The 57,174-nt window shown below is 48.2% G+C and carries 59 protein-coding genes and 4 pseudogenes (2 of these 63 cut by a window edge); 44 read left to right on the top strand and 19 right to left on the bottom strand.

Annotated elements, in window-relative coordinates; genetic code table 11:
- The 4 genes in view from CW734_RS11960 to CW734_RS11945 are tightly spaced (at most 15 nt apart) and all read right to left on the bottom strand, a layout consistent with a single transcriptional unit that may run on beyond the window.
- Window positions 1–302, bottom strand: partial view of an ABC transporter permease gene (locus CW734_RS11960; protein WP_101190629.1) — the start only. Its footprint begins 505 nt before the window's first position; the window shows 302 of its 807 coding nt (coding positions 1–302); its start codon is at window positions 300–302; its stop codon lies beyond the left edge, outside the window.
- Window positions 286–1,110, bottom strand: coding sequence for an ABC transporter permease (locus tag CW734_RS11955; RefSeq protein ID WP_101190628.1), 825 nt, complete (start codon window positions 1,108–1,110; stop codon window positions 286–288). Before CW734_RS11955 ends, CW734_RS11960 begins: the two co-directional genes overlap by 17 nt.
- The gene (locus CW734_RS11950) at window positions 1,103–2,206 is read right to left on the bottom strand and encodes an ABC transporter ATP-binding protein (protein WP_101190627.1); all 1,104 of its coding nucleotides are present in this window, start codon (window positions 2,204–2,206) and stop codon (window positions 1,103–1,105) included. Before CW734_RS11950 ends, CW734_RS11955 begins: the two co-directional genes overlap by 8 nt.
- A 15-nt stretch (window positions 2,207–2,221) precedes the next feature.
- Window positions 2,222–2,761, bottom strand: coding sequence for a helix-turn-helix domain-containing protein (locus tag CW734_RS11945; RefSeq protein ID WP_101190626.1), 540 nt, complete (start codon window positions 2,759–2,761; stop codon window positions 2,222–2,224).
- 370 nt (window positions 2,762–3,131) lie between these two features.
- Between CW734_RS11945 and CW734_RS11940 the strand changes: the two genes are divergently transcribed.
- Window positions 3,132–3,428 (top strand): hypothetical protein, encoded by a 297-nt coding sequence (locus CW734_RS11940; RefSeq protein ID WP_058383452.1) that lies wholly within the window; start codon window positions 3,132–3,134, stop codon window positions 3,426–3,428.
- Between the two features lie 69 nt (window positions 3,429–3,497).
- Entirely contained in the window at window positions 3,498–4,157 is a 660-nt protein-coding gene (locus CW734_RS11935) for a potassium channel family protein (RefSeq protein WP_058383816.1), read from the top strand.
- Window positions 4,158–4,197: 40 nt separating this feature from the next.
- On the opposite strand, the gene rnjA is transcribed toward CW734_RS11935, so the two are convergent.
- Complete coding sequence (rnjA, locus tag CW734_RS11930) at window positions 4,198–5,865, bottom strand: ribonuclease J1 (RefSeq protein ID WP_101190625.1); 1,668 nt, start codon at window positions 5,863–5,865, stop codon at window positions 4,198–4,200.
- Window positions 5,865–6,080 (bottom strand): DNA-dependent RNA polymerase subunit epsilon, encoded by a 216-nt coding sequence (locus CW734_RS11925; protein ID WP_101190624.1) that lies wholly within the window; start codon window positions 6,078–6,080, stop codon window positions 5,865–5,867. Before CW734_RS11925 ends, rnjA begins: the two co-directional genes overlap by 1 nt.
- 279 nt (window positions 6,081–6,359) lie before the next feature.
- Here CW734_RS11925 and CW734_RS11920 point away from each other — a divergent pair, with 279 nt between their 5' ends.
- A complete protein-coding gene (locus CW734_RS11920) occupies window positions 6,360–7,133 on the top strand; it encodes a Cof-type HAD-IIB family hydrolase (RefSeq protein ID WP_101190623.1) in 774 nt (257 codons plus the stop codon).
- Between the two features lie 71 nt (window positions 7,134–7,204).
- Here CW734_RS11920 and def read toward each other — a convergent pair whose 3' ends face one another.
- Window positions 7,205–7,777: a peptide deformylase gene (def, locus tag CW734_RS11915; protein ID WP_101190622.1), complete on the bottom strand. Its 573-nt coding sequence runs from the start codon at window positions 7,775–7,777 to the stop codon at window positions 7,205–7,207.
- Between the two features lie 146 nt (window positions 7,778–7,923).
- On the opposite strand from def, the gene CW734_RS11910 reads away from it, so the two are divergent.
- The 6 genes from CW734_RS11910 to CW734_RS11885 all read left to right on the top strand — a co-directional run bounded on the left by CW734_RS11910 (window position 7,924) and on the right by CW734_RS11885 (window position 14,867).
- On the top strand, window positions 7,924–8,568 hold the full coding sequence (locus CW734_RS11910; RefSeq protein ID WP_232787040.1) for a YkyA family protein: 645 nt from the start codon (window positions 7,924–7,926) through the stop codon (window positions 8,566–8,568).
- A 255-nt stretch (window positions 8,569–8,823) separates the two neighbouring features.
- Window positions 8,824–9,936 (top strand): pyruvate dehydrogenase (acetyl-transferring) E1 component subunit alpha, encoded by a 1,113-nt coding sequence (gene pdhA / locus CW734_RS11905; protein ID WP_101190620.1) that lies wholly within the window; start codon window positions 8,824–8,826, stop codon window positions 9,934–9,936.
- 3 nt (window positions 9,937–9,939) lie between these two features.
- Window positions 9,940–10,917 carry an alpha-ketoacid dehydrogenase subunit beta gene (locus tag CW734_RS11900; RefSeq protein WP_101190619.1) on the top strand — a complete coding sequence of 326 codons (978 nt, stop codon included), beginning with the start codon at window positions 9,940–9,942 and terminating at the stop codon, window positions 10,915–10,917.
- Between the two features lie 172 nt (window positions 10,918–11,089).
- Window positions 11,090–12,484, top strand: coding sequence for a dihydrolipoamide acetyltransferase family protein (locus CW734_RS11895; protein ID WP_101190618.1), 1,395 nt, complete (start codon window positions 11,090–11,092; stop codon window positions 12,482–12,484).
- A 5-nt stretch (window positions 12,485–12,489) separates the two neighbouring features.
- Entirely contained in the window at window positions 12,490–13,899 is a 1,410-nt protein-coding gene (lpdA, locus tag CW734_RS11890; protein ID WP_101190617.1) for a dihydrolipoyl dehydrogenase, read from the top strand.
- An 89-nt stretch (window positions 13,900–13,988) separates the two neighbouring features.
- The gene (locus CW734_RS11885; RefSeq protein WP_101190616.1) at window positions 13,989–14,867 is read left to right on the top strand and encodes a polysaccharide deacetylase family protein; all 879 of its coding nucleotides are present in this window, start codon (window positions 13,989–13,991) and stop codon (window positions 14,865–14,867) included.
- Window positions 14,868–14,918: 51 nt separating this feature from the next.
- Here the strand turns inward: CW734_RS11885 and CW734_RS11880 are convergent, their stop codons facing one another.
- On the bottom strand, window positions 14,919–16,388 hold the full coding sequence (locus CW734_RS11880) for an aminotransferase class I/II-fold pyridoxal phosphate-dependent enzyme (RefSeq protein ID WP_101190615.1): 1,470 nt from the start codon (window positions 16,386–16,388) through the stop codon (window positions 14,919–14,921).
- A 189-nt stretch (window positions 16,389–16,577) separates the two neighbouring features.
- Here CW734_RS11880 and CW734_RS11875 point away from each other — a divergent pair, with 189 nt between their 5' ends.
- Both CW734_RS11875 and CW734_RS11870 read left to right on the top strand, forming a co-directional pair.
- Window positions 16,578–17,549 carry an NAD(P)H-dependent flavin oxidoreductase gene (locus CW734_RS11875; protein WP_101190614.1) on the top strand — a complete coding sequence of 324 codons (972 nt, stop codon included), beginning with the start codon at window positions 16,578–16,580 and terminating at the stop codon, window positions 17,547–17,549.
- 9 nt (window positions 17,550–17,558) lie between these two features.
- Window positions 17,559–17,834, top strand: coding sequence for a UPF0223 family protein (locus CW734_RS11870; protein ID WP_101190613.1), 276 nt, complete (start codon window positions 17,559–17,561; stop codon window positions 17,832–17,834).
- A 13-nt stretch (window positions 17,835–17,847) separates the two neighbouring features.
- On the opposite strand, the gene CW734_RS11865 is transcribed toward CW734_RS11870, so the two are convergent.
- A complete protein-coding gene (locus tag CW734_RS11865) occupies window positions 17,848–18,492 on the bottom strand; it encodes a YktB family protein (RefSeq protein ID WP_101190612.1) in 645 nt (214 codons plus the stop codon).
- A gap of 156 nt (window positions 18,493–18,648) precedes the next feature.
- Between CW734_RS11865 and CW734_RS11860 the strand changes: the two genes are divergently transcribed.
- Window positions 18,649–18,843 (top strand): hypothetical protein, encoded by a 195-nt coding sequence (locus tag CW734_RS11860; protein WP_058383467.1) that lies wholly within the window; start codon window positions 18,649–18,651, stop codon window positions 18,841–18,843.
- A gap of 90 nt (window positions 18,844–18,933) precedes the next feature.
- Window positions 18,934–19,731 carry an inositol monophosphatase family protein gene (locus CW734_RS11855; protein ID WP_101190611.1) on the top strand — a complete coding sequence of 266 codons (798 nt, stop codon included), beginning with the start codon at window positions 18,934–18,936 and terminating at the stop codon, window positions 19,729–19,731.
- A 46-nt stretch (window positions 19,732–19,777) separates the two neighbouring features.
- Here the strand turns inward: CW734_RS11855 and CW734_RS11850 are convergent, their stop codons facing one another.
- The gene (locus CW734_RS11850; RefSeq protein WP_101190610.1) at window positions 19,778–19,987 is read right to left on the bottom strand and encodes a YlaF family protein; all 210 of its coding nucleotides are present in this window, start codon (window positions 19,985–19,987) and stop codon (window positions 19,778–19,780) included.
- A 108-nt stretch (window positions 19,988–20,095) separates the two neighbouring features.
- On the opposite strand from CW734_RS11850, the gene typA reads away from it, so the two are divergent.
- Both typA and CW734_RS11840 read left to right on the top strand, forming a co-directional pair.
- On the top strand, window positions 20,096–21,943 hold the full coding sequence (typA, locus tag CW734_RS11845; protein WP_101190609.1) for a translational GTPase TypA: 1,848 nt from the start codon (window positions 20,096–20,098) through the stop codon (window positions 21,941–21,943).
- Between the two features lie 23 nt (window positions 21,944–21,966).
- Window positions 21,967–22,296 carry a YlaH-like family protein gene (locus CW734_RS11840; RefSeq protein WP_101190608.1) on the top strand — a complete coding sequence of 110 codons (330 nt, stop codon included), beginning with the start codon at window positions 21,967–21,969 and terminating at the stop codon, window positions 22,294–22,296.
- On the opposite strand, the gene CW734_RS11835 is transcribed toward CW734_RS11840, so the two are convergent.
- Genes CW734_RS11835 through CW734_RS11825 form a run of 3 tightly spaced genes read right to left on the bottom strand, consistent with a single transcriptional unit; the run spans window position 22,290 to window position 23,460 of the window.
- Window positions 22,290–22,739: a hypothetical protein gene (locus CW734_RS11835; RefSeq protein WP_101190607.1), complete on the bottom strand. Its 450-nt coding sequence runs from the start codon at window positions 22,737–22,739 to the stop codon at window positions 22,290–22,292. The two genes, CW734_RS11840 and CW734_RS11835, sit on opposite strands and share 7 nt — an antisense overlap.
- Window positions 22,739–22,942, bottom strand: a complete 204-nt coding sequence (locus CW734_RS11830) for a YlaI family protein (RefSeq protein WP_058383473.1) — start codon at window positions 22,940–22,942, stop codon at window positions 22,739–22,741. Before CW734_RS11830 ends, CW734_RS11835 begins: the two co-directional genes overlap by 1 nt.
- Before the next feature lie 11 nt (window positions 22,943–22,953).
- Complete coding sequence (locus tag CW734_RS11825; RefSeq protein WP_101190606.1) at window positions 22,954–23,460, bottom strand: hypothetical protein; 507 nt, start codon at window positions 23,458–23,460, stop codon at window positions 22,954–22,956.
- A 164-nt stretch (window positions 23,461–23,624) separates the two neighbouring features.
- On the opposite strand from CW734_RS11825, the gene CW734_RS11820 reads away from it, so the two are divergent.
- The 3 genes and pseudogenes from CW734_RS11820 (at window position 23,625) to pyc (ending at window position 28,594) form a co-directional block, all read left to right on the top strand.
- Entirely contained in the window at window positions 23,625–23,906 is a 282-nt protein-coding gene (locus tag CW734_RS11820; RefSeq protein ID WP_101190605.1) for an Fpa/YlaN family protein, read from the top strand.
- 69 nt (window positions 23,907–23,975) lie between these two features.
- A pseudogene (locus CW734_RS11815) lies at window positions 23,976–25,138 on the top strand (FtsW/RodA/SpoVE family cell cycle protein).
- A 15-nt stretch (window positions 25,139–25,153) separates the two neighbouring features.
- The gene (gene pyc, locus CW734_RS11810) at window positions 25,154–28,594 is read left to right on the top strand and encodes a pyruvate carboxylase (RefSeq protein WP_101190604.1); all 3,441 of its coding nucleotides are present in this window, start codon (window positions 25,154–25,156) and stop codon (window positions 28,592–28,594) included.
- 35 nt (window positions 28,595–28,629) lie between these two features.
- On the opposite strand, the gene CW734_RS11805 is transcribed toward pyc, so the two are convergent.
- Window positions 28,630–29,547: a COX15/CtaA family protein gene (locus CW734_RS11805; RefSeq protein ID WP_101190603.1), complete on the bottom strand. Its 918-nt coding sequence runs from the start codon at window positions 29,545–29,547 to the stop codon at window positions 28,630–28,632.
- A gap of 346 nt (window positions 29,548–29,893) precedes the next feature.
- Between CW734_RS11805 and cyoE the strand changes: the two genes are divergently transcribed.
- The 7 genes from cyoE (at window position 29,894) to CW734_RS11770 (ending at window position 36,391) form a co-directional block, all read left to right on the top strand.
- A complete protein-coding gene (cyoE, locus tag CW734_RS11800) occupies window positions 29,894–30,811 on the top strand; it encodes a heme o synthase (RefSeq protein ID WP_101190602.1) in 918 nt (305 codons plus the stop codon).
- A gap of 55 nt (window positions 30,812–30,866) precedes the next feature.
- Entirely contained in the window at window positions 30,867–31,949 is a 1,083-nt protein-coding gene (gene coxB / locus CW734_RS11795) for a cytochrome c oxidase subunit II (RefSeq protein WP_101190601.1), read from the top strand.
- Window positions 31,950–31,974: 25 nt separating this feature from the next.
- Window positions 31,975–33,888, top strand: coding sequence for a cytochrome c oxidase subunit I (locus CW734_RS11790; protein WP_101190600.1), 1,914 nt, complete (start codon window positions 31,975–31,977; stop codon window positions 33,886–33,888).
- Window positions 33,875–34,501 (top strand): cytochrome (ubi)quinol oxidase subunit III, encoded by a 627-nt coding sequence (locus CW734_RS11785; RefSeq protein WP_101190599.1) that lies wholly within the window; start codon window positions 33,875–33,877, stop codon window positions 34,499–34,501. Before CW734_RS11790 ends, CW734_RS11785 begins: the two co-directional genes overlap by 14 nt.
- A gap of 1 nt (window position 34,502) precedes the next feature.
- Entirely contained in the window at window positions 34,503–34,835 is a 333-nt protein-coding gene (gene ctaF / locus CW734_RS11780) for a cytochrome c oxidase subunit IVB (protein ID WP_101190598.1), read from the top strand.
- A 147-nt stretch (window positions 34,836–34,982) separates the two neighbouring features.
- Window positions 34,983–35,909, top strand: coding sequence for a cytochrome c oxidase assembly factor CtaG (gene ctaG / locus CW734_RS11775; RefSeq protein ID WP_058383484.1), 927 nt, complete (start codon window positions 34,983–34,985; stop codon window positions 35,907–35,909).
- A gap of 20 nt (window positions 35,910–35,929) precedes the next feature.
- Window positions 35,930–36,391, top strand: coding sequence for a DUF420 domain-containing protein (locus tag CW734_RS11770; protein WP_101190597.1), 462 nt, complete (start codon window positions 35,930–35,932; stop codon window positions 36,389–36,391).
- Between the two features lie 386 nt (window positions 36,392–36,777).
- On the opposite strand, the gene ytvI is transcribed toward CW734_RS11770, so the two are convergent.
- Window positions 36,778–37,836 carry a sporulation integral membrane protein YtvI gene (gene ytvI / locus CW734_RS11765; RefSeq protein ID WP_101190596.1) on the bottom strand — a complete coding sequence of 353 codons (1,059 nt, stop codon included), beginning with the start codon at window positions 37,834–37,836 and terminating at the stop codon, window positions 36,778–36,780.
- 87 nt (window positions 37,837–37,923) lie between these two features.
- Window positions 37,924–38,289 carry a YugN family protein gene (locus CW734_RS11760; RefSeq protein WP_101190595.1) on the bottom strand — a complete coding sequence of 122 codons (366 nt, stop codon included), beginning with the start codon at window positions 38,287–38,289 and terminating at the stop codon, window positions 37,924–37,926.
- Window positions 38,290–38,429: 140 nt separating this feature from the next.
- Between CW734_RS11760 and CW734_RS11755 the strand changes: the two genes are divergently transcribed.
- The gene (locus CW734_RS11755) at window positions 38,430–39,494 is read left to right on the top strand and encodes a CAP domain-containing protein (RefSeq protein WP_101190594.1); all 1,065 of its coding nucleotides are present in this window, start codon (window positions 38,430–38,432) and stop codon (window positions 39,492–39,494) included.
- Between the two features lie 112 nt (window positions 39,495–39,606).
- A complete protein-coding gene (locus CW734_RS11750; RefSeq protein WP_058383489.1) occupies window positions 39,607–40,053 on the top strand; it encodes a YlbF/YmcA family competence regulator in 447 nt (148 codons plus the stop codon).
- Between the two features lie 34 nt (window positions 40,054–40,087).
- Here the strand turns inward: CW734_RS11750 and CW734_RS11745 are convergent, their stop codons facing one another.
- Window positions 40,088–41,005 (bottom strand): glycerophosphodiester phosphodiesterase family protein, encoded by a 918-nt coding sequence (locus tag CW734_RS11745; protein WP_101190593.1) that lies wholly within the window; start codon window positions 41,003–41,005, stop codon window positions 40,088–40,090.
- Window positions 41,006–41,131: 126 nt separating this feature from the next.
- Between CW734_RS11745 and CW734_RS11740 the strand changes: the two genes are divergently transcribed.
- A complete protein-coding gene (locus CW734_RS11740; RefSeq protein WP_058383491.1) occupies window positions 41,132–41,404 on the top strand; it encodes a YlbG family protein in 273 nt (90 codons plus the stop codon).
- Here the strand turns inward: CW734_RS11740 and CW734_RS11735 are convergent, their stop codons facing one another.
- Window positions 41,405–41,785: a DUF7147 family protein gene (locus tag CW734_RS11735; protein WP_101190592.1), complete on the bottom strand. Its 381-nt coding sequence runs from the start codon at window positions 41,783–41,785 to the stop codon at window positions 41,405–41,407.
- A gap of 83 nt (window positions 41,786–41,868) precedes the next feature.
- Here CW734_RS11735 and rsmD point away from each other — a divergent pair.
- The 3 genes and pseudogenes from rsmD to CW734_RS11720 all read left to right on the top strand — a co-directional run bounded on the left by rsmD (window position 41,869) and on the right by CW734_RS11720 (window position 43,980).
- Window positions 41,869–42,368: pseudogene (gene rsmD, locus CW734_RS11730) on the top strand (16S rRNA (guanine(966)-N(2))-methyltransferase RsmD).
- A gap of 106 nt (window positions 42,369–42,474) precedes the next feature.
- Window positions 42,475–42,906 (top strand): annotated as a pseudogene (gene coaD / locus CW734_RS11725) (pantetheine-phosphate adenylyltransferase).
- A gap of 54 nt (window positions 42,907–42,960) precedes the next feature.
- Window positions 42,961–43,980 (top strand): SepM family pheromone-processing serine protease, encoded by a 1,020-nt coding sequence (locus CW734_RS11720; RefSeq protein ID WP_101190591.1) that lies wholly within the window; start codon window positions 42,961–42,963, stop codon window positions 43,978–43,980.
- Here CW734_RS11720 and CW734_RS11715 read toward each other — a convergent pair.
- Window positions 43,953–45,167 carry a nucleotidyltransferase gene (locus CW734_RS11715; protein ID WP_101190590.1) on the bottom strand — a complete coding sequence of 405 codons (1,215 nt, stop codon included), beginning with the start codon at window positions 45,165–45,167 and terminating at the stop codon, window positions 43,953–43,955. The genes CW734_RS11720 and CW734_RS11715 overlap by 28 nt on opposite strands.
- A 127-nt stretch (window positions 45,168–45,294) precedes the next feature.
- On the opposite strand from CW734_RS11715, the gene CW734_RS11710 reads away from it, so the two are divergent.
- The 13 genes and pseudogenes from CW734_RS11710 to CW734_RS11650 all read left to right on the top strand — a co-directional run.
- A complete protein-coding gene (locus CW734_RS11710; protein ID WP_101190589.1) occupies window positions 45,295–45,831 on the top strand; it encodes a YceD family protein in 537 nt (178 codons plus the stop codon).
- 24 nt (window positions 45,832–45,855) lie between these two features.
- Entirely contained in the window at window positions 45,856–46,032 is a 177-nt protein-coding gene (rpmF, locus tag CW734_RS11705; RefSeq protein ID WP_082799159.1) for a 50S ribosomal protein L32, read from the top strand.
- A gap of 103 nt (window positions 46,033–46,135) precedes the next feature.
- Complete coding sequence (locus tag CW734_RS11700; protein ID WP_101190588.1) at window positions 46,136–46,888, top strand: enoyl-CoA hydratase/isomerase family protein; 753 nt, start codon at window positions 46,136–46,138, stop codon at window positions 46,886–46,888.
- 160 nt (window positions 46,889–47,048) lie between these two features.
- The gene (locus tag CW734_RS11695) at window positions 47,049–48,398 is read left to right on the top strand and encodes an acetyl-CoA carboxylase biotin carboxylase subunit (protein WP_101190587.1); all 1,350 of its coding nucleotides are present in this window, start codon (window positions 47,049–47,051) and stop codon (window positions 48,396–48,398) included.
- The gene (locus CW734_RS11690; RefSeq protein ID WP_101190586.1) at window positions 48,395–48,610 is read left to right on the top strand and encodes an acyl-CoA carboxylase biotin carboxyl carrier protein subunit; all 216 of its coding nucleotides are present in this window, start codon (window positions 48,395–48,397) and stop codon (window positions 48,608–48,610) included. Before CW734_RS11695 ends, CW734_RS11690 begins: the two co-directional genes overlap by 4 nt.
- Before the next feature lie 28 nt (window positions 48,611–48,638).
- Window positions 48,639–50,189, top strand: a complete 1,551-nt coding sequence (locus tag CW734_RS11685) for an acyl-CoA carboxylase subunit beta (protein WP_101190585.1) — start codon at window positions 48,639–48,641, stop codon at window positions 50,187–50,189.
- 111 nt (window positions 50,190–50,300) lie between these two features.
- Window positions 50,301–51,158, top strand: a complete 858-nt coding sequence (locus CW734_RS11680; protein ID WP_101190584.1) for a ketopantoate reductase family protein — start codon at window positions 50,301–50,303, stop codon at window positions 51,156–51,158.
- Window positions 51,158–51,538, top strand: a complete 381-nt coding sequence (locus CW734_RS11675; protein WP_101190583.1) for a DUF3397 family protein — start codon at window positions 51,158–51,160, stop codon at window positions 51,536–51,538. Before CW734_RS11680 ends, CW734_RS11675 begins: the two co-directional genes overlap by 1 nt.
- Window positions 51,539–51,613: 75 nt before the next feature.
- The gene (gene bshC / locus CW734_RS11670; protein WP_101190582.1) at window positions 51,614–53,233 is read left to right on the top strand and encodes a bacillithiol biosynthesis cysteine-adding enzyme BshC; all 1,620 of its coding nucleotides are present in this window, start codon (window positions 51,614–51,616) and stop codon (window positions 53,231–53,233) included.
- Window positions 53,234–53,380: 147 nt separating this feature from the next.
- A pseudogene (mraZ, locus tag CW734_RS11665) lies at window positions 53,381–53,808 on the top strand (division/cell wall cluster transcriptional repressor MraZ).
- Between the two features lie 21 nt (window positions 53,809–53,829).
- Window positions 53,830–54,768: a 16S rRNA (cytosine(1402)-N(4))-methyltransferase RsmH gene (gene rsmH / locus CW734_RS11660; RefSeq protein WP_101190581.1), complete on the top strand. Its 939-nt coding sequence runs from the start codon at window positions 53,830–53,832 to the stop codon at window positions 54,766–54,768.
- Between the two features lie 12 nt (window positions 54,769–54,780).
- Window positions 54,781–55,140, top strand: coding sequence for a cell division protein FtsL (gene ftsL / locus CW734_RS11655; protein WP_101190580.1), 360 nt, complete (start codon window positions 54,781–54,783; stop codon window positions 55,138–55,140).
- Window positions 55,137–57,174, top strand: the 5' portion of a protein-coding gene (locus CW734_RS11650; RefSeq protein ID WP_101190579.1) for a penicillin-binding protein. It continues 266 nt past the right edge of the window; only the first 2,038 of its 2,304 coding nucleotides appear in the window; it begins with the start codon at window positions 55,137–55,139; its stop codon lies beyond the right edge, outside the window. The genes ftsL and CW734_RS11650 overlap by 4 nt, the downstream gene beginning before the upstream one ends.

Here is a 57,174-nt window from a genome sequence, read left to right as displayed (position 1 = left end):
AAGGACAGTACGGCGCTGCGCATTTTTCGGTTGCGCAGGAAAATAATGCCGATCGCGCCGAGCACGCCGATCGCTGTCGAGATGAGCGCTGACAGCAAAGCGACGATGACGGTGTTCAAGACGATGATGAGCAGGCGCGTGTCATTGAATACAGCCGCATAATGCTCCCACGTGAAATCTTCAAAGCCGGACATGGTGCCGCCACTATTGAAGGAATAGAAAATCAAATAGAAAATCGGGGCATAGAGAATAAAAAAGACGAATGCCAAATAGATTTTGGCGGGTTTACTTAACTTTGCCATTCAATGCCCCTCCTTTCTCTTTCGGGCCTGTGAGCAGCATAATGATGATCATGAACAAGATCAAGAACACGGCAATTGTCGAACCCATGCCCCAGTTTTGCGTAACCAGGAATTGCTGTTCGATTGCAGTACCGAGCGTGATTACTTTATTGCCGGCGATAAGCCGTGTAATGACGAACAAGGACAAGGCCGGGATGAAGACGGCTTGCACGCCGGATTTGACGCCATTGATCGCCAGCGGGAAAATGACGCGGCGGAATGTCGTCCACTGGGATGCGCCGAGGTCGCGTGATGCATCAATCAAAGCCGGATTGATTTTGTCGAGCGAGTTGAAGATTGGCAGCACCATGAACGGGATGAAAATATAAACTGCGACAAAAACGAAGCTGAAATCGGTGAACAGGATCTGAAGCGGTCCCGCACCGAAAAATTGGATCAATTGGTTGGCAGGCCCGTACAGCCCGAAAATGCCGATGAACGCATAGGCTTTGAGCAACAGGTTGATCCATGAAGGGATGATGATCAACAGCAGCCATAATTGCTTATGCTTTGTTTTCGTCAGCCAGTAAGCTGTCGGGTAGGCAATCAGCACCGAAATGAAGGTAATGAGGAAGGCGTACCAGAACGAGCTGAGCGTCATGCGGAAATACGTCGATGAAAAGAAATTCGCGTAGTTTTCCAGAGTGAAATCACCGGCTAAATCAAGAAAAGAAAAATAGACGACGAGTGCGATCGGGGCGATGACGAATAACAAAATCCATATATAATAAGTCGCCAGGTACCATGGGCGTGCTGAACGATTAGTCATTGGAACCGGCTCCGTAAGACTCAAGCCTTGCATCGAACGCTTCTTCGGATTCGTTCAAGCGCATGACGTGAATCGCTTCCGGATCGAAATCGAGGCCGATCTGTGCGCCGACTTCCACGCGTTTAGTCGAATGCACCAGCCATTCGTTGCCCGTTTCGTCGTAAGTGGAGATTTCGTAATGGACGCCGCGGAACAATTGGCTATCGACATGCACCGCCATTTTGCCGGTTTCCGGCTTGGTAATCTCCAAATCTTCCGGGCGGATGACGATTTCCACTTGTTCATTTGGACTCAAGCCTTTATCGACGCATTCGAATTCCTTATTGGCAAAGCGCACGCGGTAATCAGCGACCATGACGCCTTCAGCGATATTCGATTCCCCGATGAAATCGGCGACAAAGCGGTTGATCGGCTCGTCGTAAATATCCATCGGCGTGCCGCTCTGTTGGATTTCCCCGGCATTCATGACGAAGATTTCATCGGACATCGCGAGTGCTTCTTCCTGGTCATGCGTGACGAACACGAAAGTCTTGCCGAGCCGCTGCTGCAGCTCGCGCAATTCATATTGCATTTCAGTGCGCAGCTTCAAGTCGAGTGCGGACAGCGGTTCATCGAGCAGAATTACTTCCGGGTCATTGATGATGGCGCGTGCGATGGCGACGCGTTGGCGCTGGCCGCCGGACATTTCATGAATTTCGCGGTTTTCATAGCCGCTCAAATTGACGAATGCCAAAGCTTCTTTGACGCGGCGCTCGACTTCCGCTTTTTTGATTTTCTTGATGCGCAAGCCGAATGCGACATTTTCGAATACATTTAAATGAGGGAACAGTGCATAATCCTGGAATACCGTGTTCACTTGCCGCTCATTTGCCGGGATTTTATTGACTTTCTTGCCTTTGATATAGATGTCGCCGCTTGTTGGCTGATTGAATCCGGCAATCAATCGCAAAATCGTCGTTTTGCCGCAACCGGAAGGGCCGAGCAATGTGTAGAATTTACCTTTTTCCATTTCAAAACTGATATTGTTCAATACATTGCCCGCGCCTTCGAAAGTTTGGACAACCTTATCAAAGCGGATGATCGCTTGGTCCGTCATAATATACCTCCTGGATTATAAATAAGATTTCGTCGCGACGATGATCATTTCTGCACGGCCCGTCGAATGGTTCGCTAATTGGTGTTCATGGTCCGCGCTATAGTAGATGGAATCGCCGGCTTTAGCCGTATAGGACCGGCTGCCAATATCCAGGCGAACTTCACCTTTTAGGACATAGACGAAAGTTTCGGATGCCGAGGGCTCAAAAGTTTTAAAATGCCCCGATGCTTCCAAGGTCAGGTAAACCGGTTCCATTTGCTTCTTATTGGATGTCGGCACGAGCCAATCGATTTCATAGCCAGCTTCACGGTCGATATGGACCGTATGATCTTCTTCCTTGAAGACGAGCTTTGCCTCTTCGGCATCCGTGAAAAATTCTTTTGGAGTCGTTCCAAGGACTTCAAGAAGCGAAAATAGCGTTTCGATGGAAGGGGAGTTCATGTCGCGTTCAAGCTGTGAAATGAATCCTTTGCTCAAGTCCGTCCTCGAGCCGAGCTCTTCTTGTGTCAATCCGTTCTTCAGCCGCAGATTCTTGATCTTTTTGCCGATTTCCATACAGTCTCCTCGATTCTTCAGTAGTGGTACAATATAGAAAGAAATTGCGATAGGTGGTGCGAACCCCATCATTCAGATGAAATAAATGCAAATGGCTTGAATGGTTGAATGAAGAGAGGGTAGTTTAGTAAAAATATACTTTTAGTTTAGTTAAAGTATTTATTCATTATACAAAACCTGCGTTGAAATTCAAGGGGAAAAAACTTTGAAAAATGAATCCGAATCTATTGCAATCAGCAAGGGCAATTACTATTATAGAGAAAGTGCAAAAGCCAAAAAGTCCACAAAGACTGATATAGAAGTTTTCGGTTGTGCAAAATTGACAGATGACAGGGATATAAAAGCCCAACCAACTACGGGAGTGATCAACTTGAACGGAAAGATGAATTTTTTCCTCGACCCGAAAAACCGGGTAGCGCAAAAACCCTCAATTATGAATTATAAACAAGACGAAAAAGGGCTTTATCTATTAGCCGACAAGAAGTTCATCAATTGGATGGACGTCCACACGTTTTGCCATACGTGCATGGACCCACTGACTTTCGACAATGAATTCGACGCAAGCTATTGCGCAAGCTGCAACGAGTGGCGCGAGGAGCGCTGCAGTGACATCAGCTGCGAATACTGCGAGAATCGTCCTGAACGGCCGCTCGATCCCCGCAAATAAGCGGGGCTTTTTTTATGGGCGAAAGAAGGATATGATGAAGAAGAGCAAACAAGAAGATGGGGGATGGACATGAAAAAGGAATTCGTGGTAATAGGCTTAGGGCGTTTCGGCGGAAGCATCGTCCGGGAACTGATCGAACAAGGCGCTGACGTGATGGCCATCGATAAAGATCATGAGCGGGTGGATGAATTCGCTTCGATCGCAACGCAAGCTGTCGTTGCCGACACAACAGACGAATCGGTATTAAAATCCCTCGGGGTCCGCAATTTTGAGCAGGTCATCGTCGCAATCGGTGAAAATATCCAAGCGAGTATCCTGACGACGCTCATGCTGAAGGAAATCGGCGTCAAGAAAATCACCGTCAAAGCCCAAAACGATTACCATGCCAAAGTGCTGCACAAAATCGGGGCGGACAAAGTCGTGCATCCGGAGCGCGATATGGGCATTCGGATCGCCCATAATATCCTATCGAACAATGTGCTCGATTATCTAGAGCTATCTGACGAGCATTCGATCATGGAGATCAAAGCGAACGATAAACTTGCGGGTTATACCTTGATTGAATTGGACATCCGTGCAAAATACGGCATCAATATCGTCGCAATCAAAAGAGGCGACGATATCATTGTATCTCCGCAAGCGGATATGGAAATCGAGCGGGACGATATTCTGATCATCATCGGATCCGATGCTGATATCAACCGTTTCGAAAAGAAAGTCATGAACTAAGTAAAGCAAAAAAAAAAGAAGCCGCTAAGGGCTTCTTTTTTTATACTTCCATGATCACTGGGAGGATCATCGGGCGGCGTTTCGTTTTTTCGTAAAGATACGGCCCGAGGACATCTGAAATTTCGGTCTTCAGTTCAGCCCAGTCGGTATTTTTGCTGTGAATTTTTTTGTTCAAGTGGCGGTTCAGCATCTGCTGAGCCTCGTAGATCATCGTGCCGGATTCGCGCATATAGACGAACCCGCGTGAAATGAGGTCAGGTCCTGACACCATGCGGCTTTTCTTCTTGTCGACGCTGACGACGACGATGACCAGTCCTTCTTCAGACAGCACGCGGCGGTCACGAAGGACGATGTTGCCGATATCACCGATTCCGCTGCCGTCAATGTAAACATCGCCGGAAGGGATGCGGCCCGCAACAGAAGCCTCGTCTTGGCCAAGCGCCAAGACATCGCCATTTTCCATGATGAAGGTATTTTCGCGCGGAACGTCGCAGTCGACTGCGAGTTCTGCGTGTTGAGCCTGCATCCGGTATTCGCCGTGGATCGGCATGAAGTATTTCGGCTTGATCAAGCGCAGCATCAATTTGTTTTCTTCTTGTGAACCATGCCCGGATGTATGAATATCATTCAATGAGCCATGGATGACATCAGCACCTGCACGGAACAATAGGTTGATCGTGCGGTTGACGCTGCTCGTATTGCCCGGAATCGGGGAAGACGAGAAGACGACCGTATCGTTCGGCTGGATCTGGATTTGACGATGTGTACCGTTAGCGATCCGTGACAGTGCAGCCATCGGTTCGCCCTGTGAACCTGTACATAGGATGACGACTTTATCGGCAGGCACCCGGTTCAAGGTTTGCGTATCGATAAACGCATCTTCGGGAGCCGTGATATAGCCGAGTTCACGGCCAATCGTCATGGCATTATCCATGCTGCGGCCGAAAACGGCGATTTTGCGGCCTTGGCGCACAGCTTCATCAGTTACTTGTTGCAAACGGTAAATATTGGAAGCAAAAGTGGCGAAAATCAAACGCCCTTCAACTTTCCGCATGATTTCTTTAATGGTTTCGCCGACTTTGCGTTCGGACATGGTGAAATTCGGGATTTCAGCATTGGTCGAGTCGGACAATAGGCATAATACCCCTTCACTGCCGATTTGGGCCATCTTCAAGAGATTGGCCGGTTCACCGACTGGAGTGAAGTCAAATTTAAAGTCACCCGTGTGGACGATGCTGCCGGGTGGTGTTTTGACGACTACGCCAAAAGAATCCGGGATACTGTGGGTCGTGCGGAAGAAACTGACCGAAGTTTTGCGGAATTTAATGACATCTTCCTCTTCAATTTCGATCATTTTTGTCTGGCGCAGCAAGCCGTGCTCTTCCAGTTTTTTACGCAATAAGCCAAGTGCTAGCTTACCGCCATAGACTGGCATGTTCACTTGCTTGAGCAGGTAAGGGATACCGCCGATATGGTCTTCGTGGCCATGGGTAACAAAGAGGCCTTTGATTTTATCGGCGTTTTTGACTAGATAAGTGTAATCCGGAATGACGTAATCGATTCCGAGCAAATCGTCTTCCGGGAATTTAATGCCGGCATCAATGAGGATGATTTCATCCTGGAATTGGACACCATAAGTGTTTTTGCCGATTTCGCCCAGTCCGCCGAGCGCGAAAACAGCTGTTTGATCATTTTTCACGAATTTCATTATGCGTCGATAGACTCCACTTTATAATCTTGGGAGGCTTGTTCATATTCGAGGTGCTGGCCTTCTAAAAGCTGCACGAGCTCGATATTGAAGTTGCGGTCCTTCAGGTGGTAACGGACTTCCCGCTCGGTGGAAGCTTCTACATACAAACTTTGTGTGTTTTCGCGAACTGGTACTTCAAAACGGTTTTCTTGGTAATATACTTTAAAAATCATATTTTGCTCTCCTTTTTCCACGTTCAATATAAATGCACTTTCTTTATATTATCATGTCATTGTTTTAAAATAAAGAATAGCCCTCCTATTTATTAAGAAGGGCCGAAACAAACCTTATGCTATCTTCTTTTTGTTCATAATACCGTTGAGCTGTCTGAGTAGTCTACGTTTCAACCGTTTCAGCATGGCTCACTACTCCTTATGTATAGTATACTGTTTTTTCTGACAAAAGCAAAGAGGGCGTATTAAGAAATGCCCCAAAAGATTGGAGATAGGAATATGTCGAAATTATTATTATTGGATATCGATGGCACCTTGCTCGATACGAACAAGCAATTGCCGGAAGCTACGAAACAAGCATTGATTGCAGCTCGCGCGAACGGGCACCAGTTGGCCATTGCGACGGGCCGTGCGCCGTTTATGATCGGTTCGTTGCTTGAGGAATTATCGATTGATACGTATATTACGTTCAATGGCCAATACATTGCCTTTGAAAACGAAGCGGTGCATAAACAGGCCATCGATTCCGAGACTTTGGAAAAAGTGCTGGCATTTGCAGAGCAGCGCGACCATCCCTTGGTTTTCTTGAACGAGCATAAGATGGTCTCTTCCATCGATTTTCATCCGGACATCGACGAAAGCATCAAGAGCTTGAAGTTCCCGCATCCGGAAATGGACAAAGACTTTTATCGCACGAATGATGTGTACCAGGCGCTGGTGTTTTGTGAAGAGCATGAAGAGAGTCAATACCATGAAGAATTTCAAAACGTGGATTTTGTCCGCTGGCACCGTGTATCGTGCGACATTCTTCCGAAAGGCGGCAGCAAAGCGGAAGGCATCAAGCAATTGATTCGCGCGACTGGCCATCGCCTGGAAGATACGATTGCATTCGGCGACGGATTGAACGATCTTCAAATGATGGAAATCGCCGGCTTCAGCGTTGCGATGGCGAACGGCCACGAAGAAACGAAGAAACGCGCAAACCACATCACAGGTCATGTAGACGAAGGTGGGCTTGCCAGCGCATTCGAGTTCCTCGGCCTGAGCCGTTAATCTTTTAGCCAGTCCAGGAGTTTTCAATTCCCATAGAAAAACCCCGTCCCCAAAATTGGGGCGGGGTTTTGTCATTCCACCGTTTCAGTCTGAAGGTCGATGGCAGAAGCATTTTCGACTTCCTTGAACGGGTCATTCGGGTTGATGTGATCGTAGAACATGATGCCATTCAAATGATCGAGTTCGTGTTGGAAGGCGATGGCTGGAAGGCCTTTCAATCGCATCTTGAACTCTTCACCGGAAAGCGTATAGCCTTTGACGGTGACGCGGGCATAACGCGGAACATAGCCCGGAACTGAACGGTCGACGGACAGGCAGCCTTCTCCGCCGGACAAATAAGCTTTCTCGACAGAATGGCTGACGATTTTCGGGTTCACTGCGACCAAGCTCAAATTCTCGCCGGAATGTTCGTCAAAATGCAAAGCGAAAATCCGTTTGGAGACATTGATCTGGGGGGCGGCAATCCCGACGCCCGGACGCAAATCGTATTTCTCCGCCAGCTCGTCATCCTGGCTGTTCTTTACATATTCCAAAAGCTCTTCACCGAGCTTGCGGTCTTCTGCGGAAAGCGGGAGCTTGACCTCTTCGGCTTTCTGGCGAAGAGTGGGGTGCCCTTCACGGATAATGTCATTCATCAAAATCACGTATGTTCATCCTTTCATGGTTCTCACTAGTATCCCTATTGTAGCGTATGATCGCATTTTTGAAAAAAGAAAAAGCTCTTCCCGTTATTGTATTTTTCCGATATTCATTCTATAGTTAATTCATGGAAATCAAGGGGGACTTTATTGTGAAGAAACTAGCCATCGCCACGGTTTTGACCGGCACTCTCTTTCTTTCGGCATGTTCAGGGGCATCGACAGAGGAGCAGCTGAACGAAATCTTGGAGACGACTTTCGAAGAGGAAGCCGAGTACCGGGATGTGCAGAGCGAATTGCAGAGCCGTGAACAGAACGAGCAAGAGATCTTCGAATCGATCATGGCCTTGACCAAAGAGCAGCAGGCAGAAGTGGAAGAGAAGTCTCAGGAAGCAGTCGCTTCTGCCGATGAGCGGCTTGACTTATTGGAGACGGAACGCGAATCGATGCAAAGCGCTGCTGAAGAATTCACTGGAATTGACGAATTGATTGAAGAAACGGAAGAGGAAGCCGTCAAGTCGGATCTCCAAGCGCTGAAAGAGCGAATGGATGAGCGCTTCGCGAAACATGGTGAATTTATGGATGCCTACCAGACACTGATCGAACACCAGAAAGAATTATATGCGATGGTGGCGGAAGAAGATATGGATCTTGCCACTCTTCAAGACAAGACCAATGAAGTGAATGAGCAGAATGAGTTGGTCCAAGAAGCCGTAACAGCCTTCAACGAACAAACGGAACAGTTCAATGAGCTGAAAAACGAAACCATTGAAAAAATGAATGCAGAAAACGACTGAGCAGCCGCTGTGGCTGCTTTTTTCTGTGCTATAAAAGTCCGGCGGAATGATGGTGTATTATAATACAGGTGGTGTTTTCTTTGTAGTACAGTTACAGTTATTTTTAAGATCTGCCAAAACGGGTATACACGTATAATGTATTGTTCTTCTATGATTGACCGTAATATTGTGGTGGCGTATACTGAAAAAGAATGTGGCGATTGTATCACTAAGCTAGTGTTAAAATTTTAATACAGATAAAGGAGAGTTGCTTTTATGGCTGCGAAAAAGAATCAGCAATTCGATCCGGTGGAAACACTCAATGCGATCGAAGAAAAGTTCGAAATGGTTCAAGTGTTGAACGAAGAAGGCGAAATTGTTAATAAGGATTACGATCCGAATTTGTCCGATGAGCAATTGGAAGAATTGATGAGACGTATGGTTTATACGCGTATTTTGGACCAGCGTTCGATTTCATTGAACCGCCAAGGGCGTCTAGGATTCTACGCACCGACTGCAGGGCAGGAAGCGTCTCAATTGGCTTCTCATTTCGCGTTGGAGAAAGATGATTTCATCTTGCCGGGCTACCGTGACGTACCGCAATTGATCTGGCACGGCTGGCCGTTGCACCAAGCGTTCTTGTTCTCGCGTGGACATTTTAAAGGAAACCAGATGGCTGAAGGCTTGAACATCTTGCCTCCGCAAATCATCATTGGTGCCCAATTCATCCAGGCAGCAGGTGTTGCACTCGGTATGCAAAAGCGTAAAAAAGAAGCGGTCGCTGTCACCTATACAGGCGATGGCGGATCATCACAGGGCGATTTCTACGAAGGCATCAACTTTGCCGGAGCATTCCGCGCACCTGCGATTTTTATCGTACAAAACAACCAATTCGCGATTTCGACACCGCGTGAATTGCAGACATCAGCAAAAACGATTGCACAAAAAGCAGTATCAGCAGGGATTCCAGGAGTGCTTGTTGATGGCATGGACCCGCTTGCAGTATACGCTGTGACGCGTGATGCACGTGAACGCGCTGTGAAAGGCGAAGGGCCGACATTGATCGAAACAATGTGCTACCGCTACGGGCCGCATACGATGGCTGGGGATGACCCGACACGCTACCGTACTTCAGACATCGACAGCGAGTGGGAGAAGAAAGATCCGCTCGTACGCTTCCGTAAATACTTGGAAGCAAAAAAACTGTGGAATGAAGAAAAAGAAAACGAAGTAATCGAGAAAGCAAAAGAAGAAATTAAAGCGGCGATCAAAGAAGCAGATGGCACGCCGAAACAAAAAGTTTCTGACCTTCTCGGAATCATGTACGAGGAAGTTCCATTCAATGTACAGGAACAGCTCGATATTTATAAAGCAAAGGAGTCGAAGTAAGCCATGGCACAAATGACGATGATCCAAGCGATTACGGACGCTCTGAAAACAGAAATGAAAAACGATGAAAATGTTCTTGTTTTCGGTGAAGACGTAGGTAATAACGGCGGTGTATTCCGCGCAACTGAAGGTTTGCAAAAAGAATTCGGCGAAGATCGTGTATTCGATACGCCACTCGCTGAATCAGGAATCGGCGGCCTAGCGATCGGTCTTGGATTGCAAGGCTATCGCCCGGTACCGGAAATCCAGTTCTTCGGCTTTGTTTTCGAAGTAATGGACTCCATCAGCGGCCAAATGGCGCGTATGCGCTACCGCAGCGGTGGCACGTTGACATCGCCGGTGACAATCCGTTCACCATTCGGCGGCGGCGTACACACGCCGGAAATGCACGCTGATTCATTGGAAGGGCTCATGACTTCACAGCCTGGTTTGAAAGTAGTCATCCCAGCAACACCATACGATGCGAAGGGCTTGTTGATCTCTGCAATCCGCGATAACGACCCGGTCATTTTCCTGGAGCATATGAAATTGTACCGTTCTTTCCGCCAAGAAGTGCCGGAAGAAGAATATACAATCCCACTCGGCAAAGCAGATGTGAAACGTGAAGGTACAGACCTTTCCATCATCACTTACGGTGCTATGGTGCAAGAGAGCATGAAAGCAGCTGAAGAATTGGAAAAAGATGGCCACTCAGTGGAAGTCATCGATTTGCGCACAGTTCAGCCGCTTGATATCGAAGCGATTATCGCATCCGTTGAAAAGACGAACCGTGCAATCGTTGTACAGGAAGCTCAAAAACAAGCTGGAATTGCAGCGAATGTCGTAGCTGAAATCAACGACCGCGCAATCTTGAGCCTTGAAGCTCCAGTACTCCGCGTAACAGCACCGGACTCTGTCTTCCCATTCTCGCAAGCTGAGCAAGTTTGGCTGCCGAATGCAAAGGATATAGTAGAAACAGCGAAAAAAGTACTGAATTTCTAATTTCCGGATAGCGGCATTGAGACACCGCTCGTTCCAGCGCGAAATCAGAAAAACAGCCTGAATTCAGCTTAACCGGCTTTCGCATAATGAAAGCCGGTGCTGAATCATTGCTATAACAGCAGCATTCCATATGGCGCGCCGTATCGAATGTACAATAGAAAGGGTGACTAGAATGGCTTTTGAATTTCGATTGCCGGATATCGGTGAAGGTATCCACGAAGGTGAAATAGTAAAATGGTTTATCAAGGCCGGAGACACGATCGAAGAAGATGATATTCTGTGTGAAGTACAGAATGATAAAGCGGTCGTAGAAATCCCGTCTCCTGTTTCAGGAACCATCGAGGAAGTACTCGTAGAAGAAGGAACAGTCGCAGTCGTCGGAGATGTACTCGTGAAAATCGATTCTCCGGATGCGGATGACGTTCACTTCAAAGGTGGAAAAGACGACGAAGAAAAACCTGCCCCTGAAGCAAAACAAGAGGAAACGCAGGAAGAAACAGAAGAACAGGTCCAATCAGGAACAGCTGAATCTGGTGAAAATGTCGATAAAGAGCCGGTTCCGGAAAGCAAGCCAGAAGGCGAAACCGGCGCAGGCGACCAGCCGCAAGCAGATGAAGCAGACAGCGATCCGAATAAACGCGTCATCGCGATGCCATCTGTGCGTAAATTCGCTCGTGAAAAAGAAGTTGATATCAAGAAAGTCAAAGGGTCTGGAGACAACGGCCGTATCATGAAACAAGATATCGAAGCGTTCTTGGACGGTGGACAGGAACAAGAAGCCCCTGCAGCAGAGCAGGAAACAGCTCCACAAGAAACACAGGAAACACAAGAAGCTCCTGCAGCATCAGCAGCTCCACAAGGCGACTTCCCGGAAACACGCGAAAAAATGTCACCTATCCGCAAAGCAATTGCCAAAGCGATGGTGCATTCGAAACATACGGCTCCTCACGTCGCATTGATGGACGAAGTCGATGTGACCGAACTTGTCGCACACCGCAAAAAGTTCAAAGACATCGCAGCCGAAAAAGAAATCAAGCTGACGTATTTGCCGTACGTGGTCAAGGCATTGGTCAGCACATTGCGTGAATTCCCGGCACTCAATACATCTTTCGACGATGAAACGAGTGAAGTAATCCAAAAGCATTATTACAATATCGGTATCGCTGCAGATACGGAAAAAGGCTTAATGGTTCCAGTCGTTAAAAATGCTGACCGCAAATCCGTCTTCGCCATTTCCGATGAAATCAACCAGCTTGCAACGAAAGCGCGTGATGGCAAATTGTCATCTGCTGAAATGAAAGGCGCTTCATGCTCGATCACGAATATCGGATCTGCAGGCGGCCAATGGTTCACGCCAGTCATCAACCACCCGGAAGTTGCTATCTTGGGCATCGGGCGCATTGCTGAAAAACCGGTAGTGAAAAATGGTGAAATTGTAGCAGCTCCTGTGTTAGCATTATCATTGAGCTTCGATCACCGCATGATCGACGGAGCAACCGCACAACACGCATTAAATCACATCAAGCGTTTGTTAAGTGAACCAGAATTACTATTAATGGAGGCGTAAAACTTATGGTAGTAGGAGATTTCCCAATCGAAACAGACACGCTCGTCATCGGCTCAGGCCCTGGCGGCTATGTCGCAGCTATCCGTGCAGCACAGACTGGCCAAAAAGTTACCATCGTTGAGAAAGAATACATCGGCGGCGTTTGTTTGAACGTCGGCTGTATCCCTTCAAAAGCGATGATTTCTGTCGGCCACCGTTTTGAAGAAGCCCAGCATTCCGATGAGATGGGCATCGTGGCAAAAGAAGTTTCCTTGAACTTCGAAAAAGCACAAGCGTTCAAAGATAGCGTCGTCAAGAAATTGACTGGCGGCGTCGAATCTTTGCTAAAAGGCAATAAAGTGGAAATCGTACGCGGCGAAGCATATTTCGTGGACGAGAACACTGTTCGCATCATGGACGCGGACTCTGCCCAAACGTATAAGTTCAAAAACGCGATTATCGCAACGGGTTCACGCCCGGTTGAAATCCCAACATTCAAATACTCAGAGCGCGTCATCGATTCAACAGGCGCCCTTGCGTTGAAAGAAGTTCCGAAAAAACTTGTTGTCATTGGCGGCGGTTATATCGGGACTGAGCTTGGAACGGCTTATGCGAACATGGGTTCTGAAGTGACAATCCTTGAAGGTGCACCGGATATCCTTGCCGGATTCGAAAAGCAAATGACATCAATTGTCAAAAAAGGCTTGAAGAAAAAAGGCGTCGAAGTCATCACAAAAGCGTCAGCTAAAGGCGTAGAAGAGTCAGATTCAGGCGTTTCGGTTTCATACGAAGCTGGCGGCGAAGAGAAAACAATCGACGCGGACTATGTATTGGTTACTGTCGGTCGCCGTCCGAACACGGATGAAATGGGCCTTGAAGAGCTCAACATCAAAATGGGCGAGCGCGGCCTTATCGAAGTCGACAAGCAATGCCGTACAAGCATCCCGAACATTTATGCGATCGGTGATATTGTGGCAGGACTTCAATTGGCGCATAAAGCTTCATACGAAGGTAAAATCGCTGCTGAAGCGATTGCCGGCGAAAAATCAGAAGTCGATTACTTGGCAATTCCAGCGGTTTGCTTCACAGACCCTGAACTTGCAAGTGTTGGTTTGACTGAAGAGCAGGCAAAAGAAGAAGGCTTTGAAGTAACAGCTGCTAAATTCCCATTCGGCGCAAACGGCCGTGCTTTGTCACTGAACGCTGCAGAAGGTTTCGTGAAACTTGTCTCTCGTAAAGAAGATGGGTTGCTATTAGGCGGGCAAATCGTCGGAGCAGGCGCTTCCGATATGGTTGCAGAAATTGGCTTGGCCATCGAAGCGGGCATGACTGTGGAAGACATCGCGATGACAATCCACGCTCACCCGACTTTGGCTGAGATCACAATGGAAGCGGCAGAAGTGGCTTTAGGCACGCCGATTCATATCATCAAATAAATAGTTTTGGAAGGACCGCAAAATGCGGTCCTTTTTTCTATGCTTTGTGCGTCCTGCGTATGTTAAAATTTTACACAAGGAGGTTGATTATGAAAAAACAAAATTGGCTGCTGCCAGCATGTGCGGTAGTTCTGCTTGGGGCTTGTTCAGATGAAACTGCCCAGGAGCCGGAAGATACAGCACAGGAACAATCAGCGCAAACGGATGATGTCGAGGAAGATGTGGCATCAGAGCAATCCGCAAGTGAGCAATCAGATCAAGCAGAAGTAGAAGAGCAGGAAAACGCTGAAGAGCAAGAGCCGGAAGAACAAGACGCCGAACAGGCAGCAGAGCCGCGCTATCGCATCAATCCGCAAAACTCGAAAGTCGAAGCGATCAGGGATGCGAACGAACAAGCGGTCTTGATCACAATCGACGATGCACCGGATACATATTCGCTTGAAATGGCCGAAACCTTGAAAGAACTCGATGTACCGGCTATCTTTTTCGTCAACGGGCATTTCCTCGATACAGATGAAGAACAACAGACCTTGTCTGAAATTCATGATATGGGCTTTGCGATCGGCAACCATACAAACACCCATGTCAACTTGAAACAGTCCACAGAAAGCGTCCAGCAAGATGAAATCGTGTCGCTCAATGAGCGCGTGGAAGCGATCATCGGGGAGGCGCCGAAGTTTTTCCGTGCCCCGTTTGGCGTAAACACCGAGTTCAGTAAAGCGCTTGCCCAAGAACAGGGCATGGTGCGCATGAACTGGACCTACGGCTATGACTTCATGCAGGGCTATATGGAACCGGAAGCTTTGACGGAAATTATGGTCAACGCCCCTGAACTCAATAGCGGCGGAAACTTGCTGATGCATGACAGGGAGTGGACAAATGAAGCGCTGCCGCAAATTATCGAAGGGCTGCGCGACAAAGGCTATGAATTTGTAGATCCGGATGAAATAGAAGGAATCCAACCCTAAATAAAATAGGATCCAGCGCTATCAGCGCTGGATCCTTTTTATTGTATATCGTTAACGGAATGCATGATGTTCTTTGATGACATGAAGCGTTTGGAGCGAATCATCTTCAGGCCCCTGCACCGGCAGCCCGGCTTTGACGTTCGTGTGGATATAGGAAATGTTTTCCTCTGTAATGATTTCCCCCGGAATGAAAATCGGAATGCCCGGTGGATAGACCATGATGAACTCGGCCGAGATGCGTCCTACCGCTTCATCGATCGGAATGATTTCCGTCTCTGCGTAAAAAGCATCGCGAGGCGTCATCGCAAGCCGTGGAATTTCCGGCAATAAGACAATCGGTTCTGAAACCGCGTGCTCGGTCTCCAAGGCTTCGCTCATGCGCTGCAAGGCATTGACAAGCAAATTGATTTCTTTCCGGCTGTCGCCGAGCGTGACAAGGCAGAGGATGTTATACAAATCGGACAGTTCAATTTCGATATTGGCGTTCTCGCGCAGCCATTCTTCCGCCTGGTGGCCGGTGATGCCAAGGTTTTTGACGCTGATCAATAATTTGGTCGGGTCCATATCATATGTCGCGGAAGAATTGAGCAACTCTTTCCCGACGCATAATAGATGCGGAATCTTATTGATCCGCTTGCGTGCATCCTGTGCCAGCCGGATTGTCTGATCGATCAGGTCAAAGCCGTGGATCGCGAGCTGGCGCCGTGCCGTATCGAGCGATGCCAATATCGGATAGGAAGTGGATGTCGTCGTAAGCATGGATAGAGTTGCCTGGACACGCTTCGGCGACACCAAGCCTTCACGCACATTCAGCACAGAACTCTGTGTCATGGAACCGCCCAGTTTATGAACGGATGTGGCAGCCATGTCCGCTCCTGCAGCCATCGCGGAAACCGGCAAGGATTTATGGAAATGGATATGGACGCCATGCGCTTCATCGACAAGCACGGGAATGGATTTGTCATGGGCGATATCGACAATGCGCTTCAAATCAGCGGCCACGCCAAAATATGTCGGGTTGATGACGAGCACCGCTTTGGCATCGGGATATTCGATCAAGGCTTTCTCCACCGATTCAGGCGAAATGCCATGGGAGATGCCAAGTTCCGGATCGACTTCCGGATGGATAAAGACAGGGATGGCGCCGGCAAAAACAATGGCGGACATAATGGACTTATGGACATTGCGCGGGACGAGGATTTTATCGTTCGGCCCGACGACACTCAAAATCATCGTCATGATAGCGCCGCTCGTTCCTTGGACCGAGAAGAAGGTATGGTCTGCACCGAATGCTTGCGCTGCCAATTCCTGCGCTTGTTTAATAGCGCCTTTTGGGGAATGCAGATCATCAAGTGGCGCTATATTGATCAAGTCGATTGACAGGATATTATCGCCGACAAATTCCCGGAAAGCGGGATCGACCCCTTGGCCTTTTTTATGGCCCGGAATGTGAAATTGTATAGGATGACGGTTCCGATGCTTCAATAAAGCATCAAAGAGCGGAGTTTCGAGTTGTGACAATGGGACGTGCACCTCACTTTATCAAAATGAAAACAAGAGAAATTATAGCATGCAAGGCGCCTCGTTACTACACTTATAGCGTGGATGTCTGACTTATTTTCGTCCGCGCGGAACAAGTTGCATACATTGAAAAGGGAATTTTGAAATTGAAGCGAATAGACAAATAGAGAACAAAAAAGGAGTGGGATTATGGCATTTAAGACAAGAATCACGGAACTGCTTGGAATCGACTATCCGATCATCCAAGGAGGCCTGGCATATTTAGCTTATGCGGACCTGGCGGCAGCGGTCTCAAATGCCGGAGGGCTTGGGCAGATTACGGCGATGAGCCTTCCGGGGCCTGATGAGTTGCGTGTAGAAATCCGCAAAGTCCGCGAATTGACAGATAAGCCATTCGGCGTAAACTTTGCGATCGGTGAGCATGGACGGGCATTTTCGCATATGCTCGATGTAGCAATCGAAGAACGGGTGCCTGTGGTATCGATGACTGGCGGTAATCCGACGCCGATCTTTGAACAATTGGAAGGCACCGATATTAAGAAATTGGTGTTGGTGGCAGCAAGACGCCAAGCTGAAAAGGCAGAGACACTTGGGGCGGATGCTGTTATGGTCGTCGGGCATGAAGGTGGTGGCCACCTCGGCCGTGATGATATCGGAACAATGGTCCTGATTCCGCAAGTGGTTGATGCTGTATCGATTCCCGTGATTGCGTCTGGCGGCATTGGCGATGGCCGCGGCTGGATGGCGGCGCAGGCGCTTGGAGCAGAGGGAATTGAAATGGGAACGCGCTTCATTGCAACGAAAGAATGCATTCATGCGTCCCAGCTGTATAAGCAGCAGTTGATTGACAGCACGGAAAACGATACAGTAATTATCAAGCGCAGCATCGGTGCACCGGCCCGTACATTGTCGAATGCATGGACGGATCGGATCTTGGAGATCGAAAAAGAGACGCCGAGCTACGAAGCGCTGAAAGATTATATCAGCGGAACCGCCAATAAACGCTATATCTATGAGGGCGAACAAGAAAAAGGGTTCGGCTGGGCAGGGCAAGTGACGGGCTTGATCCGGGATGTGCCGACTGTCCAGGAATTGTTCGACCGAATGATCCAGCAAACTGAAGAAATCCGCAAACGCTGGGGGATTATTGAAAGAGAGTAGGTGAAGGCCATGGAATATTCATATCCATTTTCTATCGATTGGACAACCGATGAGATCGTCGATGTCGTGGAATTTTTCGAAGCGATAGAAAAAGCTTATGAAAAAGGGGTCAAACGTCAGGAACTGATGGACAAATACCGTAAGTTTAAAAAAGTGGTGCCATCGATGGCGGAAGAAAAAACATACTTCCGTGAGTTCGAAGAAGAAAGCGGCTATGTCAGTTTTACGGTCGTTAAGAAGATGAAAGAAGCTTCGGACGATGAATTGATCCGTATCAAAAGATAGAAAAAACCGCCGTTCAGCGATGAACGGCGGTTTTTTCGTTTGCTTGAAGCAAATTCCGGTAAACCGGAAGCAGCTCGCGGAATGTTTCTTCTGCAAAAGCATAGAATCCGTCTTTATCGAGCGCAGCAGCATCAGCACGTGCCAAATGCCTGCCGATGACGAGTTCCCCTTTTTTGACATCACGCAGGCGCGTGAGCAGCTTTTCGATGCCCTCTTCGCCGAGCGATGCGATGGTTTCGGCTTCAGGCTTCATATGATCGCCCGAAACGACAAATTCGGCTGGCAGTTCGGCTAAAGCCCCAGTGGAAATTAGTTGATTCGCCATTTGCGGTTTGCCGGGCGCTTCATAAATGACAGCTAGAATGACAAAAACGTGGCTTTCCCATAGCCCGACCTGGAAATGGGGGACGGCTTTATAGCCGCGTTTATAAGGTGCAAATGCCACCCAGCTGTCATTTGGTGGATTGACAGTCCGGCGCATATGTTTCGCGACATGCGGGAAAAATTCATCCCCGGTTTCCCCAGAGAAATAAGCGGAAAAGTCTTGGCCCAATGCTTCGAATTTTGGCCGCACATGCGTCGATAATGCTTCCATGCGCGCTTCGAGGCCTGGGGTTTCGAATACTTCAAAATCCTGTTCAGTCCAGTATGGATTCACGGACATCCCCTCCTTAAATAATCATTAGTTTTTATTTTAACGAAGTTTGAGAAGAATGAATATAAATAAGTTTTCAGGAGAGAAAAACGGGGTAAAGATGTGTAACAAACATCGCAATCGGAATATTCCGATTATGAGGGAAGGGGGGGCTCACTTATGAAGCAGATGATACAGATTATCCGGAAAGCGGATGTAGAAAAAGAGTATATCAATACCTTGAAGCTGGAGCTTGATTACGAATTGGCCACCTTGTATGATGCAATGCAGCAAAATGACAGCAGCCAAAAGGACAAGAGCAAGAAACGGCTGGCAGAAATACAAGTAGAACTGGAGGCTCTTCATGCATTGTAAACAGACGACCATACCGTAGAAGCATCTGCTGGCTAAAGACAGTGGATGCTTTTTTCGTTATAATGGAAAGAAATAAGGGGGAGCTCATACATGGACCAGCACGCAATGGACCGTTACATAAAATCGATGATCAAAGAAGCGGGGCACCGGATACGCAATTCATTTCTTAGCGACATTTCGGTGGATACGAAAGCCCACGCAAATGACTTGGTCACCAATGTGGACAAGGAAGTGGAGAAGTTCTTCATCCACCATATCCGGGAAGATTTTCCGGGCCACCGCGTTTTCGGCGAAGAAGGATTTGGAGACACAATCGAAGAATTAAGCGGCACGGTATGGATGCTCGACCCGATCGACGGCACTATGAATTTCGTGCACCAACGACGCAATTTTGCCATTTCGCTCGGCATCTATGAAGATGGTGTCGGCAAGATGGGCTATATCTATGACGTCGTCAATGACGATCTTTATCATGCAATAGCAGGCGGCGGCGCTTATTATAACGATGAACGGCTGCAGCCACTGATTGAGACCGACATCAGCGAATCGATCATCGGCATGAATGCCATGTGGGCAACACCGAACCGGCACGTAGAGCATGAAGCGACGATACGCCTCGTCCATGAGGCACGCGGCATGCGTTCTTACGGTTCGGCTGCGCTTGAACTGGCTTATCTTGCGAGCGGACGCATCGACGCCTATATTTCCATGCGGCTATCGCCATGGGATATTGCCGGTGGCTTGGTAATGGCAAACGAAGTGGGCGCTGTTGCGAGCAATTTTTCAGGGCAGCCGGCAAACCTGCTGAAATCAGACACCTTCGTAGCCGCCAATCCATCCATTCATGGGAAATTGCTTCAGGACTATATCAAGCCGAAGCACACATAATCCATCACAAAAAAGAGGCCGGGATATCCCGGCCTCTTTTTTGTGTTTATAATGCGCCAGCTTCGCGCATTTCTTTTTTGCGTTTGAATCCAAAGCCCATGATGACCAATAATAATAGGATGGAGAGAAAAATACCGGTTACGCTGCGAAGTGCCACTGCGACGCCGATGAGCACCATTGCTCCAATTGCCGCCAATGAATATAGTACAAAAATCCATTTTATATTATGCCATGATTCTATGATCGCTTCTTTCATACCATCTAACCTCCTGCATACGCATGAAATAAAATCGTAGGGTTTTTCCCCTATATGTGCTATACTAGCACAGTTATAGGCTCGAAAAAAGAATATTGGAGTGAAAGTATGACTAACCTTAGAAACGATTTACGAAACATTGCAATTATCGCACACGTTGACCACGGCAAAACGACATTGGTGGATCAGTTGCTTCAGCAATCAGGAATCTTCCGATCAAACGAACATGTTGATGAGCGGGCGATGGACTCAAACGACATTGAAAGAGAACGCGGAATCACAATCCTAGCGAAAAACACCGCGATTCAATATAAAGACGCTAAAATCAACATTTTGGATACTCCTGGACACGCCGATTTCGGCGGCGAAGTGGAGCGCATCATGAAAATGGTTGATGGTGTCTTGCTCGTTGTCGATGCTTACGAAGGCTGTATGCCACAGACACGCTTTGTCTTGAAAAAAGCGCTTGAGCAAAACCTCAAGCCGATTGTAGTCGTCAACAAAATCGACCGCGATTTCGCGCGTCCGGATGAAGTTGTCGATGAAGTCATCGAATTGTTCATCGAACTTGAAGCAAACGACGACCAATTGGAATTCCCGGTCATTTTTGCATCAGGCATGAACGGAACGGCAAGTCTTTCATCTGACCCAGCTGACCAGGAAGAAAACATGCAGGTCATCTATGATGCAATCATGGACCACGTACCGGCACCGATCGATAACCGTGAAGAGCCATTGCAATTCCAAGTGGCACTTCTTGATTACAACGACTATGTCGGCCGTATCGGTATCGGACGCGTATTCCGCGGCACGATCGAAGTCGGACAATCCGTTTCCTTGATGAAACTGGATGGCTCTGTCAAAAACTTCCGTATCACGAAAATCCACGGATTCATGGGCTTGAAGCGTATTGAGATCCAAAAAGCCGAAGCAGGCGACTTGATCGCAATCTCTGGCCTCGAAGACATCAACGTCGGCGAGACCGTATGCCCACAAGACCATCCGGAAGCATTGCCGATTCTCCGCATCGACGAACCGACGCTGCAAATGACGTTCCTTGTCAACAACAGCCCGTTCGCCGGTAAAGAAGGCAAGTTCATCACATCAAGAAAAATTCAGGAAAGATTGGATGCCCAATTGGAGACAGACGTTTCCTTGCGCGTCGATCCTACTGATTCTCCTGACGCATGGGTCGTTTCGGGCCGCGGGGAGCTGCATCTATCGATCTTGATCGAAAACATGCGCCGTGAAGGATTCGAACTTCAAGTGTCAAAACCTGAAGTTATCGTCCGCATGGTGGATGGCGTCCGCTGTGAACCAGTTGAACGCGTTCAAGTGGATGTTCCTGAAGAATACACTGGCGCGATCATCGAATCACTTGGTGAACGCAAAGGTGAAATGCTCGACATGATCAACAACGGAAGCGGACAAGTACGTTTAGTATTCAATGTCCCTGCACGTGGATTGATCGGTTATACAACTGAATTCCTGACGCAAACACGCGGATACGGAATCATCAACCACACATTCGACAGCTATCAGCCAGTTGCATCAGGACGCGTAGGCGGCCGTCGCCAAGGCGTGCTCGTTTCTATGGAACGCGGCAAATCTTCAACTTACGGCTTGATGGGCATCGAAGACCGCGGAACTTCATTCGTTGAAGTCGGTACTGAAATCTACGAAGGCATGATCGTCGGTGAACATAACCGCGACAACGACTTGACGGTCAATATCGTCAAAATCAAAGCGGCGACAAACATCCGTTCTGCCAACAAAGACCAGACGACAACTATGAAAAAAGCGCGTCTTATGAGCCTTGAAGAAGCTTTGGAATACTTGAACGATGACGAGTACTGCGAAATCACTCCTCAGTCGATCCGCTTGCGTAAGAAAATTCTTGATAAGAATGAACGCGAACGCATGGCGAAGAAAAAGAAAGTAGCCATCGAAGAATAAACAACTGGAAGGATGTATAATCCGTGGACGAGCAGGCTTTTGTCTATGAAAATATGTATCCGGTAGCCCGGGTTCTTTACCAGAACATGCCGAATTTCGATGTGGCGGGATATGCACTGTTTGCCGTCATCTTCCTGTTATCGGCACTCGTGTATAAACTGGGCTTTGCCAAAAAATTATCGATCGGAAAAAATGCAGTCATCATCTTGTTCTTGGCTGCGGGAGGGTTAGGCCTGACATTCCTGGCCTTTTTCCTGCCCGTCGTCGAAGGCTTGGTCATTGCCGCATTGATTCTTATCCTTTATAAAATCCGCCTATGGCGCGAAAAACGCGAAAACGCTGCTTCTCAATGAGAGGCAGCGTTTTTGCGTTCAAATGTTTTATAAAGGATCGGCAAGAGCAGTGCATATGTCAGATGTGCCAAGATCCAATACAGGAACGCACCCATATCGGTCGGTTCCGGGACATCGGCTTCCACCGCCAAGATGGCCAGCGGGAAAAACAGGATGTAGGTCGGCAAGGTTAGCACCAAGCTAATGATCGTCAATTGACCGAATGTATAGTTGCGGCGTTTGGCAATATACACATAGACGATACCGATCACCAGCGAGATGATCAAATGAAATACGAACTCGGTCAGCTCCGACCAGTTCACTTGATTGACTAGCGGGATAAAGTCGACATTCAACAGCAATTCATAATTCCGGACGCCGGTTACTGCCTGCATCCACTTCAGCAACAATCCAAGAATGAGGCCGCTCCAAAAACCGATCCATAACCCTTTTAGTATTTTCATCAGAAATCATCCTCGATGCTGCGGGAGCTGCGGAAGAAATGGAAATGACCCGTCGCTAGGCGTTCTTCGGTCCGTTTGGTGATGCGGTCGTGGCATTCTTCGCACATATGGGTGTGGATCGGCCGGTTGCGCAGGCGCTTAGCTTGCAGCGTATCGTCTTCCAATTCTTCGATCTTATCGCAGATGACACATTGAACACGCATAGTTATTCCTCCTATTCGACCCGGATGGCAGAGACATGGGTAATCGGCTGATCGGCATTCGAGCCGTCCGGCAACAGGATATGGACCGGCCCGTCTTCGCGAAGAGGCTTTCCGTCCTGGCTGAATTTAAAGATCAATTGCTTGGCATCTTCGATCGGGAAATCATGTTCACCTGAAGCGGTTTCGAACACGACTTTCGATGCGCCGTCAGCCGGCTCTGCATTATCGAGGAATGGTTGGAAGCGCATGCCGAATGTGCCCGTCAGCATGTCTTGTTTTTCCTGGCGCTTGTATTTCTTTTCGGAGTTCAAGGTTGGCGGAACGGTGGCGCCTTCCATAATTTCACGCGACCAATGTTCGCCCATGCCGCGTTTGTATTCTTCAAGATCATCCTTGTCGACATGTTCTTCCGTGAAGAATGTCTTAAGATCCAGTTTGCGGTCGTCGAAAATCCACACGGTCGGATCCAAGGTCAGTTTGTATGTGACTTCCCCTTTAAACGGTATGATGAATTCCATAAATAAAACCCTCCATTATAGTATCTCTCTTCTTCAGTATAACTGTTCGCCCACAATTCCCAAAGGGTTTAATCCCTTTCATGAGAGACTTGCAATTTGACAGCGTAAAAGATACACTTTAAACAGGCTAATGGAGCAGAAATACAAGTGATGGGGGAGTCCTCATGGAACATACAGAAGAACAGACTTATCAACAAAAAGCGCTGGAACTCCTTAAAGCTGATGCAGAGAAAATTGAGCAATTGATCAAGGTGCAGATGGATCATCTTACATTGCCTTCCTGCCCTTTATATGAAGAAGTTCTTGATACGCAAATGTTTGGCTTATCACGGGAAATCGATTTTGCCGTCAAACTCGGCCTGATCGAACGTGAGACCGGTAAAAATTTAATGGATACGCTGGAGAAGAAACTGTCCATCCTCCATGACGCGTATACAAATAAATGATCCAAAACTCAAACGATTCCAGTTTGAGTTTTTTTACTAATGAATCCAATTGAATGAGGTATAAAAACAATGAAATCCTACATCAAGAAATACGGCAAGTACATAGACTATCCGCTTCTCTTTGCCTACCTGGCGCTGACCATTTTTGGCCTGATCATGATTTACTCCTCGAGCATGGCCTGGTCCGTGAACTATTATAATGATTCCCCGGACCGTTTCTACATACAGCAATTAGTCAACTTGGCCATCGCTTATCCAGTATTCCTGCTCGCTGCCGTGTTCCCTATAAGCATTTCAAGAAAATGGATGATGGCGACCGTACTCGCTGTCATCTTTGCGGGCTTATCCTCGTCCACTTTATCGGATTTGCGGCAGGCGGCGCGAAAAGCTGGATCAGCCTCGGCTTCGCCAATATCCAGCCGTCGGAAGTCGCCAAAGTCGGCTTGATCTTTTATTTAGCTGGCGTGTTTTCCAATAAATACCGCAATGGGTCCATCAACAAACTGAACGAATCGATCATCCCGCCGGTCATCATTTTGACAGCTGTTTTGCTGCTGGTCTTCCTAGAGCCGGATTTGGGCTCGATGGTCATCATCGGCGCAGTCGGCTTGTCAGTGATGGCAGCTTCAGGTGTCCGCCTGAAGCCATTCGTGAAATTGGCGGGCATCGTCATTGCAGCTGCCGCGGTATTCATTATCCCGGCAATGATTTTTGCCAAAGACCTGATTTTCACGGAAAAACGGGTAGGGCGTATCGATGCCTTCTTCAACCCATTTTCCGATGAGCTTGGGTTCGGCTTCCAAATCGTTAACGGCTATTTGGCAATCGGCTCAGGGGGGCTTAGTGGCCTCGGCCTTGGCCAGTCCATCCAGAAGCTCGGCTATTTGCCAGAGCCCCATACCGATTTCATCATGTCGGTTATCGCTGAAGAGCTCGGCGTTCTAGGCGTCTTCGTCGTCATCGGCGGATTGGGCTTTGTTGTCCTGCGCGGGTTGTGGATCGCCATGACCACCAGCGACCCACTTGCGCGCATGCTTGCAGCAGGTGTCGCAAGCATGATCGGCATCCAGTCTTTCGTCAATCTGGGTGGGCTTTCGGGCATCATCCCGCTGACAGGGGTGACACTTCCATTTATCAGCTATGGCGGAACTTCGGTAATTTTGTTATCGTTAGCTATGGGAGTATTAATGAATGTTTCCATGTTCAATAAATACGAAAAAACGAAAAAGTAAAGGGTGTGCGTCGGAGTGAAAGAGATTAACAAGATCTTAGTAGCCAACCGCGGAGAAATTGCAATTCGGATCTTCCGCGCCTGTACAGAACTGAATCTTCGGACAGTTGCGATTTATTCGCAGGAAGACAGCGGTTCGTTTCATCGTTACAAAGCTGACGAATCGTATTTAGTCGGCAAAGGCAAAAAGCCGATCGATGCTTATTTGGACATTGAAGACATCATTCGCATCGCCAAGGACTCAGGAGTGGATGCCATTCACCCAGGGTACGGATTCTTATCCGAAAACGTGCATTTTGCGCGGCGCTGTGAAGAAGAAGGCATCGTATTCATCGGGCCGACATCCCGCCATCTCGATATGTTCGGCGATAAAGTCAAAGCCCGTGACCAGGCGATTGCTGCAGGCATCCCTGTCATTCCGGGAACGGACGGCCCTGTCGAATCATTGGCGGAAGTAGAGGCATTTGCTGAACAAGCCGGATTCCCATTGATGATCAAAGCATCACTAGGCGGTGGCGGACGCGGCATGCGCATCGTCAAAGACGCCAGTGAACTGGCATCATCTTACGAACGTGCGAAATCCGAAGCGAAAGCTGCCTTCGGTTCCGACGAAATGTATGTGGAAAAATTCGTAGACAAACCGAAACACATCGAAGTGCAGATCCTCGGCGATGCAGAAGGAAATGTCGTCCATCTGTATGAACGTGACTGCTCCATTCAGCGGCGCCACCAGAAAGTCGTGGAAATCGCCCCATCCAACTCGATCAGCAAAAAATTGCGCAACGAAATTTGCGATGCTGCCGTAAAATTAATGAAAAACATCGATTACATAAATGCCGGGACAGTTGAATTCCTGGTGGCGGGAGATGAATTTTACTTTATCGAAGTAAACCCCCGCATCCAAGTTGAACACACGATCACTGAAATGGTCACAGGCATCGATATCGTCCATGCGCAGATTCATATCGCCCGCGGGCACATGCTGCATAGTGAAACGATCGCCATCCCGAAACAAGAAGATATCCCTTTGTTCGGATTCGCGATTCAATCGCGTGTGACAACAGAAGATCCATTGAATGATTTCATGCCGGATGCCGGAAAACTGATGGTCTACCGTTCAGGCGGCGGATTTGGCGTACGCTTGGATGCCGGAAACGGTTTCCAGGGAGCGGTCATTTCCCCGTATTACGATTCATTGCTCGTTAAAGTGTCCACTTGGGCAACGACGTTCAAAGAAGCGGCAGCGAAGATGGACCGCAACTTGCAGGAATTCCGTATCCGCGGCATCAAAACGAATATCCCGTTCCTTGAAAATGTAGTAAAACATCAAAATTTCATCAATGGAGATTTTGACACGAGCTTTATCGACAGTACTCCGGAATTGTTCAAATTCCCTGTTCGCCAAGACCGTGGAACGAAATTGCTCACCTATATCGGCAATGTGACGGTCAATGGCTTCCCGGGAATCGAAAAGAAAAAGAAACCGATCCATGCAGCACCACGCAAACCGGAAATCGACATCATCACGGAAGTTCCACAAGGCACAAAACAGATCCTCGATGAGCGTGGCCCGGAAGGATTGACGAAGTGGATCCTCGAGCAAGATGACGTGCTGCTCACGGATACGACTCTTCGCGATGCCCATCAATCGCTATTGGCAACGCGCATGCGTTCACACGATATGTTTGCAGTCGCGAAAGAAACTGCTCGGCTTCAAAGTGATTTGTTCTCCATGGAAATGTGGGGAGGGGCGACCTTCGATGTGTCTTACCGTTTCTTGAAGGAAGACCCATGGCAGCGCCTCATCAAATTGCGTGAAGACATTCCGAACGTCTTGTTCCAGATGTTGTTCCGCGGAGCGAATGCAGTCGGCTATAAAAACTATCCGGATAATGTCATCCGCGAGTTTGCGCGGACATCGGCTGAAGCTGGAATCGACGTATTCCGTATTTTCGACAGCCTCAACTGGATTAAAGGGATGGAAGTTGCCATCGATGAAGTCCGCAACTCCGGCAAAGTCGCAGAAGCAGCGATTTGCTATACAGGAGACATTCTTGACCCGAGCCGCGATAAATACACGGTTCAATACTATAAGGATATGGCGAAAGAGCTCGAAGCAGCAGGCGCCCATATCCTGGCAATCAAAGACATGGCCGGCCTATTGAAGCCGGAAGCTGCGTACCGCCTCGTTTCTGAACTGAAGGATACGGTTTCCTTGCCGATCCATTTGCACACGCATGATACGAGCGGAAACGGCATCTACCTATATTCCAAAGCGATTGAAGCGGGTGTCGATATCGTTGATACGGCCCTTGGCACAATGGCAGGGCTTACATCGCAGCCAAGCGCCAACTCGCTGTATTATGCGATGAGCGGCGGCAAGCGGAAAATCAGAGCGGATATCGAGTCTCTTGAGACCATGTCCCATTATTGGGAAGATGTCCGCAAGTACTACAGTGACTTCGAAAGCGGCATGAACAGCCCGCATTCCGAGATTTATGTCCACGAAATGCCGGGCGGACAGTACAGCAACCTGCAGCAGCAGGCAAAAGCGGTCGGTCTCGGCATGCGCTGGGAAGAAGTGAAAGAAATGTATTCCCGCGTCAACATGCTGTTCGGCGATGTCGTGAAAGTTACGCCGTCATCGAAAGTCGTAGGCGACATGGCTTTGTTCATGGTCCAGAACGAATTAGATGAAAAAACAGTGCTGACACGCGGAGAGAATATCGATTTCCCTGAATCGGTCATCGAGTTCTTCGAAGGCTATATCGGCCAACCGCACGGCGGCTTCCCGAAAGAATTGCAAAAAGTGATCTTGAAAGAACGCGAGCCGATTACAGTGCGTCCGGGCGAACTGCTCGAACCTGCTGACTTCGACGCGATCCGTGATACATTGTTCAAACGCCTGGAGCGCCCAGTCACAAGCCACGAAGTGTTGGCCTATGCGCTGTACCCGAAAGTATTCGAAGAGTATAGCGTGACGAACCAGACCTTTGGGGACGTATCGGTCCTTGATACCTTGACCTTCCTCTATGGCATGCGTCTTAGCGAAGAAATCGAAGTCGAGATCGAAAAAGGCAAGACTTTGATGATCAAGCTGGTATCCATAGGCGAACCGCAAAAAGACGGTACGCGCATCATCTATTTCGAATTGAACGGTCAACCACGTGAAATCAGCATTCAGGATATGACGGTTGAAACCGATTCAGCAGCAAAACCGAAAGCCGATCCGACAAAAGAAAATCATATTGCAGCGACAATGCCTGGCACTGTCCTGAAAGTAGTCGGGGAAAAAGGGCTGAAAGTGAAGCGCGGCGATCATCTTCTTGTCACAGAAGCGATGAAGATGGAAACAACAGTTCAAGCGCCATTTGACGGTACCATCCAGGAAATTTATGTAACAGCCGGCGACGGCATTTCAACGGGCGACTTGCTCATTGAAATGGAATCAAAATAAAATAAAAAAATCCGGTGCAAATTGCACCGGATTTTTTATTTGGATTTGATGAACTTGCTTCTGGATACGAGAAGGACCATATAACATAACAATCCGAAAAGCATCGAGATAAGCAAGGAGTGGAGCAAGGCAACCGCCAGATTCAACTTCGTCAAGACCACGAGCATTCCGGACGTGGCTTGGAGAAGCACGATTGCAAAGGCGATGAGCCAGCCCCAATAGATGACCCGCTGGTCGCGGTAATGGCGATACGCATGCAGCGCGATAACGCCGATCCAGATAACGATGAGCGCAGCTGCGAAGCGGTGGCCCATTTGGACCCATTCATACATATTGCTTGGCAACGCAAACTGATCGTTTCGGCACAACGGCCAATCGGAGCAGATCAGGCTTGATTCCGTATGGCGAACAAGAGCGCCGGTGTAGACGACGACATAAGAATACAGCGCAACGCCGAGCGTGTGGAATTTCAATGTGCGGCCGATTTGCACGCGGTCCGCATCGAACTTGCGATCCACTTCAAAGATCAACAAGGTCAACAGCAGGACAGCGGCAAACGACAGCAGGGAAATCCCGAAGTGAAGCGCGAGGATGAAATCGCCTTGGCCCCATAGAACTTGAGCAGCCCCGATCAATGCTTGCAGCACGAGGAAGAAGACCGCCATGAAGGCAAGGAACTTCGTTTCCCGCACATGGCCGAACTTGCGCCAAGCCCATACAGCTAACACCACAATCAAAATTCCAACCACGCCCGTCACCAGGCGGTGGGAGAACTCGATCAGCACTTCAGGGGTGATTTCCCGTGGAATTAAATTGCCGTTGCAGTCCGGCCAGTTGCGACCGCAGCCCATGCCGCTGTCGGTTTTGGTTACCAAAGCCCCGCCGAGGAGGATGAGCAGCATGCCGACAGATGCAAGAACCCCGAATATTTTTATATAAATGTTGCTTTTCAAAATGCCACCTACTTTTTTTAGAAAAACTTTTAGCGTTAACGATAACCTGCATACTTGATGATAGCGAAACTGCGTTTAAAATACAACGAGAAATGGGTGTTCGCTTAAACTTTCAAGAATTGGACATAATAATAGAGACCTTCACAAACTGTTCAAAAACAGCGTTTTTTCTATCTTAAAATAACGAGGGGGCTACTGTATGATTAGAGATGAATATTTGTAAGACCAATTGCGTGAAATCATCATTTATATCAGGAAATTTCAGTAATATGTAGAAAAAAAGCTGGAATTTAGATATAGTTATGGTTAGCGGAATATGCTTACAACTTTGAAAGGAGGGAGTTATATGTCAAACGGCCGGTCTTTGTCTGCAGAACCGACCGATGCTGTAGAATCGAGCACGTTCACTAAAGATTTTCTGGCACTTATTAAGATTGGGATTGTCAATTCCAATTTAATTACCGTCTTTACGGGGCTGTGGCTCGCTTTCCAGTTTTCGGATAAGAATTTCCTTGATCACATGGATATTCTCGTCTACACGATCGTCGGTTCGGCATTGATCATTGCGGGGTCTGCGGCGATGAATAATTATATCGACACAGATATTGACCCATTGATGGCCAGCAAGAGAGCCCGTCCGACAGTTACGGGCAGGTTCAAGCCATCCGCTGTCTTGGCACTCGCCATTTCTTTCATCGTTATAGGCGAACTCTTTTTGTTTTCCGCTTCTGTTTCAGCAGGTCTGTTTGGAATCGCCGGCATCTTGGCTTATGTTGTTCTCTATTCGATGTGGTCGAAGAGACGGCATGTCGGCAACACGATCGTCGGCAGCATTTCCGGCGCAATCCCGCCGCTAATCGGCTGGGCTGCGGTGGAGCCGGCGCTCGGTACGGGCGCATGGGCGCTGTTTCTGATTATGTTCATCTGGCAGCCGCCGCATTTTTATGCGCTTGCCATGAAACGGACGGAAGAGTATCGGGCTGCAAATATTCCGATGCTACCGGTGGTCAAAGGATTCCACCGGACAAAAAAATCGATGCTTGCATGGATTTTACTGCTTTTCCCATTGCCGTTCCTGCTTATGGAACTTGGGATAGGCTTCATCATCTTAGCAACAGCGTTGAATATCGGATGGCTTGTTCTTGCGATCCGGGGCTTCAAAGCAGCTGATGATTTGAAATGGGCGAAGAAAATGTTCATCTATTCGTTGAACTATATGACGATTCTATTTGTCTCGATGATCATTTTTGCAGTATTCGTCTAAATTTCTCTTTTACTTAACTGTAAAACATTTTATTCAGAGAGGGGTATGAAAAGCTATGATGAAAGGACCTAAGAAATGGCGCCTCTTCGCCTTGATGACCGCATTGCTTGTTTTTCTTTCAGGCTGCGGGCGCGAAGAGATCTCGACGCTGATACCGGCTGGTAAGGTTGCACAAGATCAGTTCAACTTGCTGATTTTGTCATCCATTGTCATGTTATTCGTTATCGTCGTCGTCACTATCATCTATGTATTGGCAATTGTGAAATTCCGCCGTTCAAAAGTAGGGGAGGACATGATCCCTGAACAAGTCGAAGGAAGCGCGCGTCTTGAGTTTATCTGGACAGCAATTCCAATCGTCCTGCTTTTGATCCTCGCTGTTCCGACGGTCTACTCAACATTCGACCTGGCTGATGTCACGGCGATGGACGCACAGGATGAAGACGGCGTGGCCGAAAACTTGACGGTCAATGTAACCGGGAAACTTTACTGGTGGGAATTCGAGTATCCTGAACAGGAAATCATCACTGCACAGGAACTGGTCGTCCCGACTGGCGAACGCGTCTACTTCAATTTGATTGCTGCAGACGTTAAGCACTCGTTCTGGATTCCTTCTGTTGGCGGTAAACTCGACGTCAACCCTGAAAACGTCAACACCTTCTATTTGGAATTCGATAAAGAATCTTCAGAACTTGAAGAAGGCGTTTACTTCGGTAAATGTGCCGAGCTTTGCGGCCCTTCCCACGCTTTGATGGATTTCAAAGTCAAAACGCTTAATCGCGAAGACTTTGATGCATGGGTAGCTGCAATGCAGGAAGAACAAGCTGCGCCTTCAGAAACTGTTGCTCAAGAAGGACAGGAAATCTTTGAGCAAAGCTGTATCGCCTGCCACGCAACTAACGCAGCAGGAGCGGCTCCTGGAGTTGGACCAAACTTAACAACTTTCGGTGACCGCACCACAATCGCGGGCTTCATGGAACATGACGAAGAAACATTGAAAAACTGGATTGCTGACCCTCAGCAGTATAAGCCGGGCAACTTGATGCCTAATCCAGAAGAGATCAACAATGGAGAGCCATTCTCTGATCAAGAGCTTGATGCACTTGCTGCATACTTGATGAGCTTGAAAGTTGAAGAGTAAAAGTTAAAAAAGGAGGTAAACTATTGTGAGTTCTAACTCTCAGAAAAAGGGTTTCGGCGCTACAATATGGGACTACTTAACAACAGTAGACCATAAGAAAATCGCGATCCTCTACTTGATCTCCGGCGGATTCTTCTTCCTAGTCGGCGGCGTAGAAGCGATGATGATCCGGATTCAACTTATGAAAGCCGGAAACGATTTCCTCAGCGCCGGAACGTATAACGAAGTTTTAACGATGCACGGAACGACCATGATCTTCCTTGCGGCGATGCCGATTCTCTTGGCATTCATGAACGCCGTCTCACCTTTGCAAATCGGTGCGCGTGATGTGGCGTTTCCTTTCCTGAACTCACTTGGGTTCTGGCTATTCTTCTTCGGTGGCGTATTCCTTAACCTTTCATGGTTCTTGGGCGGAGCACCGGATGCAGGATGGACAAACTATGCTTCTTTGGCACTTGCCTCTGAAGGCCACGGAATCGATTTCTACTCGCTTGGTTTGACGATATCCGGTTTCGGTACCTTGATCGCGGGGATTAACTTCCTTGTTACGATCATCAATATGCGTGCTCCGGGTATGACGTATATGAGAATGCCGCTTTTCACTTGGACGACTTTCGTAGCGTCCGCGTTGATTCTCTTGGCATTCCCTCCACTGACTGTCGGTATCTTCTTTATGGTATTCGACCGTTTGTTCGGGGCTAATTTCTTTGACGTAACGATGGGCGGTAACACCATTATCTGGGAGCACTTCTTCTGGATCTTCGGTCACCCGGAAGTTTACATCTTGATTTTGCCAGCATTTGGTATTTTCTCTGAAATCTTTGCGATTTTCTCCCGCAAACGCCTATTCGGTTACACGGCATTGGTCTTTGCGACAATCCTTATCGGTTTCTACGGATTCATGGTTTGGGCTCACCACATGTTTACAGTTGGTCTTGGACCGACGGCTAACGCGGTCTTCGCCCTTGCAACGATGATCATCGCAGTTCCGACAGGGATCAAAATCTTTAACTGGCTACTTACGATCTGGGGAGGAAACATTTCCTTCACAGTGCCGATGATCTACGCAGTTGCGTTTATCCCGTCATTCGTAGCCGGTGGGGTAACGGGCGTTATGCAGGCAATTGCGCCGCTTGATTACCAGCTGCACGATTCTTACTTTATCGTCGCCCACTTCCACTACGTAATCGTTGGTGGTGTTGTGCTCGCAATTTTGGCAGGTACGCATTTGTACTGGCCGAAAATGTTCGGTACGATGTTGAGCGAAAAACTTGGGAAATGGACATTCTGGTTCTTCTTCATCGGATTCCATTTGACATTCTTTATCCAGCATTTCCTCGGCCTTATGGGTATGCCTCGCCGTGTTTACACGTTCGGAGCAGATCAAGGCTGGGATCTATTCAACGCAATCAGCTCGGCTGGTGCCTTGCTTATGGCGATCGGGGTACTCATCCTCCTCGTCAACGTTGTGATGACAGTTGTTAAAGGCGAGCGCGTCGGTAACGACCCATGGGGCGACGGACGTACGCTTGAATGGGCAATCCCGTCACCACCGCCATTCTATAACTTTGCACAAACACCGCTTGTCCGTGGACTTGACCCGTATTGGATCGAGAAAATGGAAGGCAATAAAGAAGGCATGGTCTATGCTGAGCCACTCGGCGATATCCACATGCCGAACGGATCATTCATTCCTTTCGTTATCTCACTTGGCATGTTCATTGCTTCATTTGGCGCAATGTACCATATGGATGGGCATGCGTGGGCGCTTCCTGTATTGATCGGCGGTCTTGCGATCACATTCGGTTCAATGCTCGTGCGTTCTTTGAAAGATGACCTTGGTTTCCATGTAACAAAAGAAGAATTGATTGCGGATAACGAACGCATTCAAAGAGAAGCAAGAGCGCTGGAAGGAGGCAAAAAAGGTGGACTTAAATAAACGATATACCCCACAAACTTGGCCCGATCATCCTGAAACGGCGACGCTCGAAGGGAAGAACAAGTTCGTTGGTTTCTGGTTGCTGCTGGCAGCTGAGACCGTCACCTTCGCCTCTCTCTTCGCAACTTATCTTGCGTTGAAAGATAAAGGCCCAAGCGGAATGGAATTTTCCGCTTCCGGTCTGTTCGAACTACCGCTTGTTTTTGCCATGACGATGATTCTTTTGACCTCTTCGTTGACTAGTGTCTACGCGATGTATCATATGAAGAATCATAATTTCAAGGCCATGCAGGCATGGCTCGGAATTACCGTGCTATTGGGGCTTGCGTTCCTAGGTCTGGAGATTTATGAGTTTAATCACTATGTACATCTCGGTTTTGGTTTTACCAATAGTGCCTTTAGTTCCGCATTCTATGTATTAGTCGGAACTCACGGAGCTCACGTAGTCTTCGGGCTTAGCTGGTTCATCGCGTTAATGCTCCGTAACGCTAAACGCGGCTTGAACATGTACAATGCACCGAAGTTCTATCTTGCCGCTCTTTACTGGCATTTCATTGACGTAGTATGGGTGTTCATCTTCACTGTAGTCTACTTGATGGGAGTGATCGGTTAATATGGCACACGATACTCACGATATTCACAGATCCAGAACGGAATTTGAATTTATCAAGAAAAAACGTGCTACCGAGATGCGCGGCCAGTTGACATCATTTGCTATGATGATTTTCTTGACATTGATCGCGTTCACTTTAGTGGCAGCTGATTTTTCGAATTACTTGATCGTGCCGATTATCTTGCTATTGGCTGCAATTCAAGTCGTGCTTCAGCTTTATAATTTCATGCACATGAGCAATAAAGGCCATGGCATGATGGCATTCTTCATGTTCAGCGGCATCTTTGTCGCATTCACTATCGTTCTTACGATGGTCACCATCGTTTGGTGGTAAACTAAAAAACTCCGGACTGTAAAAAGTCCGGAGTTTTTTTATGTGGATGCATTGTGTCGGCTCGCAAATGTCATGATTCGTTCATTGATATGGCAAGGCATCACCTATATAATGAGGGTACTTAAGGAAAAAAGGAGGTACGGTCTAATGCCAATCAGCATTTTTGGCTTCGAGGCGTTATGGAGCCCCTGGTATTTTGGATTTCTCGTACTGATTACGCTTTTATATTTTCTAGTCACCACAAAGTGGAGACATAAATTCACGGATAGTGAACCGCTTCAAACCAAGCAGGCCTTGCTCTTCGTGTCAGGGATGGCCTTGATCTACATCTTGAAAGGCTCGCCGGTCGATTTGCTTGGACACATCACCTTGACGATGCATATGGTTCAGATGGCGCTGCTCTTGCTATTGGCTGCCCCTCTTGTGATCATGGGGATTCCTTCATATATTTGGCGGGCATTCATCGAGTTGCCAATTATCAACCCTCTGTTCATGTTCTTCACTAAACCATTGATCGCCTTGCTGCTATTCAGTTTGTTCTTCTCCGTTTACCATTTGCCGCTTGTTTTCGATTTCGTCAAGCAGGACATGCTGATCCACAGCATCGTCAGCACATTGTTATTCGTGTCGGCACTTCTTTACTGGTGGCCGGTGGTCAATAATCTAGAAGGCATGCACAAATTCCACGGACTGAAGAAATTGGGCTATTTATTCGGCTTGAGCGTCTTGATGACGCCTGCTTGTGCTTTGATCATTTTCAGCACGACACCGTTTTATGCAACGTACTCAGACGGAGAAGCTTGGATGCAGGCAATGGCTTTATGCGTACCTGCAGGGACATTGGCCCAGCTTAACTTGTCAGGCCCTGAACTCTTCACGAATATGTCGCTGATCGAAGACCAACGCACCGGCGGCATCACAATGAAAATTATCCAGGAATTGGTATTTACTGTGTTCATTTGGCTAGTCTTCCATGAATGGCTGAAAAATGAAACAGCCAATGCCGATGAAATCACCGCTAAAGTTTTGCAGGACCGCAAAGATATGGCGTATTACAGACATAATGGGCAATGACCCAAAAGGAGTTTAATTAAATGAATTTGCCGCTATTGCCAACCATTAGTACATTCTTTATCGTCTTGAGCGCCGTATTGGTGGCGATCGGATGGAACTTGATCCTCAAACGCCGCATCGAAGCACATAAAAAAGTGATGCTTGGCGCCGGTGCCGCTGCACTGACGTTTTTCATCATCTATGTCTCGCGTACATTATTCGTAGGAAATACGGCATTCGGGGGACCGGATGAATTGAAAATCTACTATACCGTCTTTCTAATTTTCCATATCACGCTTGCAACTATCGGGGCAGTGATGGGACTGGTGACCATCTACTGGGGCTTGAAAAACCGCCTCGATAAACACCGCAAGATCGGCCCGTTCACGAGTGTTGTGTGGTTCTTCACCGCGATTACAGGAGTTACCGTTTATTTACTGCTTTATGTATTCTACGAAGGCGGACACACGACTTCGGTTTTCAAAGCGATTCTGGGTGGATAAAAAAAGCACTGAGCATAACTTGCTCAGTGCTTTTTCGGTTTTCGAGAAAGGTTAGACACCGTATTTTCCGAAGCTTATCGCTCGCTTTCCGTGGGCTCGCGCCCAAGCCTCCTCAGCCGCTACGCTGCTTGCGGGGTCTCGGTCGTCTCGCTGATCCACAGGAAAGATAAAGTCGACCTACGGGAGACATTATCTTTGCGAAAGTAATGCGCAGCATTATTGAGCAGAAGGGTTTACGAGCGAACGCTTCTCCAAATACTTGCATAGAACATTGGTTTTTGAATGTGGAATAAGTGGTCTCTTTTTTCATTTATAGCGATTTCAGATTTCTTCAACACTCTGAAAAAGCACTGAGCATAATTTGCTCAGTGCTTTTTTTGTGCATTTTAAACTTTAAACTCCATTTTGATGATTCCGGCTTCGCGTGCCGAAGTAAAGAGAATGACCAGTAGCGGCCCGATAAAGAAGCCAAGAAAGCCGATCAATTGAAGGCCAATGAACATAGCGATCAATGTGGCAAGGGGGGATAGCCCGATTTGGGTGCCCATCACTTTCGGTTCAACTGTTCTTCTGATGACCAATAGCACCAAGGCCAAAATCGCAAGCTGCGTTCCTTGGACGATATCGCCGACAATGAACATGTAAATGAACCAAGGGGTCAATACGATAATCGAACCGAGGATCGGGATGAAGTCGATGACCCAGATGACAAGCGACATGACCAAGGCATATTCAGGCGCGATAAACAACAAGGCGATCAATGAAACCGCAAAGATGATCAAACTGACAAGGAATTGGGCTTTCAAGAAGCCGAAGACGACATTGTTCAGGCGGGCACTCATAAAGCGCACTTTCTCGGCCGTCGATTCCTTCAAGCGGTTGAACAGCATACCTTTCAAATCCATCAAATCGAGCATGAACAAGAACAAGGCGATGAGGAAGACGATGAAGCTGACCAAAAAAGAAGGGATGCCCGTCAATAAATTGGTGACCGTATCGTAGTTGACGAAAGTTAAGATCCAGTCGCGAATGCCTTCCGCAAAAGCGATCATTTCCGTTTCGAATGAATTGACGACTTCAACCGGCATTTCGGCGGTGGAGCGCAGGAAGAAGGCTTCCACTTCACCCCACATATGTGAGAGGGAATTTGTATACTCTGGAACCATTTTTGAGAATTGTATAATTTGTCCAACCAACTGCGTGATAATCCAGTAAACCAAGCCAGAAGCAATGACGAGGAAGAGAATAAACACCGTGATGACCGCACCTTTACGTTGCCATTTGAACCGTTTCTGCATGAATTTGACAAAAGGTTCAAGGAAGATGGCGGTGAGCAATGCGATGATCAACGGAACAGCAATTGGCAATATGTATATAGAGATTAAAACCACAATAGCAATGACCAGCAATATGGTGGCCAGTTTTTTATTAAACCACTTGCCCACAATAAACCTCCTTCAATTGACTGCGTGAAATTCCACGGCAAAGCATTTGTTTAAAAAAACCGCAGTTCGTGTTGAACTGCGGAGATTTTACGCTTTGATTTCGAACTCGGAAATTTCTTTTTTGATGGAAGCCAAAATTTCAGCGCCAGTTTTCAATAGGTGATCTGGGAAATGCTCATCTTCACCATATTCAATGCCGTGCGGGTAGTAATGCTTGCCGATGACCGGCTTCAAGACGCGAACAGTCGCGTCGTTGGCATCGACGTCTCCATCGATAGCGTAAGCGAAAACGCGCAAGTAATAAGTGCCTTCACGGACGATGAATTTGCGGTCGTATGTGACACGCTCATAATCCCACTGGCCTTCTTTCGTTAAGCCGTGCTTGTTCATGATGTCTTCAAGCAATGTAATATCCACTTCGATGTTCTCTAGTCCTGTATTTTCAAAATACATGGGATCTCCTCCTCTATAACAAAAAAAGACTGAATGCTCCTTTAATAATAGATCATATTTTAGGTACATGCAATGGCTAGATTGTGTCAGAATGCGGGCGGCTGTTATAATGGGGAAAATGGGTGTCAGGAGCTGATTCAGTGAAGGACTTGTTACGCATCATGATTTTCTTGGCGATTGTCCTGATTGGACTGTTTTACTTGGACCCGTCAATCAGTGAAAATGAATTGCTGGAAGCGCCGCGCCCGGCGGATCCATTGCCGGCCGATAACTTGACGGATTCGGAGATGGATGTTGAACGGCCGACGAGCGGGCTTTCCGTACACATAGGGGAGTCGTCGGAAGAGTGGCTGGCGGAGCATGGCAAGCCCGACCGCATCGAGCCATCCGCTTTTGCTTACGAGTGGTGGGTGTACGATGCCGCTTATTCCAATTTCGTCATGGTCGGTGTGAAGGAAGGGCGTATAGTCCAAGTGTATGCGGCTGGGGAATCGACCGATATCGAACCTTACGAAATCGGGCAGACAATAGAAGAGCTTTACAGGTTCACGATCGTCCAGAACGAAGTGACCGTAAAATACGGAACCAATACCTATACATTCAATTTAAGCGAGCAGGATATGGATAAGCGGATCTTGGTCAGTTTTGAAGACCTCTATGCACAATTGTATATCGACGCTGAAGACCAGCAACTAGAGGCGGTCAGGTTCATGGATGCAGAAACGCTGATCCGCCACCAGCCGTACGATATGATGTATTCAGGAGATTTATTGGTGACGCCAAGGCCGTCGTCGACATTGCAGCGGTCGATTGATGAAGCAAACGCTAAACAAGTGGTCGATTTGACCAATGTCTATCGGCTTCGCCATCAGCGCTCCTTGGTCCAAGAAAATGTCGGCATCGGTTTATTGGCCAAGCAGACGAGTGAGGAAATGGCGCGCATGGAGTTCACTTCCGTAGAGATGGAAGTGGAAGATCTGGAAGCCCGACTGCAAGGGGCGGATATTCCGTTCGATTTAGCGGCGATCAACACGGCTTCACGCTACTATGATGCAGCCGAGACCTTGCATGGCTGGTTCAACTCTCCGACTCACAGAGGAACTTTATTGAGTACACAGTACAACCAGGTCGGCGTCGGCGTATTCGGCAAGTATTATAGCCAAATCCTGTTGAAGCAGGATCCCGGCGTCTACGAAAGCCAATAGGGAAGCGCCCGCATGAAAGAGCAGCCGTAATTTTCAGCCAGTTTCAGGAGTAAACGGTGTATGAATCTGGAAAACAATCTGATATGATGAAAGCGTAGAGGAGGAATGCAAAGTGATCATGACCTACGAATGGGTCGGTATAACTGACTCTGCGGACGAGCTGAGTGAAATGATACTGCAATCAGAGCAGGCTGCGAAATACCGCGATGCCTATGACTCTGTCTATAGCGATAAACTATTGGCGAGGGAGATCCACGATTTCGCCAGGCTGAAGGAGCTGTACGAAGAAGTGCAGCGCTTCGGCAAATACCACCCCGATTACAAACGGGTGATGAAGCAAATCCGCGTGGACAAACGCCGGCTGGACCTCAACGAAAAGGTGGCGGAGCTGCGGCTCGCGGAAAATGAGCTGCAGGACTTGATGGACCAAGTCAGCTTCATCCTTGGCCGGTCGGTGTCCGAAGCGGTCAAGATCCCTTCGAGCAATCCGTTCTTTTCATCGGATTCCTCGTGCGGAAGCGGCTGTGGCACAGGCGGCGGCTGTTCTTGTTCCGCATAATAAAAAAGTGCAACCTCAATGGGTTGCACTTTTTTTATTGGCGTTTTTCTTCAACTGCCGAAATCAATTCGATGGCGATATCAGGCCGGTCGGTGATGATGCCTTTGGCTCCGGCGCCTATCAATTTCTCCATCGCTTCCTTGTCGTCGATGACCCAGTAGTGAACCGGTACATTCAAGCGGTCAAGAAAGGCAATGAACCGCGCAGAGTCGAGGCGGAATACTGAATGCTTCACTGGGATCTGCACAACATCCGCACGCGGTGCATACAGATGGCCGAACTGGCTATTGAAGGAAGTAAAGGCTTTGCGCACTTCATTTTCTCCTGCGCCAAGTGCGACACGGTTTTGGGCGTATAAATTGAAGCGGTCGATTTGTTCGTCGTAGAAGCTGGTAACGACGACACGGTCTTCTGCACCCAAGGATTCGATCAAGCGCCACAGTTTAGATGGCACCAAACTGCCTTCATACGTATCAGGTGCGTCTTTGATGTCGATATTGATATACATCTGCGGGAATTTGTCCAGCAGTTCACGAAGCAGGACGACTTTTTCGCCTTTTCCGCGGTAGGAATTTTCGCCTTTGTCATCGACGAAATGATAGCCGAGGTCAAGTTCACGCAATTCATCGAGTGTCATTTCAGCTACACGCCCGGCTGAACCGGAAGTGCGGTCGACAAACTCATCGTGGAAAACCAGGATCTCCTCGTCGTTGGTCATGCGAATATCGATTTCAAACCCGTGGACGCCGAGTTCTGCGGCGCGGTCAAAGGCTGCCATCGTATGCTCCGGTGCGAGCGAGCTGCCGCCGCGATGGGCTAGGACGATCGGATGCCCATAGTCGAGAACGGCTTTTTGCGGCCGTTTTTGCGGATCTGTGAATGCTTTTGAACCAGCCCATGCCGCAGCACCGACAGCGGCGGCGGCAAGGCCGATTTTCGTTTTCTTACCCATATATGTATAACCCCCTGTTTTGGTAGTATCCACATTATAGCGGAAGGCTTCACTTGCTGTCAGTTTATTCGGTTGCGGCTTTTTTTAGTCCTATGGTATTCTAGAGTTTAGAAAAGAGGGATAGATATGCATGATCGCCAAGGTCTGATTGTCTATGTGCATCAGCTGAAACAAGCAAAATCACTGCGGAAGTATGGACACGTCCATTTTATTTCCCGCAAATTGAAATATGTCGTCGTCTATATGGACCAGGACAAAATCGAAGCCACAAAAGAAAAACTATCCAAACTGCCGTATGTCAAGAAAGTGCTGGAATCCCAGCGGCCTTTCCTTAAGACGGAATATGAAAATGCCAAGCCCGATAAAGCGAAAGAATACGATTATAAAATCGGCTTGTGATCATTGCATCGGCGGAATATAATGGTTGAGCCTGAGAATGGCGATAAGGTGGCCGAAATAAAGTTTGGTGTCCGCGTATTGTGAAGAATGCTTGACGTCCATGCGAATCGGCTCATGGCCCATTTCCTTGACGGCATCCTCGAACACGGCCAATCGCTTCGATCCGTCCGGTACGCCTTCGCGGCATAGATAGATAGGCATGAAATTGCCTTCTTGGGCTGGCCGGAATGCAGCGGCGACGGAAACGACAGGATGGCCGTCTTTCGTTTTTGAAACGAACACGAAACCGTGCATAAACCGTTCTCTATTGCTTTCCATCAATTGGCGAAGTTCATATATATCGCCGTACCCTTCTCCGAGCTCGATAAAACGTTGTATCATCTAAAACACGTCCTTTCCAGAATCCATTCTACCATTGTGGGCGGTATTTGCAGTACTAAAATGATAAAGTAAGAGGCGATAGTATGCGTGTAGTAGCAGGACAGGCGAAAGGCCTGCCTTTGAAAGCGGTTCCCGGAAATTCGACGAGGCCGACGACTGATAAAGTAAAAGAATCCATCTTCAATATGATCGGTCCATTTTTTGATGGCGGAACCGCAGTGGACTTGTTTGCCGGAAGTGGCGGGCTCGGAATTGAAGCCTTAAGCCGTGGCATCGACCATGCGATTTTCACCGATAAAGACAAAAAAGCCGTGGAGACCATACAGGCAAATTTGGAAAAAACCAAGTTGACAGAATCGGCGGAAGTGTACCGTGCCGAAGCTGAACGCGGATTGAAAGCCATGAAGAAAAATGGCGTCATGGCGCGCTTGCTGTTTCTGGATCCCCTTACCATATGGAAAAAGCATATGGGCTGATGGCGAAAGCAGCTGAATTCGGCTTGCTTGAAGATGAGGCGATCATCGTGTGCGAACATGAGCGGGATATCGAATTGCCGGACGAAACAGCTGGGTGTCCGGTTTAAAAGGAATTATATGGGAATACAATCATTTCAATTTACCGCTACCAGGGGAAGAGGAGAACGCATTGACTAAAATTGCAGTAGTACCGGGAGTTTCGATCCGATTACGATGGGCCATTTGGATATCGTCAAACGGGCATCATCAATCTTTGATGAAGTGAAAGTCGTAGTCATGAACAATTCATCGAAAATCCATTATTCGATGTGGATGAACGGATGGCATTGATTGCAGAAGTGACTAAGACGATTCCGAATGTGACCGTCGATTCATTTGCCGGCTTGCTAATCGACTATGCAGTGGAAGCAGAAGCAAATGCAATCATCCGGGGCTTAAGAGCCGTCTCGGATTTTGAATACGAGATGCAGATCACGTCCATGAACCGTTTTTGAATGAAAACATCGAAACTTTGTTCATGGTGTCAAATAACCAATATTCTTTCCTCAGTTCGAGCATTGTCAAAGAAGTGGCGAAATATCAAGGCAATATTTCCGGGCTGGTCCCCGAAGCGGTGGAAAAGCATTAATAGAAAAGTTCAAATAAGTCACGTGACACGTGGCTTTTGTTGTGTTTCGAACGAAAAGGAGAGGATATGCGATGAAAATAAAAACTATGGTTTTTGTGCTGGTGATGGCGCTCGTCGTGTTCGTCAGCTCCTACCGGCTGGATGCTTATATTTCACGCCCGGGCGATGCATATGAGTTATCGCCGCTGGTGGAAGTGGAGGGGCGGGATGAAGATGACGCAGGCACGCTCAGCTTGATGACCGTGACGATGTTCAATGCGACTCCCGCTTTATACATTATGGCGCAATTCCAGGAAGGCTATAAAGTGCTCGACCCGGAACAAGTGAAGCCCCATGAAAGTGACGAAGAGTACAATGTCAGGCAGCTGAAGCTAATGTCTGACTCCCAGGTCAATGCGCTGCAAGTGGCCTTTGAAGAAGCCGGCAAACCGTATGAAGTATCGAGCAACGGCGTCTTTATCCTGAACGTACTGGAAGACGGGGCCGCTGCCGGTTTATTGTCGCCTGGCGACCGCTTGATGGAAATCGATGGGCAGTCTTATGGTTCGATGGAAGAATTCCTGGATTACTTGAGCAATAAAAAAGTTGGGGATGAAGTGGAATTGGTGATCGAGCGTGATGAACGCACGATCAATCAAACAATCACACTGACCCCGCTGCCGACAGAGCCTGAGCGCGCAGGCATCGGCATTTCCTTTGTAGAAGACAAGGAAATCGAAACGACTCCAGATGTTTCAATCGATTCCGATACCATCGGCGGGCCGTCCGCCGGATTGATGTTCACTTTGGAAATCTTGAATCAATTGGTGGATGAAGACATTACCCATGGGTATGACATCGCTGGCACCGGCACAATGGAAAGCGATGGAACGGTCGGGCCTATCGGCGGGATCGACCAAAAGGTCATAGCAGCAGACCGCGCCGGCATCGACGTTTTCTTCGCACCGGATAATGAGGGCGGTTCCGGGACGCCGAGCAATTTTGATGTCGCGATGGAAACCGCAGAAGAGATCGGCACCGAGATGGATATCGTCCCGGTCGCCAACATCGATGCTGCACTGGATTATTTGTCGGAACTATCGCCCAGATAAATAGGCGGTGTCGTATATTCTTTTTTCAATGAGTCTGCGCCAATCGCTTGAAGGTAAAGTGCTGACGCGCGGATATCGAGCTGTCCCATATTTCCTGTCAAATCCGCGGCGCGGCTGATGACAGGGAGCGGGATGGCTTTTTTCTGTTCGTTCAAATAACGTCTGCCGTTATGCGTCATGCCGAGCAAGCGGATGTATTCCGGATGTGTGGCAGTTCGTGCTTCCTGTTGCGTGTAGCCGGTGAAAATATGGGTCAGCATGCGCTGTATGCGCGTACGGGTAAAGCGTTTGCTTTTCACCCGGTTGATAAACACATCGAAAGTTTCCGAGCGCTTCGCCGACTCGTGGATCAAGTTTTCGATGCCTTCCGTCACTTCGGCAAAACGGGCAAGTGCTTTTGGCCCTTCGCGCAAGATCGTGAAACGCAGCATCGGGTAAAACCTTTGCCAGTCGACGAATCCTTGCTGCTCCGCATGAACGCGTTCGAGCAAACGGATGCTGCTCAACGGTAAATACGGCGCTAATTCCCCAAGTTCTTCGCCTTCGAAAAAGGCATTGCGGATGCCGGTCGCACTGGCGATCGCGACACCGGGCTCTAGCGGGTCGTGATAGCCTGCACCGATGCGCTGTATTGTCAGCGGTGCCATCGCGCTGTTGATCGTGCGGGCTGCTTCTATATAATGATAGCCGAGAATATTGTTCGGCTTGGTCAAGTCGGCATAGCGGCCGCTGCCATTTGTTAAGCTCAAGTAGGCGTCGTTCAACGCCTTTGGATAGCTGATGCCGGTCTGAACCCTATCATGGATGACTTTTTCGTATTGCTCTCTTTCTGTGCTCAATAATTCCAGGCTGTTCAGGAACGGTTCGATCTCGCCTTGTTCGCTGCCGAAGCAAAAAGATGCGCATCCTGCTGCGTCGAGCAATTCGATGGCGCCGCGTGCGAATTCGGAAGCCTGCGCAGTCGCAAAAGCATAAGGCAATTCGATGACCAAATCGACGCCAGCCGAGAGCGCCATTTCCGTGCGCGTCCATTTATCGGCAAACGCCGGCTCGCCGCGCTGCAGGAATTGGCCGCTCATGACGGCGACGACCACATCGGCGCCTGACAGCTCCTTTGCTTTCGCCACGTGATGCAAATGACCATTATGGAAAGGGTTATATTCAACAACGATTCCTGTCGCTTTCATTACAGCACCTTCTTTTGGTATGATTAGTTCTAGTATAACGATGAGCGAATTATGGTGACAAGATTTTTTCTTGACATCGTTTGTTCTACATTATATAATCAACTTTGTTGTCTTGAGGTGATTACTTATGAAAATAGCGATTCAACAGCTACAAAAGTATCGTAACGACGGGATGCCAATTGACCAGTATGTTCAATTGGATGAGGCGAAAAAGCGCAATAGCGATATTCGCGCCGTATCTCCTATACACGTCACAGGACACTGTACGATTGGTTCGCAACAAATGACGTGCATGCTTCATCTTGAAGGGACGCTTACGCTGCCCTGCGCACGAACTTGGGAAGATGTCGAATACCCGGTCAGCATCGACACCGTGGAAATCTTCGATTGGTCTGAAAAAGGCCGTGAAGAAGGCGAGGACGAATATGTCCACGCGGTAACTACTGAAGTCATTGATCTTCAGCCGATTTTAGAAGAGCTGATCGCCCTTGAAGTTCCTATACAGGTCTTTAAGGAAGACTCAGAACAAACCGTTATCAAAGGCGGCAACGACTGGTCTTATTTGTCAGACGAAGAAGTTTTGGCCAAGAAGGAAGAAGCACAATCAAAACCGGATCCAAGACTGGCTGATTTAGCCAAGTATTTCGATCAGACAGATGAATAGAATCATTGTAAGGAGGTGTCACCAATGGCTGTACCGTTCAGAAGAACATCCAAAACCGCTAAAAGAAAACGCCGTACGCATTTCAAGCTATCCGTACCTGGTATGGTAGCGTGCCCAAGCTGTGGCGAAAGTAAATTGGCTCACCATGTCTGCAAAGCATGTGGATCATACAAAGGCAAAGAAGTAGTAGCTAGCAAATAAAACAGTATTTGCTTAGAAAAAGGTTATCTGGAGGCCATGGCTCCGGATAACCTTTTTCATTTGCCGAAAAACAGGTAAACTGGAGTCAGAGGTGAGTCAAAATATGGCATACATAATCGAAACCAAAAATCAGGTAATGACTTTTACGATCGACCGGCCCCATATCCGCAATGCCGTCAATAACGAAGTGATGGAAGGGTTTGAAGAACTCGCAAAACGCACCAGAGAAGAAGACATCCGTTATGTCATCATCACGGCAACAGGCGAGCAGGCATTTTGTTCAGGCGGTGACTTGTCCGTTTTTCATGAACTGAAAACTGAACAGCAGGCGTGGCCGATGCTCAGCCGCATGGGTGAAGCTTTGTATCGCATCAAGACGATCCCCGTCCCTGTCATCGCGCTCGTCAATGGCACCGCAGTCGGCGGCGGCTGCGAGATTGCGACGGCGTGTGATTACCGGCTGGTGAAGAGCCATGCCAAATGCGGGTTTATTCAAGGGACACTGGCTATCACGAGCGGCTGGGGCGGCGGCACTTATCTATTTGAAACCTTAAAGCATGACGCGGCACTGAAAATGCTCGGTGATGCGCGTGCCTACTCTGCAGGTGAATTGCTTGAGAACGGCTGGGCCAGCGCCATCATCGAAGAGGACGGGGATATCGAACGATTTCTGGCATCGATGAACCGTGTGCTGCCGTCCGTGCATCGCGCTTATAAAGAGATAGCGATCCGCAAATGGCAGGAAACGAATTTGAAACAGCGGGTCGATCAGGAGATCCGCGAGTGCGCTAGATTGTGGGCACAAGAAGCTCATCATCAGGCTGTGGATGGATTTTTGAACAAAAGTAAAAAATAGGGCTCCTCCGGGGTCTTTTTTTTATGTGAAAATGATGGCTCTTCTAATGATTGAAGCGAACAGGCGGAACATTATGGAAAATATTTTTTTCAATAGTTGAAATCGCTTACAAAATTCGTATATGCTAGAGAAGGGAGAAAACTTAGGGGGTATTTCATACATGAAAAAAATCCTGATTGCCAACCGGGGCGAAATTGCACGGCGCATCATCCGTACATGCGACCGCCTCGGTATCGAAACCATCGCGATCCACTCCGAGGCAGATGGGGATCTGCCTTATGTGAGTGAAGCGACAGAAGCGGCAGCGATCGGCCCGAACCCGGTCGCGCAATCGTATTTACAAGCAGATAAAATTATTGAAGAAGCTGTAAAGCGCAATGCTGAAGCGATTCATCCAGGATATGGACTGCTATCGGAAAACGCGGATTTCGCGCGCAAAGTCAAACAAGCGGGACTGATTTTCATTGGCCCGAAACCTGAAGTCATCGAAACGATGGGCGATAAGCTCGGTTCCCGGCGCACAATGAAACAAGCTGGCGTGCCAGTCGTTCCTGGGACAGCTGAAGGGGTATCAGACATTGATGCAGCTGTCTTGGAAGCGAAAGCGATCGGTTATCCACTAATGCTTAAGGCGAGTGCGGGCGGAGGCGGAATCGGCATGGTGCTGTGTGAAAGTGAGCAAGCGCTCACTCAGCAGTTTGATTCGGTGAAAAACCGTGCCAAGGCGTACTTCGGAAACGATATCGTTTATTTGGAGAAATTCATTGCCAATGCACGCCATATCGAAGTTCAGATTTTCGGGGACGAGTCGGGCAATATCGTCCATTTGTATGAGCGCAACTGCTCTGTACAGCGCCGCAACCAAAAAGTCATCGAAGAATCGCCGTCTCCGGATTTGCCGGAATCTGCCAGAATCAAGCTATGCGAAGCAGCTGTTCAAGCAGCTCGCGCGGTCGGTTACACAAATGCAGGAACGGTCGAGTTCATCGTCGATGAGAACAACGACTTCTATTTCCTGGAAATGAACACCCGCCTGCAAGTGGAACACCCGATCACAGAAGAAGTGACAGGTGTCGACCTCGTCGAATGGCAAATAAATGTATCCAGAGGCGAAGCCTTGCCGGCACAAGACACAATCCATACAAACGGCCATTCGATTGAGTACCGCATCTATGCGGAAGACCCGAAAACATTCTTCCCGTCGCCAGGAACTTTATCCGTCTTGAAATGGGGCGCTGGCGCACGCATCGAGACCGGATACGAAGAGGGCAATAAAGTGACGCCATTCTATGATCCGATGATCGCCAAGGTCATTTTGACGGGAGCTTCGCGAGAAGAGGTCCTGGAGAAATCCAGGAAGTTCATTGATGAAACGACGATTGAAGGGGTTAAGACCAATTTGCCGTTATTCGACCGATTCATTGAATCCAAACCATTTATAGAAGGAAATTATGCGACCGCTGTATTGGCTCAGTGGCTTACACAACAAAAGGAGGAAAAAACAGTATGAAACAACTAACAGCATCTATGGCCGGAACGGTCTTGAACATTGCAGTATCCGAAGGGGATTCCGTGTCAGCGGGACAAACCGTCATGACCCTTGAATCGATGAAAATGGAAATTCCGGTAGAAGCGGAATTCGGCGGGAAAGTCGAAAAAGTCGATGTGGAAATTGGCAGCTTTGTCAACGAAGGGGACACATTGGTGACGCTCGGCGAATAAGGCATTTGAATCCAAAGGGGTGGAAGAAATGACGAAAACGACTGAAACAACGGGATATAATACACGGCTCGAAGAAAAGCTTTCCAAGATTTTCGCGGGCGGGCAAGAGAAATACCATGAGAAGTTGAAAGAAAGCAATAAACTATTTGTCAGGGACCGCTTGAATTTACTTTTTGATGACGGCGACTATATTGAAGACGGCCGTTTTGCGAATGTGGAAGCAGGCGATCTTCCGGCAGATGGCGTCGTCACGGCGATCGGCAAAGTGAACGGCGAAACGGTATGCGTCATGGCCAACGATTCCACTGTTAAAGCAGGGTCGTGGGGTTCACGGACAGTGGAGAAAATCATCCGCATCCAGGAAACGGCTGAAAAGATGCAAGTACCGATGCTCTATTTAGTCGATTCTGCAGGAGCCCGCATCACCGATCAATTGGAAATGTTCCCGAATCGCCGGGGCGCTGGACGCATTTTCCACAACCAAGTGCGCATGTCCGGAATGGTGCCGCAAGTTTGCTTATTGTTCGGCCCATCTGCAGCGGGCGGGGCATACATCCCGGCGTTTTGTGACATCGTTATCATGGTCGAAGGAAATGCTTCCATGTATCTGGGTTCACCTCGCATGGCAGAAAAAGTCATCGGCGAAAAAGTGTCGCTCGAAGAAATGGGTGGCGCCCGCATGCACTGTACCGTGAGCGGCGTAGGAGATGTTCTTGTCTCCACGGAGGAAGAAGCGATTTCAGAAGCGCGCCGCTATATGGCATTCTTCCCGGCGAATTTTGCCGGGAAGCCTGAAACGATCGAAGCAAAAGCAAAAAAAGCGGGCCGCAGCCTGGAAGAGATCATTCCGGAAAACCAGAACGCGCCGTTTGATATGTATGAACTGATCGACCAATTGATCGATGAAGGCAGCTTTTTCGACATCAAAAAACTGTTCGCGCCGGAATTGATTACCGGCCTTGCACGCATCGATGGGCAAGTGGTCGGCATCATCGCCAACCAGCCGAAAGTAAAAGGCGGCGTGTTGTTCGGGGATTCTGCCGACAAGGGCGCCAAGTTCATCAATCTCTGCGATGCATTCTCGATTCCGCTCTTATTCTTGGCCGATGTGCCTGGATTCATGATCGGCACGAAAGTGGAACGCGCAGGCATCATCCGCCACGGCGCCAAGTTCATCTCTGCGATGAGTGCGGCTACTGTGCCGAAAATTTCAGTCGTTGTGCGTAAAGCCTATGGCGCCGGTTTATATGCGATGGCAGGCCCTGCCTTTGAGCCGGATGTGTGCATTGCGCTTCCGACAGCCCAAATTGCCGTCATGGGCCCGGAAGCGGCAGTCAACGCAGTTTACTCAAACAAGATCGAAGCGATCGAAGACCCGAAAGAACGCCTTGCCTATGTCCAGCAAAAGCATCAGGAATATAAAGAAGAAATTAATATTTACCGTTTGGCATCAGAGCTCATTGTCGATGAAATCGTCGCGCCGTATGCACTTCGCGAGGAATTATCCAAGCGCTTGTCGATTTACGCGACGAAAGATTTGCCTTTGCCATATCGAAAACATCCGATCATTCCTGTATAATGAGTAATAGACGTGGAGTCTGCCTAATAAGGCAGGCTTCTTTTTTAGCAAACGCCCAAGACAAGGGACAGTCTGCTGCCTACGATTGCTCTGAAAAAAGGAGGGGTTTCCATGAAATTCGCAATTATCGGCGGAAACGCCCAGGCATTGCTGCTGGCGCATTTATTGAAAAAAGAAGGCGATGTGCAGCTGATCATCACGAATGAAGAACAAGCCGCTGAGCTTCACGCGCATGGCCTCGTATGTGGAACAGAACAACAGCAAATCGCCGTATATACCGATTTTGAACAGGTGGACCCGGATGCTTACATATTTATTACGGTTCATTCAGAAGAATTGCCGCCTATATTAAGGCTGCTGAAAATTCGCCGGCCGAGCAATCCGCTTGTGTTTGTCCAACAAGGGATGCTCTATATCGAAAAAGCCCGCTTATTGGCGCATCGCCAAATCGCGGCCGCCACATTGGAATGCGACGCAGTCAAAATCAATGCACACGAAATTAATTACTCGAAAACTCCTCAGCTTAGCCTTGGTCTAATAAAAGGCGAGCCGGCTCAATTCGAAGCGCTCACGAATGTGGGCCACATGGCGGTGCAATGGACAGGGGATATCGAGAGCCGGTTGTTCGAACAGCTGTTGAGAGACAGCCTCATCAATCCGTTGACGGCGCTGATGAAAATCGAAAAGGGGCGTTTGATTACTGATCCGAATGCCTACGAACTGTTCCGCAATCTGTACAATGAATTGTACTTAGCATTTCCGGAAATCGAAAGCTTGCAGCCGATCGAGCGCGTCGCTGCCTACTGCGCGTCACGCCCGGAAGAAATATCTTCCATGCTTGCAGACCGCATGGCCGGGGACCCGATGGATGTGGATGGGCTGATGCTGTATATCCTGCAGATTTCGAAATTGGATTTGCCTTTGTTCAAAGCGTTCTATCATTTATTGAAGACTGTTGAGGAAAACTGATGGAATGGATATCTACTGCCGGGAATGTGCTGCTTTACGTCCCGTTTATCTTATTTTTATTTGTCTACGCCTTGACCTATAAATCCCAAAAACGCAAGGCGCTCGGCATCGCGGCCGATGTCACGGCTTTTCTATTGTTCTTTTCCGTGCCGGCATCGATCGAATTGCTGTTTGGCTTGGAAGTTCAGCCTTTCATCTTCATGGCGGCTTTATTGTTTGCGATTTTTCTGCTGATCCGTGAGTGGAAGACTCAAAAAGAATTGGAAGTGATCAAGTTCCTGCGCAAAGTCTGGCGCATTTGCTTTTTGGCTTTATCTGCAATTTATGCCGCGACTTGGCTTGCTGGACTGATCTTTTTAGCGGTCCAATCATTCCGCTAGGCGGATTTTTTCTCAAGCAATCCTCCTTTTGTTATAGTAGTCTTTGAATGTAAAGCGAAAAGGGGATTCAACTTCATGAAATTAGAGGAGAAATACATACCGCCATCCTCCAAATTGATGGCTGATTATACGAACGAAGAACAAAAAATAGTGCAATACTTTTCCTATAAGCCTTCTTTGGAACAAGCCCGCGACAGGCTTGAAACCCTTGATAGCCATCCAGTCGACCGGAAAAAACTGGCGTCTATCATCGCAGGCTATATGGAGCCTTACGGGATATCTGAAGCTTCGAGGCAAAAGCTTGCACAATTCGAAGAAGGCGCATCGGTTGTGGTGACTGGCCAGCAGGCGGGATTGCTGACCGGTCCTTTGTATACGGTGCACAAAGCCATTTCTGCGATTTTATTGGCGAAAGAAGCTTCTGAAAAATTGGATACACCGGTCGTGCCAGTGTTCTGGATCGCTGGGGAAGATCATGATTTGGCGGAAATCTGCCATATATATCGCGAAACGAACGGCCGTGTCGAAAAGCTGAATTACCCGCATGCCAAACTAGGGAAATGCGCGGCTTCACACGCACCGCTTAAAGCGGATGAAATCGAGGCGTTTTTGGAAGAATACTTCCGCAGCTTGCCCGAAACTGCCCATACAAAGGAGATCCATTCCTTAGTATTCGGCCATCTTGAGAAAGCTGAGACGTTTACCGCATTTTTCGCGAGCCTGCTCAACCATTTCTTCGAAAAAGAAGGCTTGCTTTACATCGATGCCGCTAACGAGCAATTGCGCGCCTACGAATCAAGCTTTTTCTCAAAAATCATCGAAAACAGCGGAGCGATAGCGAAAAAGGTTGTGGAAGCTGAAACTGCGCTTCAAAAAGACGGTTATACAGCAGGAATTGATGCCAAAGACGAAGCGGCGCATCTCTTTATCACAATCGAAGGCGAACGCCTATTGCTCGAACGTGACGGAAGCCGTTTTGCCGTAAAGAATACGGCGCTAAGCTACACGGAACAAGAACTCTTGGAAATTGCCAAGCATGAGCCGGAGCGTCTCAGCAATAACGTCGTGACACGGCCATTGATGCAGGATCTCGTCTTCCCGGTGCTCGCTTTTGTCGGAGGTCCAGGAGAAATCGCGTATTGGGCGGCTTTAAAAGGCGCATTCGAACTTATGGGAATGGAAATGCCGATCGTCATGCCACGGCTTAGCGTCAGCTTGGTCGACCGCCGGACTGCAGCGCTTTTGGAGAAACGGAACTTGAGTTTTGAAGAAGTCGTCGTCGAGCGGAAAATCCCCCAGCTGCGCAATGAACTGCTCGATCACATCAGAGATGAAGAAACAGAAGCGAAGATCGATGAAGTCAAACAAGGCTTGACTGAAGAGTACGAAGAACTGATCAGCCGTTTTACAGCAGTCAGCGCCGGGCTTACGCCTTTGGCTGAAAAGAACTTGCGCATCCACTTGACCCAGCTTGATTTCCTGAAAAACAAGCTGCAAGACGAAGTGGCGATCCAGAACAGCACGCAGTTCAACCAGCTGGCGGCGATCGAAAATGCCCTATTGCCTGAATCAGGGTTGCAGGAGCGGATATATAACCCGGTCCCTTATTTGAACCAGTATGGCAAAGCTTTAGTGGAAGACCTATTAGCGCTGCCGATGAAATATGATAACACCCACAAAATTGTCATTCTTTAACTTGGAAAAGCCTGCATATGCAGGCTTTTTTTATGTGAAGTAAACTCTTTGAGATGAAATGCTGTAACAATAGTGAAATATTTTAAAAACAAGTGGTGGCATGTGGGGGAATGTGGTACATTAATTATAATAAGTGGGGTGAAAGGCATGTTCATGGGCGAATTTCAACACAATGTTGATGCTAAGGGCAGATTAATCGTTCCTGCAAAATACCGTGAATTGCTTGGTGAGCATTTTGTGATCACCAGAGGCCTGGATCAGTGCTTATTTGGTTATCCGATGAATGAATGGAATAAAATAGAAGAAAATTAAAAGAAATGCCAGTTACGAAAAAGACGCACGCGCATTCACCCGTTTTCTTTTCAGGGGCCCAGGAAGTGGAACTTGATAAGCAGGGGCGCGTCAATATACCTGCCAACCTTTTGTCGTATGCCAAAATCGAAAAAGAGTGCGTCATTCTCGGCGTCTCCAACCGTTTCGAAATATGGGCGAAAGATGCATGGGAAGCGTATTTCGAAGAATCCGAAGAATCCTTTAATGAAATTGCCGAAAACTTAACTGACTTTGATTTTTAATTAACGAACGGGGGGACTGGGTTGTTCAATCACACTACAGTTTTGCTGCATGAAACTGTCGATGGGCTGAACATTCGTCCTGATGGCGTATATGTAGATTGTACACTCGGCGGTGCCGGCCATAGCGAATATTTGGCCCAGCAGCTATCCGATCAGGGACATCTGTACTGCTTTGATCAGGATGTAACAGCAATCGAGCATGCAAAAGAAAAACTGAAAGACCATTTACATAAGATCACTTTTATCCATGCAAACTTCAAGGATTTAAAGGAAGAATTAGAAAAACGCGGAATCGAGCAAGTTGACGGCATCTTGTACGACCTGGGCGTTTCCTCGCCTCAGCTCGATACGCCCGAACGGGGATTCAGCTATCATCACGACGCTCCGCTCGACATGCGCATGGACCAAAGTGCGGAACTCAGCGCTTACCACGTCGTGAACGAATGGCGCTTCGAAGACTTGGTGCGCATCTTCTACCGCTACGGGGAGGAAAAATTCTCCAAGCAAATTGCGCGGAAAATCGAAGCTGCCAGGGACAAGCAACCGATCGAAACGACAGCGCAGCTGGTGGAATGCATCAAAGACGGCATTCCGGCTCCAGCGAGGCGTAAAGGCGGCCATCCAGCAAAACGCGTTTTCCAGGCGATCCGCATTGCGGTGAACGATGAACTCGGGGCTGCTGAAACTTCTTTGCAGGATGCGATCGAAATGCTCGCAATCGGCGGAAGAATCAGCGTCATCACTTTCCATTCTCTCGAAGACCGTTTGACGAAGGCTTTATTCAAGGAAGCTTCATCACTTCCGGAACTGCCGCCGAACTTGCCGGTTATCCCGGATGGGCTAGAACCGAAATTGAAATTAATTACACGAAAACCAATATTGCCATCAGAAGAAGAATTGGCGCATAATAATCGGTCGCGTTCCGCCAAGTTGCGGATTGCGGAGAAAATCAAACTCTAAGGACGTGTTTAAATGGCGTTGAATGCGAGAACCCAAACCTACATCCAGCAGCCGGCCGTTCCGCAAAGTCCGAATAGACAGCCGGCAAAAAAGAAAAAGCGCATCACCAAAGGCGAGAAAATCCTTTATACAGCTTTCCTGGCTGTCTGCATCATGTGCGCCTTGCTCGTCTTGCAAAATCAGTCGACGATCCAAGCTTCCACGCAGGAAATCCAGACAATTGAAAATTCAATCAATGAAACGACGAAAAAAAATACCGATTTGTCCGTGCAAGTAAGTGAACTGTCTTCATATGAGCGCATTTGGTCGAAAGCAAAGGATTACGGCTTAAAATTAAATGAGCGAAATGTAAAGGTAGTGCCGGGACAATGAAGAAAAAATTTCGTTTTCAAGGAGGAGCCTTTCTGCTATTTTTACTATTTGCAGGGCTCTTTTTCCTTTTAATGGCCAGAATAATCACAATTCAAGCGACGGGCAAAGTGGAAGGGCAGGAATTGGCTGCCAGAGCGGCTGCCAAATACAGCCAGGAAGAAGTATTGACCGCAGAACGCGGAAAGATTTTGGACCGCAACGGCGAAGTCATCGCAGAAGATACATTGACGTATAAATTAGTGGCGGTGCTGGATGAATCGGTGACGACGAATCCTGAACAACCGAACCACGTTATCGATGCAGAAGAAACAGCGGCGTACTTGTCTGAGCAATTGGGGACGCCGAAAGAAGAGTTAGTCAGCATTTTGGAGAATGGGATGGAAAAAGACCGCTACCAAGTGGAGTTCGGCGCAGCCGGGCGTGAAATCAGCCACACCCAGATGCTTGAGATGAAAGAAAAAGATTTACCGGGATTATTATTCGTCAAGGACCTTAAACGCCTTTACCCGAATGGTGTGTTCGCTTCCCATTTGATCGGATTCGCCATGAAAGAAGAATTCGAGGATGGGCAAGTGAAAACCATAGGCAAGATGGGCTTGGAGTCGATCCATGACGATATATTGACCGGCAAGAACGGGAAAATGGAGTTCGATACAGATAAATGGGGATATCTATTGCCGAATAGCCAAGAAGCTGTCACTCCCGCTATCGACGGATCCAATCTCCAATTGACGCTGGACCGCACGCTTCAGAACTTTTTGGAAGATGCCATGTCGAGCGTTCAGGAAGAATATAATCCAGCGCGCATGATTGCGGTGATCGCAGATCCGGATACGGGCGAGATCCTGGGCATGTCCCAACGCCCGACCTTCAACCCGAATACGCGCGAAGGCTTATCGGACAACTGGCTGAATGAAAGCATCGAGTTGACGATCGAGCCTGGCTCGCCGATGAAAGTATTCACATTGGCAGCGGCTGTCGAAGAAGGCAAATGGGACCCGAATGCTTATTACGATTCCGGAACCTATACATTGCTGGACCGCACGATCGGCGACCATAACAGCGGCCGCGGCTGGGGCAGCATCACATTCCTTGAAGGCTTCCAGCGTTCTTCCAACGTATCGATGGGCTATTTGCTTGAGCGCCTCGGTGCGGATAATTTCATGAATTATATCGATGCATTCGGTTTTGGCGAAAAAACCGGCATCGATTTGCCGAATGAAGCGGCAGGAAAAATCCTGGATCAATATCCGATCAATAAATTGACCACTTCCTATGGACAGGGGTCGACCGTTACACCGATCCAGATGATTCAGGCAGCGACGGCGCTGGCTGGAGATGGCACGATGATGAAACCGTATATCATCGACCAAATCAAAAATCCTGATACAGGCGACGTGACGCTGAAATCTGAACCAGAAGAAGCCGGTACGCCGATTTCAGCAGAAACAGCGAAAAAAGTGCGTGAAATCATGGCTTCCACTGTCACGTCGGAAGTCGGCTCAGCGCAAGGCTTTGCATTGCAGGATTATTCTGTTGCCGGGAAAACCGGTACAGCACAAGTTCCTGGAGAAGACGGGCGATACATGACGGGCACGAATAACTATTTGTTCTCATTCCTCGGAATGGCACCGGCTGATGACCCGGAACTATTGATTTATATCGGCGTCCAGCAGCCTCAATTGCCTGCGGATGAATATGGTTCTGTCCCAGTGTCCAAAATCTTCACGTCTGTCATGGAAAATGGTTTGAAGTATTTGAACATTGCACCTGAGAATTCCATAGAAGCAAAGACTGTTGAAATTGAAGACTATAAAGGGCTTTCTATGGAAGAGGCGGTTTCTCAGCTGAAAGCCAAGGGGTTGAACCCGGTTATCGCTGGTGATAATTCTCAAATAAGTGACCAATATCCAACAGCCGGCGAGAAATTGGTGGCCGGTGAAAATATCATTTTGAGAACCGGCGGCACCACAGCTATCCCGGATTTCACAGGCTGGTCGAAACGGGAGCTGCTGGCATTCCAAGCACTCAGCG

Source organism: Planococcus sp. MB-3u-03, assembly GCF_002833405.1.
Lineage (GTDB): Bacteria > Bacillota > Bacilli > Bacillales_A > Planococcaceae > Planococcus.
The sequence above is the reverse complement of the archived record's forward strand: the minus strand, read 5'-3'. Positions and strand labels throughout refer to the sequence as shown.

What these genes read in the sequence shown, in the direction of transcription:
- CW734_RS11955 (WP_101190628.1), bottom strand. Translation starts at nt 1,110, where the DNA reads ATGACTAATCGTTCAGCACGCCCATGGTACCTGGCGACTTATTATATA.
- CW734_RS11950 (WP_101190627.1), bottom strand. Translation starts at nt 2,206, where the DNA reads ATGACGGACCAAGCGATCATCCGCTTTGATAAGGTTGTCCAAACTTTC.
- CW734_RS11945 (WP_101190626.1), bottom strand. Translation starts at nt 2,761, where the DNA reads ATGGAAATCGGCAAAAAGATCAAGAATCTGCGGCTGAAGAACGGATTG.
- CW734_RS11935 (WP_058383816.1), top strand. Translation starts at nt 3,498, where the DNA reads ATGAAAAAGGAATTCGTGGTAATAGGCTTAGGGCGTTTCGGCGGAAGC.
- rnjA (WP_101190625.1), bottom strand. Translation starts at nt 5,865, where the DNA reads ATGAAATTCGTGAAAAATGATCAAACAGCTGTTTTCGCGCTCGGCGGA.
- CW734_RS11925 (WP_101190624.1), bottom strand. Translation starts at nt 6,080, where the DNA reads ATGATTTTTAAAGTATATTACCAAGAAAACCGTTTTGAAGTACCAGTT.
- CW734_RS11920 (WP_101190623.1), top strand. Translation starts at nt 6,360, where the DNA reads ATGTCGAAATTATTATTATTGGATATCGATGGCACCTTGCTCGATACG.
- pdhA (WP_101190620.1), top strand. Translation starts at nt 8,824, where the DNA reads ATGGCTGCGAAAAAGAATCAGCAATTCGATCCGGTGGAAACACTCAAT.
- CW734_RS11900 (WP_101190619.1), top strand. Translation starts at nt 9,940, where the DNA reads ATGGCACAAATGACGATGATCCAAGCGATTACGGACGCTCTGAAAACA.
- CW734_RS11895 (WP_101190618.1), top strand. Translation starts at nt 11,090, where the DNA reads ATGGCTTTTGAATTTCGATTGCCGGATATCGGTGAAGGTATCCACGAA.
- lpdA (WP_101190617.1), top strand. Translation starts at nt 12,490, where the DNA reads ATGGTAGTAGGAGATTTCCCAATCGAAACAGACACGCTCGTCATCGGC.
- CW734_RS11885 (WP_101190616.1), top strand. Translation starts at nt 13,989, where the DNA reads ATGAAAAAACAAAATTGGCTGCTGCCAGCATGTGCGGTAGTTCTGCTT.
- CW734_RS11875 (WP_101190614.1), top strand. Translation starts at nt 16,578, where the DNA reads ATGGCATTTAAGACAAGAATCACGGAACTGCTTGGAATCGACTATCCG.
- CW734_RS11870 (WP_101190613.1), top strand. Translation starts at nt 17,559, where the DNA reads ATGGAATATTCATATCCATTTTCTATCGATTGGACAACCGATGAGATC.
- CW734_RS11860 (WP_058383467.1), top strand. Translation starts at nt 18,649, where the DNA reads ATGAAGCAGATGATACAGATTATCCGGAAAGCGGATGTAGAAAAAGAG.
- CW734_RS11855 (WP_101190611.1), top strand. Translation starts at nt 18,934, where the DNA reads ATGGACCAGCACGCAATGGACCGTTACATAAAATCGATGATCAAAGAA.
- CW734_RS11850 (WP_101190610.1), bottom strand. Translation starts at nt 19,987, where the DNA reads ATGAAAGAAGCGATCATAGAATCATGGCATAATATAAAATGGATTTTT.
- typA (WP_101190609.1), top strand. Translation starts at nt 20,096, where the DNA reads ATGACTAACCTTAGAAACGATTTACGAAACATTGCAATTATCGCACAC.
- CW734_RS11835 (WP_101190607.1), bottom strand. Translation starts at nt 22,739, where the DNA reads ATGAAAATACTAAAAGGGTTATGGATCGGTTTTTGGAGCGGCCTCATT.
- CW734_RS11830 (WP_058383473.1), bottom strand. Translation starts at nt 22,942, where the DNA reads ATGCGTGTTCAATGTGTCATCTGCGATAAGATCGAAGAATTGGAAGAC.
- CW734_RS11825 (WP_101190606.1), bottom strand. Translation starts at nt 23,460, where the DNA reads ATGGAATTCATCATACCGTTTAAAGGGGAAGTCACATACAAACTGACC.
- CW734_RS11820 (WP_101190605.1), top strand. Translation starts at nt 23,625, where the DNA reads ATGGAACATACAGAAGAACAGACTTATCAACAAAAAGCGCTGGAACTC.
- cyoE (WP_101190602.1), top strand. Translation starts at nt 29,894, where the DNA reads ATGTCAAACGGCCGGTCTTTGTCTGCAGAACCGACCGATGCTGTAGAA.
- coxB (WP_101190601.1), top strand. Translation starts at nt 30,867, where the DNA reads ATGATGAAAGGACCTAAGAAATGGCGCCTCTTCGCCTTGATGACCGCA.
- ctaF (WP_101190598.1), top strand. Translation starts at nt 34,503, where the DNA reads ATGGCACACGATACTCACGATATTCACAGATCCAGAACGGAATTTGAA.
- ctaG (WP_058383484.1), top strand. Translation starts at nt 34,983, where the DNA reads ATGCCAATCAGCATTTTTGGCTTCGAGGCGTTATGGAGCCCCTGGTAT.
- CW734_RS11770 (WP_101190597.1), top strand. Translation starts at nt 35,930, where the DNA reads ATGAATTTGCCGCTATTGCCAACCATTAGTACATTCTTTATCGTCTTG.
- CW734_RS11760 (WP_101190595.1), bottom strand. Translation starts at nt 38,289, where the DNA reads ATGTATTTTGAAAATACAGGACTAGAGAACATCGAAGTGGATATTACA.
- CW734_RS11745 (WP_101190593.1), bottom strand. Translation starts at nt 41,005, where the DNA reads ATGGGTAAGAAAACGAAAATCGGCCTTGCCGCCGCCGCTGTCGGTGCT.
- CW734_RS11740 (WP_058383491.1), top strand. Translation starts at nt 41,132, where the DNA reads ATGCATGATCGCCAAGGTCTGATTGTCTATGTGCATCAGCTGAAACAA.
- CW734_RS11735 (WP_101190592.1), bottom strand. Translation starts at nt 41,785, where the DNA reads ATGATACAACGTTTTATCGAGCTCGGAGAAGGGTACGGCGATATATAT.
- CW734_RS11720 (WP_101190591.1), top strand. Translation starts at nt 42,961, where the DNA reads ATGAAAATAAAAACTATGGTTTTTGTGCTGGTGATGGCGCTCGTCGTG.
- CW734_RS11715 (WP_101190590.1), bottom strand. Translation starts at nt 45,167, where the DNA reads ATGAAAGCGACAGGAATCGTTGTTGAATATAACCCTTTCCATAATGGT.
- CW734_RS11710 (WP_101190589.1), top strand. Translation starts at nt 45,295, where the DNA reads ATGAAAATAGCGATTCAACAGCTACAAAAGTATCGTAACGACGGGATG.
- rpmF (WP_082799159.1), top strand. Translation starts at nt 45,856, where the DNA reads ATGGCTGTACCGTTCAGAAGAACATCCAAAACCGCTAAAAGAAAACGC.
- CW734_RS11700 (WP_101190588.1), top strand. Translation starts at nt 46,136, where the DNA reads ATGGCATACATAATCGAAACCAAAAATCAGGTAATGACTTTTACGATC.
- CW734_RS11695 (WP_101190587.1), top strand. Translation starts at nt 47,049, where the DNA reads ATGAAAAAAATCCTGATTGCCAACCGGGGCGAAATTGCACGGCGCATC.
- CW734_RS11690 (WP_101190586.1), top strand. Translation starts at nt 48,395, where the DNA reads ATGAAACAACTAACAGCATCTATGGCCGGAACGGTCTTGAACATTGCA.
- CW734_RS11685 (WP_101190585.1), top strand. Translation starts at nt 48,639, where the DNA reads ATGACGAAAACGACTGAAACAACGGGATATAATACACGGCTCGAAGAA.
- CW734_RS11680 (WP_101190584.1), top strand. Translation starts at nt 50,301, where the DNA reads ATGAAATTCGCAATTATCGGCGGAAACGCCCAGGCATTGCTGCTGGCG.
- CW734_RS11675 (WP_101190583.1), top strand. Translation starts at nt 51,158, where the DNA reads ATGGAATGGATATCTACTGCCGGGAATGTGCTGCTTTACGTCCCGTTT.
- bshC (WP_101190582.1), top strand. Translation starts at nt 51,614, where the DNA reads ATGAAATTAGAGGAGAAATACATACCGCCATCCTCCAAATTGATGGCT.
- ftsL (WP_101190580.1), top strand. Translation starts at nt 54,781, where the DNA reads ATGGCGTTGAATGCGAGAACCCAAACCTACATCCAGCAGCCGGCCGTT.